At 70.9% G+C, this 56,884-nt stretch carries 45 protein-coding genes, 2 tRNA genes and 2 pseudogenes (1 of these 49 cut by a window edge); 23 read left to right on the forward strand and 26 right to left on the reverse strand.

Annotated features, from left to right (window positions below):
• Positions 1 to 142 precede the first annotated feature (142 nt).
• Positions 143 to 2,773, reverse strand: coding sequence for a valine--tRNA ligase (locus tag ACZ6I3_RS24325; protein WP_469417314.1), 2,631 nt, complete (start codon positions 2,771 to 2,773; stop codon positions 143 to 145).
• A gap of 139 nt (positions 2,774 to 2,912) precedes the next feature.
• On the opposite strand from ACZ6I3_RS24325, the gene ACZ6I3_RS24330 reads away from it, so the two are divergent.
• Positions 2,913 to 3,881, forward strand: a complete 969-nt coding sequence (locus tag ACZ6I3_RS24330) for a hypothetical protein (RefSeq protein ID WP_469417316.1) — start codon at positions 2,913 to 2,915, stop codon at positions 3,879 to 3,881.
• Positions 3,882 to 3,944: 63 nt separating this feature from the next.
• On the opposite strand, the gene clpX is transcribed toward ACZ6I3_RS24330, so the two are convergent.
• From clpX to ACZ6I3_RS24355, 5 genes are all read right to left on the reverse strand, one after another.
• Positions 3,945 to 5,231, reverse strand: coding sequence for an ATP-dependent Clp protease ATP-binding subunit ClpX (gene clpX, locus ACZ6I3_RS24335; RefSeq protein WP_468409054.1), 1,287 nt, complete (start codon positions 5,229 to 5,231; stop codon positions 3,945 to 3,947).
• Positions 5,232 to 5,416: 185 nt separating this feature from the next.
• Positions 5,417 to 6,124, reverse strand: coding sequence for an ATP-dependent Clp protease proteolytic subunit (locus ACZ6I3_RS24340; protein ID WP_469417318.1), 708 nt, complete (start codon positions 6,122 to 6,124; stop codon positions 5,417 to 5,419).
• Between the two features lie 109 nt (positions 6,125 to 6,233).
• Complete coding sequence (locus ACZ6I3_RS24345) at positions 6,234 to 6,839, reverse strand: ATP-dependent Clp protease proteolytic subunit (protein ID WP_167526581.1); 606 nt, start codon at positions 6,837 to 6,839, stop codon at positions 6,234 to 6,236.
• A 356-nt stretch (positions 6,840 to 7,195) separates the two neighbouring features.
• Positions 7,196 to 8,584: a trigger factor gene (gene tig, locus ACZ6I3_RS24350; protein WP_469417320.1), complete on the reverse strand. Its 1,389-nt coding sequence runs from the start codon at positions 8,582 to 8,584 to the stop codon at positions 7,196 to 7,198.
• Between the two features lie 211 nt (positions 8,585 to 8,795).
• Positions 8,796 to 8,872 (reverse strand) — tRNA-Pro (locus tag ACZ6I3_RS24355).
• 163 nt (positions 8,873 to 9,035) lie between these two features.
• Between ACZ6I3_RS24355 and ACZ6I3_RS24360 the strand changes: the two genes are divergently transcribed.
• Positions 9,036 to 9,106, forward strand: a tRNA-Gly gene (locus tag ACZ6I3_RS24360).
• Positions 9,107 to 9,173: 67 nt separating this feature from the next.
• On the opposite strand, the gene ACZ6I3_RS24365 is transcribed toward ACZ6I3_RS24360, so the two are convergent.
• Both ACZ6I3_RS24365 and ACZ6I3_RS24370 read right to left on the reverse strand, forming a co-directional pair.
• A complete protein-coding gene (locus ACZ6I3_RS24365; protein WP_469417322.1) occupies positions 9,174 to 11,435 on the reverse strand; it encodes a protein kinase domain-containing protein in 2,262 nt (753 codons plus the stop codon).
• Between the two features lie 81 nt (positions 11,436 to 11,516).
• Positions 11,517 to 11,711: a hypothetical protein gene (locus ACZ6I3_RS24370; RefSeq protein ID WP_142163958.1), complete on the reverse strand. Its 195-nt coding sequence runs from the start codon at positions 11,709 to 11,711 to the stop codon at positions 11,517 to 11,519.
• A 622-nt stretch (positions 11,712 to 12,333) separates the two neighbouring features.
• On the opposite strand from ACZ6I3_RS24370, the gene ACZ6I3_RS24375 reads away from it, so the two are divergent.
• Positions 12,334 to 13,524: an acyltransferase family protein gene (locus ACZ6I3_RS24375; protein WP_469417324.1), complete on the forward strand. Its 1,191-nt coding sequence runs from the start codon at positions 12,334 to 12,336 to the stop codon at positions 13,522 to 13,524.
• A gap of 8 nt (positions 13,525 to 13,532) precedes the next feature.
• Here ACZ6I3_RS24375 and ACZ6I3_RS24380 read toward each other — a convergent pair whose 3' ends face one another.
• On the reverse strand, positions 13,533 to 14,000 hold the full coding sequence (locus ACZ6I3_RS24380; RefSeq protein WP_469417326.1) for an HD domain-containing protein: 468 nt from the start codon (positions 13,998 to 14,000) through the stop codon (positions 13,533 to 13,535).
• A 111-nt stretch (positions 14,001 to 14,111) separates the two neighbouring features.
• Positions 14,112 to 15,293: a SpoIIE family protein phosphatase gene (locus ACZ6I3_RS24385; RefSeq protein ID WP_469417327.1), complete on the reverse strand. Its 1,182-nt coding sequence runs from the start codon at positions 15,291 to 15,293 to the stop codon at positions 14,112 to 14,114.
• Positions 15,294 to 15,455: 162 nt separating this feature from the next.
• On the opposite strand from ACZ6I3_RS24385, the gene ACZ6I3_RS24390 reads away from it, so the two are divergent.
• Positions 15,456 to 16,718 (forward strand): GNAT family N-acetyltransferase, encoded by a 1,263-nt coding sequence (locus tag ACZ6I3_RS24390; protein WP_469417328.1) that lies wholly within the window; start codon positions 15,456 to 15,458, stop codon positions 16,716 to 16,718.
• A gap of 13 nt (positions 16,719 to 16,731) precedes the next feature.
• Here ACZ6I3_RS24390 and ACZ6I3_RS24395 read toward each other — a convergent pair whose 3' ends face one another.
• Positions 16,732 to 17,541 carry an Fpg/Nei family DNA glycosylase gene (locus ACZ6I3_RS24395; RefSeq protein WP_469417330.1) on the reverse strand — a complete coding sequence of 270 codons (810 nt, stop codon included), beginning with the start codon at positions 17,539 to 17,541 and terminating at the stop codon, positions 16,732 to 16,734.
• 292 nt (positions 17,542 to 17,833) lie between these two features.
• On the reverse strand, positions 17,834 to 18,331 hold the full coding sequence (locus ACZ6I3_RS24400) for a ribose-5-phosphate isomerase (protein WP_469417331.1): 498 nt from the start codon (positions 18,329 to 18,331) through the stop codon (positions 17,834 to 17,836).
• Between the two features lie 280 nt (positions 18,332 to 18,611).
• Here ACZ6I3_RS24400 and ACZ6I3_RS24405 point away from each other — a divergent pair, with 280 nt between their 5' ends.
• Positions 18,612 to 20,111 carry an amino acid permease gene (locus tag ACZ6I3_RS24405; RefSeq protein WP_469417332.1) on the forward strand — a complete coding sequence of 500 codons (1,500 nt, stop codon included), beginning with the start codon at positions 18,612 to 18,614 and terminating at the stop codon, positions 20,109 to 20,111.
• A 98-nt stretch (positions 20,112 to 20,209) separates the two neighbouring features.
• Here the strand turns inward: ACZ6I3_RS24405 and ACZ6I3_RS24410 are convergent, their stop codons facing one another.
• Positions 20,210 to 22,336, reverse strand: coding sequence for a protein kinase domain-containing protein (locus ACZ6I3_RS24410; RefSeq protein WP_469417333.1), 2,127 nt, complete (start codon positions 22,334 to 22,336; stop codon positions 20,210 to 20,212).
• 241 nt (positions 22,337 to 22,577) lie between these two features.
• Here ACZ6I3_RS24410 and ACZ6I3_RS24415 point away from each other — a divergent pair, with 241 nt between their 5' ends.
• Positions 22,578 to 23,321, forward strand: a complete 744-nt coding sequence (locus ACZ6I3_RS24415) for a hypothetical protein (RefSeq protein ID WP_469417335.1) — start codon at positions 22,578 to 22,580, stop codon at positions 23,319 to 23,321.
• 82 nt (positions 23,322 to 23,403) lie between these two features.
• Here the strand turns inward: ACZ6I3_RS24415 and ACZ6I3_RS24420 are convergent, their stop codons facing one another.
• Positions 23,404 to 23,982, reverse strand: coding sequence for a biotin transporter BioY (locus ACZ6I3_RS24420; RefSeq protein ID WP_469417336.1), 579 nt, complete (start codon positions 23,980 to 23,982; stop codon positions 23,404 to 23,406).
• Between the two features lie 404 nt (positions 23,983 to 24,386).
• Here ACZ6I3_RS24420 and ACZ6I3_RS24425 point away from each other — a divergent pair, with 404 nt between their 5' ends.
• Positions 24,387 to 25,769, forward strand: coding sequence for an amino acid permease (locus ACZ6I3_RS24425; RefSeq protein ID WP_469417338.1), 1,383 nt, complete (start codon positions 24,387 to 24,389; stop codon positions 25,767 to 25,769).
• Positions 25,770 to 25,902: 133 nt separating this feature from the next.
• Complete coding sequence (locus tag ACZ6I3_RS24430; protein WP_399023973.1) at positions 25,903 to 26,550, forward strand: superoxide dismutase; 648 nt, start codon at positions 25,903 to 25,905, stop codon at positions 26,548 to 26,550.
• A gap of 135 nt (positions 26,551 to 26,685) precedes the next feature.
• Here ACZ6I3_RS24430 and ACZ6I3_RS24435 read toward each other — a convergent pair.
• The 4 genes and pseudogenes from ACZ6I3_RS24435 to ACZ6I3_RS24450 form a co-directional block, all read right to left on the reverse strand.
• Positions 26,686 to 26,961 (reverse strand): annotated as a pseudogene (locus tag ACZ6I3_RS24435) (SAM-dependent methyltransferase); the annotation flags it as partial.
• A gap of 200 nt (positions 26,962 to 27,161) precedes the next feature.
• Positions 27,162 to 27,712: pseudogene (locus ACZ6I3_RS24440) on the reverse strand (SAM-dependent methyltransferase); the annotation flags it as partial.
• A gap of 12 nt (positions 27,713 to 27,724) precedes the next feature.
• Entirely contained in the window at positions 27,725 to 28,348 is a 624-nt protein-coding gene (locus tag ACZ6I3_RS24445; protein WP_469417340.1) for a histidine phosphatase family protein, read from the reverse strand.
• A gap of 724 nt (positions 28,349 to 29,072) precedes the next feature.
• Positions 29,073 to 30,536 (reverse strand): FGGY-family carbohydrate kinase, encoded by a 1,464-nt coding sequence (locus ACZ6I3_RS24450; RefSeq protein ID WP_469417342.1) that lies wholly within the window; start codon positions 30,534 to 30,536, stop codon positions 29,073 to 29,075.
• Positions 30,537 to 30,684: 148 nt separating this feature from the next.
• On the opposite strand from ACZ6I3_RS24450, the gene ACZ6I3_RS24455 reads away from it, so the two are divergent.
• Genes ACZ6I3_RS24455 through ACZ6I3_RS24500 form a run of 10 tightly spaced genes read left to right on the forward strand, consistent with a single transcriptional unit; the run spans position 30,685 to position 40,544 of the window.
• Entirely contained in the window at positions 30,685 to 32,106 is a 1,422-nt protein-coding gene (locus ACZ6I3_RS24455; protein WP_469417344.1) for an ABC transporter substrate-binding protein, read from the forward strand.
• Between the two features lie 3 nt (positions 32,107 to 32,109).
• Positions 32,110 to 32,988: a carbohydrate ABC transporter permease gene (locus tag ACZ6I3_RS24460; RefSeq protein WP_469417345.1), complete on the forward strand. Its 879-nt coding sequence runs from the start codon at positions 32,110 to 32,112 to the stop codon at positions 32,986 to 32,988.
• Entirely contained in the window at positions 32,985 to 33,809 is an 825-nt protein-coding gene (locus ACZ6I3_RS24465) for a carbohydrate ABC transporter permease (protein WP_251057927.1), read from the forward strand. The genes ACZ6I3_RS24460 and ACZ6I3_RS24465 overlap by 4 nt, the downstream gene beginning before the upstream one ends.
• Complete coding sequence (locus ACZ6I3_RS24470; RefSeq protein ID WP_469417348.1) at positions 33,806 to 34,894, forward strand: ABC transporter ATP-binding protein; 1,089 nt, start codon at positions 33,806 to 33,808, stop codon at positions 34,892 to 34,894. Before ACZ6I3_RS24465 ends, ACZ6I3_RS24470 begins: the two co-directional genes overlap by 4 nt.
• Positions 34,891 to 35,724, forward strand: a complete 834-nt coding sequence (locus ACZ6I3_RS24475; protein ID WP_469417350.1) for a DeoR/GlpR family DNA-binding transcription regulator — start codon at positions 34,891 to 34,893, stop codon at positions 35,722 to 35,724. The genes ACZ6I3_RS24470 and ACZ6I3_RS24475 overlap by 4 nt, the downstream gene beginning before the upstream one ends.
• Positions 35,693 to 36,796, forward strand: a complete 1,104-nt coding sequence (locus ACZ6I3_RS24480; RefSeq protein WP_469417352.1) for an ABC transporter ATP-binding protein — start codon at positions 35,693 to 35,695, stop codon at positions 36,794 to 36,796. The genes ACZ6I3_RS24475 and ACZ6I3_RS24480 overlap by 32 nt, the downstream gene beginning before the upstream one ends.
• On the forward strand, positions 36,793 to 37,824 hold the full coding sequence (locus ACZ6I3_RS24485; protein WP_469417354.1) for a 2-hydroxyacid dehydrogenase: 1,032 nt from the start codon (positions 36,793 to 36,795) through the stop codon (positions 37,822 to 37,824). The genes ACZ6I3_RS24480 and ACZ6I3_RS24485 overlap by 4 nt, the downstream gene beginning before the upstream one ends.
• A gap of 19 nt (positions 37,825 to 37,843) precedes the next feature.
• The gene (locus ACZ6I3_RS24490) at positions 37,844 to 39,268 is read left to right on the forward strand and encodes an FGGY family carbohydrate kinase (RefSeq protein WP_469417355.1); all 1,425 of its coding nucleotides are present in this window, start codon (positions 37,844 to 37,846) and stop codon (positions 39,266 to 39,268) included.
• A 26-nt stretch (positions 39,269 to 39,294) separates the two neighbouring features.
• Positions 39,295 to 40,323, forward strand: a complete 1,029-nt coding sequence (locus tag ACZ6I3_RS24495; protein WP_469417356.1) for a glycerophosphodiester phosphodiesterase family protein — start codon at positions 39,295 to 39,297, stop codon at positions 40,321 to 40,323.
• A complete protein-coding gene (locus tag ACZ6I3_RS24500; protein WP_469417358.1) occupies positions 40,323 to 40,544 on the forward strand; it encodes a hypothetical protein in 222 nt (73 codons plus the stop codon). The genes ACZ6I3_RS24495 and ACZ6I3_RS24500 overlap by 1 nt, the downstream gene beginning before the upstream one ends.
• Positions 40,545 to 40,547: 3 nt before the next feature.
• On the opposite strand, the gene ACZ6I3_RS24505 is transcribed toward ACZ6I3_RS24500, so the two are convergent.
• Entirely contained in the window at positions 40,548 to 41,186 is a 639-nt protein-coding gene (locus tag ACZ6I3_RS24505) for a mycothiol-dependent nitroreductase Rv2466c family protein (RefSeq protein ID WP_469417359.1), read from the reverse strand.
• Positions 41,187 to 41,323: 137 nt separating this feature from the next.
• Between ACZ6I3_RS24505 and pepN the strand changes: the two genes are divergently transcribed.
• The 4 genes from pepN (at position 41,324) to ACZ6I3_RS24525 (ending at position 46,766) form a co-directional block, all read left to right on the forward strand.
• On the forward strand, positions 41,324 to 43,900 hold the full coding sequence (gene pepN / locus ACZ6I3_RS24510; protein WP_469417360.1) for an aminopeptidase N: 2,577 nt from the start codon (positions 41,324 to 41,326) through the stop codon (positions 43,898 to 43,900).
• Positions 43,901 to 44,109: 209 nt separating this feature from the next.
• The gene (locus ACZ6I3_RS24515) at positions 44,110 to 45,150 is read left to right on the forward strand and encodes a hypothetical protein (RefSeq protein ID WP_469417361.1); all 1,041 of its coding nucleotides are present in this window, start codon (positions 44,110 to 44,112) and stop codon (positions 45,148 to 45,150) included.
• A 264-nt stretch (positions 45,151 to 45,414) separates the two neighbouring features.
• A complete protein-coding gene (sigK, locus tag ACZ6I3_RS24520; protein WP_469417362.1) occupies positions 45,415 to 46,026 on the forward strand; it encodes an ECF RNA polymerase sigma factor SigK in 612 nt (203 codons plus the stop codon).
• Complete coding sequence (locus ACZ6I3_RS24525) at positions 46,023 to 46,766, forward strand: anti-sigma factor (protein ID WP_469417364.1); 744 nt, start codon at positions 46,023 to 46,025, stop codon at positions 46,764 to 46,766. The genes sigK and ACZ6I3_RS24525 overlap by 4 nt, the downstream gene beginning before the upstream one ends.
• A 3-nt stretch (positions 46,767 to 46,769) precedes the next feature.
• Here ACZ6I3_RS24525 and ACZ6I3_RS24530 read toward each other — a convergent pair whose 3' ends face one another.
• The 7 genes from ACZ6I3_RS24530 to ACZ6I3_RS24560 form a co-directional block, all read right to left on the reverse strand.
• Positions 46,770 to 47,465: a 4'-phosphopantetheinyl transferase family protein gene (locus ACZ6I3_RS24530; RefSeq protein ID WP_469417366.1), complete on the reverse strand. Its 696-nt coding sequence runs from the start codon at positions 47,463 to 47,465 to the stop codon at positions 46,770 to 46,772.
• A 12-nt stretch (positions 47,466 to 47,477) separates the two neighbouring features.
• Positions 47,478 to 48,461, reverse strand: a complete 984-nt coding sequence (gene sbnA, locus ACZ6I3_RS24535) for a 2,3-diaminopropionate biosynthesis protein SbnA (protein WP_469417368.1) — start codon at positions 48,459 to 48,461, stop codon at positions 47,478 to 47,480.
• 44 nt (positions 48,462 to 48,505) lie between these two features.
• Entirely contained in the window at positions 48,506 to 49,582 is a 1,077-nt protein-coding gene (gene sbnB / locus ACZ6I3_RS24540) for a 2,3-diaminopropionate biosynthesis protein SbnB (RefSeq protein ID WP_469417370.1), read from the reverse strand.
• Positions 49,579 to 50,562 (reverse strand): TauD/TfdA family dioxygenase, encoded by a 984-nt coding sequence (locus ACZ6I3_RS24545; RefSeq protein WP_469417372.1) that lies wholly within the window; start codon positions 50,560 to 50,562, stop codon positions 49,579 to 49,581. Before ACZ6I3_RS24545 ends, sbnB begins: the two co-directional genes overlap by 4 nt.
• The gene (locus ACZ6I3_RS24550; RefSeq protein WP_469417374.1) at positions 50,522 to 52,969 is read right to left on the reverse strand and encodes a non-ribosomal peptide synthetase; all 2,448 of its coding nucleotides are present in this window, start codon (positions 52,967 to 52,969) and stop codon (positions 50,522 to 50,524) included. Before ACZ6I3_RS24550 ends, ACZ6I3_RS24545 begins: the two co-directional genes overlap by 41 nt.
• Positions 52,969 to 55,518 (reverse strand): Pls/PosA family non-ribosomal peptide synthetase, encoded by a 2,550-nt coding sequence (locus ACZ6I3_RS24555; RefSeq protein ID WP_469417376.1) that lies wholly within the window; start codon positions 55,516 to 55,518, stop codon positions 52,969 to 52,971. Before ACZ6I3_RS24555 ends, ACZ6I3_RS24550 begins: the two co-directional genes overlap by 1 nt.
• Before the next feature lie 278 nt (positions 55,519 to 55,796).
• Positions 55,797 to 56,219: an ATP-binding protein gene (locus ACZ6I3_RS24560; protein WP_469417378.1), complete on the reverse strand. Its 423-nt coding sequence runs from the start codon at positions 56,217 to 56,219 to the stop codon at positions 55,797 to 55,799.
• A 203-nt stretch (positions 56,220 to 56,422) separates the two neighbouring features.
• Between ACZ6I3_RS24560 and ACZ6I3_RS24565 the strand changes: the two genes are divergently transcribed.
• Positions 56,423 to 56,884, forward strand: the 5' portion of a protein-coding gene (locus ACZ6I3_RS24565) for a helix-turn-helix domain-containing protein (protein WP_469417598.1). 420 nt of this gene lie beyond the right edge of the window; 462 of the gene's 882 nt are visible here — the first part of the coding sequence; it begins with the start codon at positions 56,423 to 56,425; the stop codon falls past the right edge of the window.

The following is a 56,884-nucleotide window of genomic DNA, read 5'->3' on the forward strand; positions in this document are numbered from 1 at the left end:
CGAGGAGGGGGGGGTGGGTGTTGTTTGTTGGTTTGGGGGTTGTGTCCTTTCTTCCCCCCCCCCCCCCCCCCCCCCCCCCCCCCCCCCCCCCCCCCCCCCCCCCCCCCCCCCCCCCCCCCCCCCCCCACGACCGAACGAACCCTTACGCCTGCGGCAGGCGGTCCAGCTGTGCCTGGATGCGGGTGATGTCCTCCTCCGCCTTGGCGAGGCGGGTGCGGATCTTGTCCACGACGTGGTCGGGGGCCTTCGCCAGGAACGCCTCGTTGCCGAGCTTGCCGGTCGCCTGGGCCTTCTCCTTCTCCGCCGCCGCCAGGTCCTTCGCGAGCCGCTTGCGCTCCGCCGCGACATCGATCGTGCCGGAGAGGTCGAGGGCGACCTCGGCGCCGGCGACCGGGAGGGTCGCCGTGGCCGTGAAGGCGTCGCCCTCCGGCTGGAGCCGGAGCAGCTGCCGGATGGCCGCCTCGTGGGTCGCGAACGGCGTGCCGTCGAGGCTCAGCCGGGCCGGAACCCGCTGGCCGGGCTGGAGGCCCTGGTCGGCGCGGAAGCGGCGGACCTCGGTGATGACCGACTGGAGCGACTCGATCTCCTGCTCGGCGCCCTTGTCACGGAAACCGCTGTCGCTCGGCCACTCGGCGATGACGACCGACTCGCCGCCGGTGAGCGTGGTCCACAGGGTCTCGGTGACGAAGGGAACCACCGGGTGCAGCAGCCTCAGCGTGACGTCGAGGACCTCGCCGAGGACGCGCTTGCTGACCTCGGCCGCCTCGCCGCCCGCCTGGAACGTCGTCTTGGACAGCTCGACGTACCAGTCGAAGACCTCGTCCCACGCGAAGTGGAACAGGGCGTCGGACAGCTTCGCGAACTGGTAGTCCTCGTAGAACGCGTCGACTTCGGCGACGACCGTGTTGAGCCGGGACAGGATCCAGCGGTCGGTCGACGACAGCTTCGCCGGCTCCGGCAGCGGGCCGTCCACGGTCGCGCCGTTCATCATCGCGAAGCGCGTCGCGTTCCAGATCTTGTTGGCGAAGTTGCGGGAGCCCTGGACCCAGTCCTCGCCGATCGGGACGTCGACGCCCGGGTTCGCGCCACGGGCGAGGGTGAACCTGAGCGCGTCGCTGCCGTACTTGTCCATCCAGTCCAGCGGGTTGACCGCGTTGCCGAAGGACTTCGACATTTTCTTGCCGAACTGGTCGCGGACCATGCCGTGCAGAGCGATGGTGTGGAACGGCGGGGTGCCGTCCATCGCGTAGAGGCCGAACATCATCATCCGGGCGACCCAGAAGAAGAGGATGTCGTAGCCGGTGACCAGGACGCTGTTCGGGTAGAACTTCGCGAGCGACTCGGTCTGTTCGGGCCAGCCGAGCGTGGAGAACGGCCACAGGCCGGAGGAGAACCAGGTGTCGAGGACGTCGGTGTCCTGACGCCAGCCCTCGGCCTCGGTCCCGGGCGGCTCCTCGTCGGCGCCGACACAGACGACCTCGCCGTTCGGCCCGTACCAGACCGGGATGCGGTGGCCCCACCACAACTGCCGCGAGATGCACCAGTCGTGGAGGTTGTCGACCCAGTCGAAGTAGCGCTTCTCCATCTCCTGCGGATGGATCTTGACGCGCCCGTCGCGGACGGCGTCACCGGCGGCCTTCGCGAGCGGACCGACCTTGACCCACCACTGCATGGACAGGCGCGGCTCGATGGTGGTCTTGCAGCGCGAGCAGTGGCCGACGGAGTGGGCGTAGGGCCGCTTCTCGGCGACGATCCGCCCTTCGGCGCGCAGGGCCGCGACGATCGCCGACCGCGCTTCCAGCCGGTCCAGGCCCTGGAAGGGGCCGTGGGCGGTGATGACCGCGTGCTCGTCCATGATCGTCAGGGCCGGGAGGTCGTGGCGCTGGCCGATCTCGAAGTCATTCGGGTCGTGCGCCGGGGTCACCTTGACGGCGCCGGTGCCGAACTCCGGGTCGACGTGCTCGTCGGCGACGACCGGGATGGAGCGGTCGGTCAGCGGCAGCTTGACCAGCTTGCCGATCAGGTGCTTGTACCGCTCGTCCCCGGGGTGAACGGCGACGGCCGTGTCACCGAGCATGGTCTCGGCGCGGGTGGTGGCGACGACGATGGTGTCGTCCCCGTCGCCGTACTTCATGGAGACGAGTTCGCCGTCGTCGTCCTGGTACTCCACCTCGATGTCCGAGATGGCCGTCAGACACCGGGGGCACCAGTTGATGATGCGCTCGGCGCGGTAGATGAGCTCGTCGTCGTAGAGCCGCTTGAAGATGGTCTGGACGGCCTGGGACAGGCCCTCGTCCATCGTGAAGCGCTCACGCGACCAGGCGACGGCGTCGCCGAGGCGGCGCATCTGTCCGCTGATCTGGCCGCCGGACTCGCCCTTCCACTGCCAGACCCGCTCGACGAAGGCCTCACGGCCCAGGTCGTGCCGGGACTTGCCCTCCTTGGCGAGCTCCCGCTCGACGACGTTCTGCGTGGCGATACCGGCGTGGTCCATGCCGGGCTGCCAGAGCGTCTCGAAGCCCTGCATGCGCTTACGGCGCGTCAGCGCGTCGATGAGGGTGTGCTCGAAGGCGTGCCCGAGGTGCAGGCTGCCCGTGACGTTCGGCGGCGGGATGACGACGGTGTACGGCGGCTTGTCGCTCTTCGCGTCCGCCTCGAAGTAGCCCCGCTCTACCCAGCGCTCGTACAGCGGCCCCTCCACGTCGGCCGGCGCGTACTGGGTCGGCAGGTCGGTGCTGGGCGCTGGTGGCTGCTGCTGAGCGTTCTCGGTCACGGGGGTCAGTTTAGAGGTGTCACTCCCCCGTCCCGAAACTCGTTTCGCTTTGTAACGGCGGGGACCCCGATGCCATGCACACGACGGGTCTGCGCCAGGATGTCCGGAACACATAAGCATCTGGAGGGGAACCCAGAACATGAGCTACAACCAGCCGGGCCCGTACGGCGGGCAGCAGCCTCAGCAGCCCGGTCCGTACGGCCAGCCGGGCCCGTACGGCCAGCCGCCGCAGGCCCCCCAGCCCGGCTACGGCTACCCCCAGCAGGCCCCTCCGCCCCAGCCCGGTTACGGCTACCCGCAGCAGGCCCCGCAGGGCGTCCCGCCCCAGCAGCCCGGCCCCTACGGCCAGCAGCCCCCGTACGGCCAGCAGCCGCAGCCGCCCTACGGTCAGCAGCCCCAGTACGGCGTCCCGCAGCCCCCGGCCCCGGGCGGCGGCAAGAAGAAGACGGGCATCATCCTCGGCGCGGTGGCCGTGGTCGCCGCTCTCGGTGTGGGCGCGTACTTCGTGATCGGCGGGGGTGGCGGCGGTCTGGAGGACGACGGGCCGCACAAGCTGTCGACCCCGGCGACGGTGCTCAGCGAGTACAAGCGCACCACGAAGGACGGGCAGACCACCGGTGACGACGAGAAGTCGGAGCTGGAGAAGAGCGGCGTGAAGAACGCCAAGACGTCGGCGGCCCTCTACTCCAACGTGGACCTGAGCAACTACGACCCCGAGGATCCGTCGTCCGCGGCGAAGATGGCGTCGGCCAAGACGCTCACGGTGGCCGGTGCCTACGGTGAGATCTCCGACCCGGAGGCGACGCTGGACCTGTTCCTCGCCAACTTCAAGAAGTCCTCCGAGAAGGAGGCCGCGTCCGGGTCCACCAAGCCCGAGCTGATCGGCGAGCCCGAGGAGGCCGACCTCGACGGCGCGATCATGAAGTGCCAGTCGGTCAAGGCTCAGGACGAGCTGACCAAGAAGGAGAAGACCAACTGGTTCTGCGCGTGGGCCGACTACAGCACGATCGCCCTCGTGTCGCCGGGTGAGGCGGCGCGGGGCGTCACCAAGGACGTGGCGATCGACGTCACCACCAAGGCCCGCAAGGAAGTCCGCATCCCGGCCTGACGCGGACAACGACGAAGGCGCCCAGCAACAGAGTGCTGGGCGCCTTTCGCGTGCGGTGGGTGACTAGGCGGTCTTCTGCTCGCCCGGCCCGCGCCCGCGAGCGTCCCGCGGGATCAGCGTCGGGTTGACGTTCGACTGGACGACGTCCGCCGTGATGACGACCCGGGCCACGTCCTTGCGGGAGGGGACCTCGTACATCACGCCCTGGAGGACCTCCTCCATGATGGCCCGCAGGCCACGCGCGCCGGTCTGGCGCAGGATCGCCTGGTCGGCGATGGCCTCGAGGGCCTCACGCTCGAAGTCCAGCTCCACACCGTCGAGTTCGAAGAGGCGCTGGTACTGCTTGACGAGCGCGTTGCGCGGCTCGACGAGGATCTGCAGCAGGGCCTCGCGGTCGAGGTTGTGGACCGAGGTGATGACCGGGAGCCGGCCGATGAACTCGGGGATCATGCCGAACTTGACCAGGTCCTCCGGCATGACCTCCTGGAACTGGTCCTTGGACTCCATCTCGCGCTTGGAGCGGATCTGCGCGCCGAAGCCGATGCCCTTGGCACCCGCCCGGGACTCGATGATCTTCTCAAGACCGGAGAAGGCACCGCCCACGATGAACAGCACGTTCGTCGTGTCGATCTGGATGAACTCCTGGTGCGGGTGCTTGCGTCCGCCCTGCGGCGGGACCGAGGCCGTGGTGCCCTCCAGGATCTTCAGCAGGGCCTGCTGGACGCCCTCGCCGCTCACGTCGCGCGTGATCGACGGGTTCTCACTCTTCCTCGCGACCTTGTCGATCTCATCGATGTAGATGATCCCGGTCTCGGCCTTCTTGACGTCGTAGTCGGCGGCCTGGATCAGCTTGAGGAGGATGTTCTCGACGTCCTCGCCGACGTATCCCGCCTCCGTCAGCGCCGTGGCGTCGGCGATCGCGAAGGGCACGTTCAGCATCCGCGCGAGGGTCTGCGCGAGGAGGGTCTTCCCGGAGCCCGTGGGGCCGAGGAGGAGGATGTTGGACTTCGCCAACTCGATGGCGTCGTCACGGCCGTTGCCCCCGCCGTTCTCACCGGCCTGGACGCGCTTGTAGTGGTTGTACACCGCTACGGAGAGGGCCTTCTTGGCGGCTTCCTGGCCGACCACATACCCCTCGAGGAACTCGTAGATCTCGCGGGGCTTCGGGAGTTCCTCCCAGCGGACCTCGCTGGTCTCAGCGAGCTCTTCCTCGATGATCTCGTTGCAGAGGTCGATGCACTCGTCGCAGATGTACACACCGGGCCCTGCGATGAGCTTCTTGACCTGCTTCTGGCTCTTGCCACAGAACGAGCACTTGAGCAGATCGCCGCCGTCACCGATGCGTGCCACGGTGTGCTTCCCCTTCGCCTGGGAGACGACTGGACGTCGACGCGACGTCCAACGGCTCCTGGTGCAGCCTTATGTCCGACGGTACCTTGCCGGGCCCCTCGTTCGGGCCCCCCTTGGCGCGGTTCACTTTGACGTGCACCGTGCCAAACCGTGCCAAGGGGCGGCAGACGATACAGCCTCTCGCCTCAGCGCAGGCTCGAGTTGTCCATCTTCCGGGTGGTGATGATCTGGTCGATCAGTCCGTAGCTCAGCGCGTCCTCGGCCGTGAGGATCTTGTCGCGCTCGATGTCGTCGCGGATCTTCTCGACCGGCGTGGTGGAGTGCTTGGCCAGCATCTCCTCCAGCTGCGAACGCATCCGGAGGATCTCGTTCGCGGCGATCTCCAGGTCGGAGACCTGACCGCGGCCGGTCTCGCTGTACGGCTGGTGGATCAGCACGCGCGCGTTCGGCAGGGCCATGCGCTTGCCCGGCGTACCGGCGGCCAGCAGGACGGCGGCGGCGGAGGCGGCCTGGCCCATGCAGACCGTCTGGATGTCCGGCTTCACGTACTGCATCGTGTCGTAGATCGCGGTGAGCGCCGTGAAGGAGCCGCCGGGGCTGTTGATGTAGACCGAGATGTCACGGTCGGGGTCCATCGACTCCAGGCACAGCAGCTGCGCCATGACGTCGTTGGCGGAGGCGTCGTCGATCTGGACGCCGAGGAAGATCACGCGCTCCTCGAAGAGCTTCGCGTACGGGTCGTACTCGCGGATGCCCTGGGAGGTGCGCTCGACGAAGCGGGGGATGACGTAGCGGGACTCGGCCTGCGGGCCGGTGTAGCGGCCCTGCGAGCCGCTCATGTCCTGCGCGGCGTTCATACGGTCGTAGATCCCGCTGCCGGGGAACTGGTTCACGGTGTCTCCTGAAAAGGGCTGAGGCGGTCGGCTGGGGCTGTCTGGGGTCGCTGGGGCCCGGGAGGGCTCCGGGGGCCTCACGGGGCTCCACAGGCCCCGTGGGGACCTCTCAGGCCCCGGTGCCGCCGCCGCCCGGCATACCTGCGGCCGTGGGGATGACGTCGTCGATGAGGCCGTACTGCTTGGCCTCGAAGGCGTCGAACCAGCGGTCGCGGTCCGAGTCGCGGGTGATCTGCTCGACCGACTGGCCCGTGTGCTGGGACGTGAGCTCGGCCATGCGCTTCTTGGTGTGCAGCAGCCGCTCGGCGTGGATCTTGATGTCGGAGGCCGAGCCGGCCAGGCCGGCGGACGGCTGGTGGATCAGGATCTCGGCGTTCGGCAGCGCGAAGCGCTTGCCCGGGGTGCCCGCGCTGAGCAGGAACTGACCCATCGAGGCCGCGAGACCCATGGCGATCGTCACCACGTCGTTCTTGATGAACTGCATCGTGTCGTAGATCGCCATACCGGCCGTGATCGAACCGCCGGGGCTGTTGATGTAGAGGTAGATGTCCTTGTCGGGATCCGCGGCAAGGAGCAGCAGCTGTGCGGTGATCTTGTTCGCGATGTCGTCGTCGACCGGCTGGCCGAGGAAGATGATCCGCTCGTTGAGCAGCCGGTTGTAGACCTGGTCACCGAGGCCACCACCGATGGAAGGCTCGCCGGCGGCGGAGGGCATCAGATTCGTCACGTATCCACCTGCTCGTCTTACGACGGCGCCGGGCCGTCTCACGTTTCCCTGCGGGGCTGGAGCCGTTCGCAGACTCCACTGCCCTCGTATTCATGGACCCTAACGCGCGGGTCCCTTCGGGGAATCCCGGAGATGGGAGTGTTCGCCGGGGGCGTAGCGCGGGGGGCTCCGCCGGGGGCCGTACGGTCTCGCCGTGGGTGGGTCCGCCCGTGGACGGCTGCGGGCCCGTGGGGGCTTGTCGCGCAGTTCCCCGCGCCCCCGAGGTGCGCTGCCCCACGGACGGCAAGAAGGCCCTGGGGTTCGCACCCCAGGGCCTTCCCTTTGACCTAGTCGGAGCCGGGGGCTCAGCCCTCGGTCTTCTCCTCGGCGGACTCGGCGGCCTCGGCCGGGGTCTCCTCGGTGGAGGCCTCGGTCTCGTCCTCCTCGTCGTCCAGGTCGACGACCTCGCCGTTGGTGTCCTTGACCGCGGCCTTCTCGACCACGACGGCCAGGGCCTTGCCGCGGGCGACCTCGCCGACCAGGAGCGGAACCTGGCCGCCCTCGACGACGGCCTGGGCGAACTGGTCGGGGGACATGCCGGAGGAGGCGGCGCGGCGCATGAGGTGCTCGGTGAGCTCCTCCTGGCTGACGTTCAGCTTCTCCTGCTTGACGAGCTCGTCGAGCACGAACTGCGTCTTGATGCCCTTGACCGCGGCTTCCTTGGTCTCGGCGTCGAACTCCTCGACCGTCTTGCCCTGGATCTCGAGGTACTTCTCGAGGTCGAGGCCCATCTGGCCGAGCTGGTGGTGCTCGAGGTTGTGCTTGCGGGTGTTGACCTCGTCCTCGAGCAGCTTGTCCGGGACGGGCACCTCGACCAGCTCGAGCAGCTTCTCCAGGACGCGCTCCTGGGCCTGCGTGGCCTGGTCGTACTGCTTCATGTTCTCCAGGCGCTTGCGGCTGTCGGCCCGCAGCTCCTCGATGGTGTCGAACTCGGAGGCGAGCTGCGCGAACTCGTCGTCCAGCTCGGGCAGTTCACGCTTGGCGACCTGGGTGACCTTGACGGTGACCTCGGCCTCCTTGCCGGCCGCCGAGCCGCCCTTGAGCTCGGAGGTGAAGGTGGCCTCGCCACCGGCCTCCACGCCCTTCACGGCGTCGTCGATGCCGTCCAGCAGCTCGCCGGAGCCGATGGTGTAGGAGACGCCGTCCGCGACGCCGTCCTCCAGGACCTCGCCCTCGACCTTGGCCTCCAGGTCGATCGTCACGACGTCGCCGTCCTCGGCGGCACGCTCGACCGGGGCGGTGGAGGCGAAGCGCTCGCGCAGCTCCTCGACCGCCTTGTCGACGTCCTCCTCGGTGACCTCGACCGCGTCGACCTCGACCTCGATGCCGGAGTAGTCCGGGATCTCGATGGAGGGACGGATGTCGACCTCGGCGGTGAAGTTCAGCGTCTCGCCGTCCTTCAGCTCGGTGATGTCGACCTCGGGCTGGCCCAGCGGGTTCAGCTCGGCCTCGTTGACCGCGTCGGTGTAGAACTTCGGCAGCGCGTCGTTGACGGCCTCCTCCAGCACCGCACCGCGGCCGAACCGCTGGTCGATGACCCGGGCCGGGACCTTGCCCTTACGGAAGCCCTTCACCGTGACCTGCTGGTTGATCTTCTTGTACGCCGCGTCGAGGCTGTCCTTGAGCTCCTCGAAGGGCACCTCGACAGTGAGCCGAACCCGAGTCGGGTTCAGGGTCTCCACGGCGCTCTTCACGGTTCGGTCTCCTTGTGGCTGACTTCTTGGGTTCTGCCGGGACCAGAACGGCCCGGCGGATTTCGCCGCCCGGAGACTTCAGACGCTGATACACACGGACGGCAGCTTGCATAGTAACGGCAGCGACTACACCGCCCAAAAGGCGATCACGTGAGTGACCGGGAGACGATCACCCGAGATGACTCGAGATGGCTCGAGATGATCGGATGGCTGGTCGGGGTGGCGGGATTTGAACCCACGGCCTTCCGCTCCCAAAGCGGACGCGCTACCAAGCTGCGCCACACCCCGTCTGGTGCGACACGTAGGGTACATGGCGCAAGGCCGTACGGCCGCCGCATTTTCGCCGCGTCGGCGCCGCGAGGGCCCGGATGCGAATGCGGTGTGCGACGAGGGCGCACAACCCGCTACGATGCTTGCGTGCCGAGGTCACCCGACCTGCGGCGCGCACCGTGCGGGCGTAGCTCAATGGTAGAGCCCTAGTCTTCCAAACTAGCTACGCGGGTTCGATTCCCGTCGCCCGCTCCGAACGGCTCGGGCCCGGTTCTTCGGAACCGGGCCCGAGGCGTTTTTCACCGGGTGATCCGGGGATTCAGAGGTCGCGTACGTCCACCGTGTAGACGGAGCGGACGCCGTACGGGACGTACAGGGCGTCGCCGACCAGGACGAGCGGGGCGCCCGAGGTGACGAGCATGCTGTCGGTTCTGCCGCCGTCGTCGCGGCCGTCCAGGGTGGCCTCGACCTCGCCGCTGCTCGCGTCCAGGGCGGCCAGGCGGCCGCTGGGGGACGCGACGTACACGTGGGTGGCGGAGGCGGTCGGCGGCCCCTGCTGCTCCACGCTGGAGTTGGATTCCCACAGCGTCCGGCCGGTGCGCGGCGAGACCGCGCGGACGCCGCCGCTCTCGCGCGTGAAGTAGACCGTGCCGCGGACCAGGTACGCGTCCGCGTCCTCGGGCCGGGGCTGCGCGAGCCGGCGCACGGTGAGCACGCGCGAGGAGATGTCGATCAGGGTCAGGCCGCTGTCCGTGGCGAAGGAGTCCGCGAGGACCAGACGTCCGTCGTGCTGGCCGAGCAGGTACTGGGCGCCCTTGGCCTCGGCGGTCCAGCGGGCCTTTCCGGTGGCCGGGTCGATCTGGGAGACGGTGGTGCGGGAGGCTCCCCGTTCCGACAGGCCGATCACGCAGACGAGGTAGGCGCGGCCGGCCGCCGAGCGCAGCAGGCAGTCGACCGAGTCGTCCGGGTCGGTCGGCTTCGGGCGGCTCCAGCGGACGTCGCCGGTCTCGGCGTCGAGCAGGGCGTACCGGTCGCCCTGGGAGCCGTAGAAGGTGACGACACCCTCGGGGACGGCCGTGGCGGCGTCCTGCGTGCTGTCGGGGACGGACGCCGACTCGCCGGTGCCCGTCTCGGTCCGCCAGAGTTCCTTGCCGGTGTCGGCGGACAGGGCGTACACCGTGTAGCCGAACTGTGGGCCGGCCGCCGTCTCCCCCTCCTCCGCCTCGTAGGCGTAGACGTGACGGTCGGTGGTGCCGATGAGCGCGCCCTCGCTGCTGCTGGAGGAGCCGTCGGGGGTGGGGTCGACGGACCGGCCCCAGGTGGAGCGGCCGTCGGCGAGATCGAAGCGGGTCGCCATGAGGCCGGAGCCCGCGCACACGAGGGAGGTGTCGACGGCGGCGCAGCCCGCGAGAGCGCTGTCGGCGCCGCCGACGAGGCGCTCGCTGCCCTTGGGGGCCTTCGCGGCGGTGGCCCAGGGCTTCCAGCCGTCGGGAAGGTCGCTGGGGGCGGAGGCCGAGGTGCCGGGGTCGGTGTCGCGGGAGAGGGCTCCGGAGAGGACCACGGTGGTGGCGGCCAGTACGGCGGCCACGGCCGTCCCGGCCGCCGCAGCGAGGAGGTAGCGGCGTCTTCGGTTGCCTCGCGGCCCGGCGGGCGGCCCGTCAGGCTCGGTCGGCGGGTCGGCGAGCGGGGTGTCGCGCTGTGGCGTGGCCGCGGGGACCCGTCGGGGCGGAACGGTTCTCGGCTCCTCGGCGGCCGGGGGCACCGCGGCCGGCCCTCCGTCGCGCAGCAGGGTGAGGAGTTCGTCGGCGGTCACGCGGGACTTGGGGTGCTTCTCCAGGCAGAGGCGTACGAAGGGGAGCAGTTCGTCCGGTACGCCGTCGAGGGCCGGTTCGCCCTCGACGACCCGGACGGCGGTCTCGTAGGGGCTCGGGCTGTCGAAGGGGCCGCGGCGGGTGGCGGCGTAGGCGAGGACCGAGCCGAGGGAGAAGATGTCGGCGGCCGGGCCGACGTCCTGCGGGGCGGAGAACTGCTCCGGGGACATGAAGGGCGGGGTGCCCATGACGCGGCCGGTCTGGGTGAGGACGTCGGCGGCGGCGAACTCGGCGGCGCGGGAGATGCCGAAGTCGATGACGCGGGGGCCGTCCTCGGCCAGCATCACGTTGGCCGGCTTGAGATCGCGGTGGACGACTCCGGCGCGGTGGATGTCGCGCAGCGCCTCGGCGAGGCCGGCGGCGAGTTCACGCAGCCGGGGCACGGCGAGCGGGCCGTGCTCGCGGACGTGGGTGCCGAGGTCCGATCCCGGTATGTACAGCGTCGCCATCCAGGGGCGTGACGCGTCGGCGTCGGCGTCCACGACGGGGGCCGTGAAGGCGCCGCTGACCTGTCGGGCCGCGGCCACCTCGCGGCGGAAACGGGCGCGGAACTCGTCGTCGTCGGCGTACTGGCCGTGCACCACCTTGACGGCGAGGCGCCGTCCGGAGGCCGAGCGGGCCAGGTAGACCACACCCATGCCGCCGGAGCCGAGGCGGTCCTCGATGCGGTAGCCGCCCACCTCCACCGGGTCAGAATCGCGCAGCGCCATCCCCGTACGTTCCCCCCGTCACGCACCGTCCCGTCGGGAGGAGAGTAGCCGCATACCCCTCTGGCCCTGGTGGCGGCCCGGTCAGAAGCTGATGGAGTTGACCGTCTCCGCTATCGAGTTGAGGAAGCGCTGGATGGACGGGGCCATGCCGGTCGAGGCGAGGAAGAAGCCGAAGAGGATCGCCACGATCGCGGGGCCTGCCTTGATGGATCCCCCTCTCAGCAACACCACAAGGATGATCGCCAACAGCAGCACCACAGACAGTGAAATGGCCACAACTGATCACACCCTCGGTCGGTCCGCTCTCCCGGCCCGGGGGCGCCACTGCGCGCACCCCGCCAGAACCATCGTGCCACCAACGCGGCCGGGCTATGCGGCCGGTGACGCATCGACCGCCGCCGTGTCGTCCGGGCGCGTGTACGGCGCGTGTGGGAGGGGACCCGACGGCGGGAGCTCGTACGGCAATTCGAAGGGCCACCCGCACAGGGAATTCGTCCGGATCGTTTCCGTCTCCACACAACGCGTTCGCAGCTAATTCGAATTGCTGCCCAAGGCTCCTCAACCACCCTGTGGAGAGGCTCCCGGAGAGCGCTGAAGCGGACATTCCACTGGAGTCGCCCCCTGGTCTTATGCGCCGCTTAGTCCGGAAGTATCCCGACAAGCAGGGCGGCTGTGACGGACACAACTCGATACCGAAGATGTGTTGGTCATCACGCCGACAGTCGCGTCAACTACCCGAAATCCGGGGTACCCACAGCGAATAGCCAGGAATCACGTCCGGCGTTTTACGAATAGCTGCAGGGAAGGCTAGGGTGCCTCAGATGTTCCACGCTGCCTCGTCCCCCGCACGCGCAGCGAGGTCCCGGATCGTCTCCCCGAGTTCCTGGTGGGAGGGTCTGTGACGAACTCGCTGCGACCGAACGGCGACCGCAAGGCGCCACTTCCCCCGGCACAGTCGCCGGCAGGCGGAGTGCCGAGCCCGCGCTCGCCGCAGAGCCCCCAGAAGAAGCAGAACGGCAAGCAGCGCGACGCGTTCTTCGACAACGCGAAGTACCTCGCGATCGTGCTGGTCGCCATGGGCCACGCCTGGGAGCCACTGAAGGGCGACAGCCGGATACTCGAGGCGGCGTACCAGGTCGTCTACGCGTTCCACATGCCGGCGTTCATCATCATCTCCGGCTACTTCTCGCGCAGTTTCGACATGCGGCCGGACCGGCTCAAGCGCCTGATCACGGGCGTGGCCGTGCCGTACGTCATCTTCGAGACGGCCTACCCGCTCTTCAAGCGGTGGATCGACGACGACCCGAGTCAGGACATCAGCCTCCTCGACCCGTGGTACCTGACCTGGTTCCTGGTCGCGCTGTTCATCTGGCGGCTGACCACCCCCATCTGGAACATGGTGCGCTGGCCGCTGCCGCTGGCGCTCGGTCTCGCGGCGCTGGCGACCGTCACCCCGTCGATCGGTGACGACCTGGACCTCCAGCGCGTCCTGCAGTTCCTGCCGTTCTTCGTGCTGGGCCTGGTGATGAAGCCCGAGCACTTCCAGATGGTGCGCCGCCGTTCGGTGCGGATCGCCGCGGTGCCCGTGTTCGCCGCCGCGCTCGCCTTCAGCTGGTGGGCGGTGCCGCGTATGAACACGTCGTGGTTCTACCACCGTGACGCCGCGCAGGAACTGGGCGCGCCGTGGTGGGCCGGCCCGGTCATGGTGCTGGCGATGTTCGGCTGCTCCCTGGTGCTGACCGCCTGCTTCTTCGCCTGGGTGCCGCGCCGCCACATGTGGTTCACCGCGCTCGGCGCGGGCACGCTCTACGGCTACCTGCTGCACGGCTTCCTCGTGAAGGCCGGCGACTACCAGGGCTGGTTCGAGGCGAGCTGGTTCCACCAGCCTGCCGGGCAGATCACCGTGACCGTCCTCGCGGCCGCCGTCGTGACGGTGCTGTGCACCAAGCCGGTGCAGCGCATGTTCCGGTTCGCGATGGAGCCGAAGATGACGTGGGCCTTCAAGCGGGACGCGGCCGAGGTCGCCCGCGAGCGCCAGAGCGCCGAGAGGCGCGAGCGCGAGAAGGGCCGCGAGAAGGTCAGCGCCTAGGCGCTTCTTCAGATCGCATCTCCCTGACCGAGAAGTGCGCGCATCCGTGCGTACTTCTCGGTCAGTCGTTTGCGGGTGGCCTCGTCGAGGACCGCGAGGCGTTCCGGATCCGCGTTGTGCGCCAGGTCCGCCTCCTTCACCAGCGGCGCGCCCGGGGTGGCGAGGATGCGCGCGGCGTAGGCCTGCGGCGGCTCCCCCGCCCGCTTGGTGACCGCGAGGACGATGTCCTTCGTACGGCCGCTCAGCGCGGCCTCGCGCAGCCACTGGGGCGAGAGTGCGTCGTCCTCGACGGCGTCGTGCAGCCAGGCCGCCGCGATCTGGTCCTCGTCACCGCCCCGTTCCCGTACTCCCTCCGCCACGGCCCACAGGTGTTCGGCGTAGGGCCGCCCCGCCTTGTCGGTCTGGCCGGCGTGCGCGGCGCGGGCGATGGCCTCGACCTGGGCCAGGGTCAACGGGGTGCGGGGTGTCTCGGTCACCGCTCCAGTGTGTACTGCGCGGTCGTCTGCCGTGTCCGTCCTTCCCGATCCGTACGGAGGGTGTGCGGGCCATGAGGGCCGCCGCCGAACCGACCTGGGGCGAGCCCCGTCTCAGCGGAGGGCGGACGCCGCCGTCGGGCCCTCTCGGCAGATCAGGAGGAGGGCTCGGTCGTCGTTGACGTCCTTGGCCACTGCCTCGATGAGGTGCCAGGCGGCGCCGTGGAAGCCGCCGGCGACGTAGCGGTCGGCTTCGCCGGTGAGGCGGTCGATGCCCTCGACGATGTCGCGGTCGGAGGTCTCCACCAGGCCGTCCGTGAAGAGCATCAGTACGTCGCCCGGGCGCAGCGAGCCCTTCACGGGGTCGAACTGGGCGCCGTCGTAGACACCGAGGAGCGGGCCTTCGGCGGCCTTCTCCTCCCAGCGTCCGGTGCCGGCGCTGAGCTGCAGGCCCGGCGGATGGCCGGCGGAGTAGAGCTCGTAGTCGCCGGAGTCCAGGTCGAGGACCAGGTGGATGGAGGTGGCGAAGCCCTCGTCCCAGTCCTGGCGGAGCAGATAGCCGTTCGCGGCGGGGAGGAAGGCGTGCGGCGGGAGGGAGCCCAGCAGGCCGCCGAACGCGCCGGACAGGAGCAGGGCGCGGGAGCCCGCGTCCATGCCCTTGCCGGAGACGTCGGTGAGGACGACCTCGAGCGTCCGGCCGCCGTTGGTACGGGCCGCGACGACGAAGTCGCCCGAGAAGGACTGGCCGCCCGCCGGGCGCAGCGCCATCTCCTGGTGCCAGCCGCCCGGCAGGTCGGGCAGCTGGCTCTGCACCCGGATGCGTTCGCGCAGGTCGAAGAGCATGGTGCCGCCGCGCCGCCAGGGCACACCGACCCGGCTGCGGAACTGGGCCAGCAGCAGCCCGAAGAAACCGCAGGCCGCGACCACGAGCACGATGCCCGGAGTGACCCTGGAGGGCCCTTCCGTGTACGGGCCCAGTCGCACCGACTCCACGATCAGCGCCGTGGCCGCCGCCGCGTACAGGCCGAGCAGGCTGGCCGGGCGCAGCACCAGTCCGCCCACGACGACGGGCAGGACGAGCGCGGCCGGCGAGAACCACACCGAGTTCGCCAGCGTCGCCGCCGCGATCAGCGGGACGGTCAGGAGCAGGCCGGCCAGGGCGATCCAGTCCGAGCCGTCGCCGCGGAAGTAGTCCACGGCGGCCCGGCGCACGCCGACGCGGGCCCGGTGCCACTGCTTCTTCAACCGGGCCGTGAACGTGTCGGCTTCCGCGCGCCGCTCTCGTCCTGATGCCATTAGTTCGGGACCCTATCCATCGGACCAGCCGCTTGGCACGGGAGGTCCCACTTGTCCCCCGTCCGAGGGCCGACTTCACAGTGAACTTCACCGCGCGCCGCCCCGCCGCCACCTGAGAGAAATTTGCTCGCTCGTCCCGCATTGCCCTGGTAGGCATGGTCCATGGCGACTGACGCGACCGGCTCCGCGACCGACCTGCGGGTGCTGCGGCGGGACGATTGGGACAAGTGGTACGACACCCTGATCCGGGGCTTCGGCGGGGTGCCGGAGTCCGCCGAGGAACGGGGGTTGTGGAACTCGCTGACCGAGCTCGACCGTTCACTCGGCGCCTGGGACGGGGACGAGTGCGTGGGGACGGCCGGGGCGTTCAGCTTCCGGCTCACGGTGCCCGGCGGCGCCTCGGTGCCGGCCGCGGGCGTCACCATGGTCAGCGTGGCCGCGACGCATCGCCGGCGCGGGGTTCTGACGTCGATGATGCGGCGGCAGCTGGACGACGTCCGGGCCTGGGGTGAGCCGCTGGCCGTGCTCACGGCGTCCGAGCCGGCGATCTACGGCCGGTTCGGATACGGGTGCGCCACCTTCCAGTTGAACGCCGAGATCGACACGACCCGGGTACGGCTCACGTCGCTGCCGCCGGGTACGGATGACGTACGTGTGCGGTACGCCGTTCCGGCCGATGTCCGCGATGTGTGCGAGGCGGTGTACGCCCGGACGGTTCCGACCCGGGCCGGAATGCTGGCCCGGCAGCCCGGCTGGGAACGGGTCCCGCTGCTCGATCCGGAGGGCGATCGGGAGGGGGCGTCGCCGCTGCAGTGTGTCGTCGCCGAGCGGGACGGGGAGACGGTCGGGTACGCGCGGTATCGCGTCAAGCCGGGCTGGGAGGCCGCCGGGCCCGAGGGCACGGTGATCCTGGAGGACTCGGCCGCGCTGGACCCCGCGGCGGACGCGGCGCTGTGGCGGTTCCTGTTCGGGATCGACCTGACGTCGTCGCTGGTGGTGCGGGGGCGGGGGCGGCCCGTGGACGACGCGTGGCGGCACTGGGTGTCCGACATCCGGCGGTGCCGGCCGCGGGTGGGGGATGCGCTGTACGTACGTCCGGTGGAGCTGGGGGCCGCGCTGGAGGCGCGGACGTATCAGGCGCCGGTGGATGTGGTGTTCGAGGTGGAGGACGCGTTCTGCCCCTGGAACGCCGGGCGTTGGCGGCTCAGCGGGGATGCGAAGGGGGCGTCGTGTGAGCGTACGGGGGATGCGGCGGATGTCGCCCTGTCCGTACGGGAGTTGAGTGCCGCGTATCTCGGGGGTGTGTCGCTGGCCTCGTTGGGGGCGGCGGGGCGGGTGCGCGAGGTACGGCGGGGGGCGTTGGCGGAGGCCTCGCTGGGGTTCGGGGCGGCCGGTGTGGAGCCGTGGTTGCCGTACGGCTTCTGAGGTCGGGGGTTTCTCAGGGGCGTTGGCAGGTCGGGCACCAGAAGAGGTTGCGGGCGGCGAGGTCGGCGGTGCGGATCTCGGTTCCGCAGAGGTGGCAGGGCTGGTTGGCCCTGCGGTAGACGTACACCTCGCCGCCGTGGTCGTCCACGCGGGGTGGGCGGCCCATCGCCTCCGGGGTGTGTTCCGGGCGGACGGTGTCGATGCGGTTGTTGCGGACGCCCTCGTGCATGAGGTCGACCAGGTCGGTCCAGATCGCGTGCCACTCGGGTGGGGTGAGGTCCTTGCCGGGGCGGTACGGGTCGATGCGGTGCCGGAAGAGGACCTCCGCGCGGTAGACGTTTCCTACGCCTGCGATGACCTTCTGGTCCATGAGGAGGGCGGCGATCGTCGTACGGCTGCGGGCGATACGGCGGTACGCGGTGTCCGGGTCGGCGTCGTCGCGGAGCGGGTCGGGGCCGAGGCGGTCGTGTATCGCCCGCTTCTCCGGGGGTGTGATCAGGGCGCAGGTGGTGGGGCCTCGGAGATCTACGTACGCGGCGTTGTTCGCGAGGCGGAGGCGGACGGTGTCGGTGGGGGGTGGTGCGGGGGCCGGGCCGAAGGTGACCTTGCCGAAGAGGCCGAGGTGGATGTGGATCCAGTCGGTGTCGCGGAAGCCGAGGAAGAGGTGTTTGCCGTGGGCTTCCGTGTGGGTGAGTTCCGTGCCGGTGAGGATGGCGGCGGCGTCGGTGAACTTGCCCTGGGGGCTGGTGGTGTGGGGGGTCGTGCCGAGGAAGGAGGCGGCGTAGTCCTGGGCCAGGCGGTGGATGGTGTGGCCTTCTGGCACGGGTACTCCCTGTGATCGTTGCCTTTTGCCCACCCGCCCGCCCGAACCTGTGCGTCAAGAGGTTGACGTCGAAAACGGGGGGCTTTCCCACCCACCCACCCGAAACGGTTGGCTAAGAGGCCGGAGTCGAAAGACACCTCGGGGCTCCGCCCCGCGCCCCAGCGGGGACCGCGTCCCCTGCACCCCTCACGGGGCATCGCCCCTGGACCCCGCTCACCGGCGGCTGCGCATCTGCGTGCCGCGCCGGGTTCGGGCAGTCAGGGCCGTGTGGCCCGGGTGCCGCAAGGTCGGGTCAGGCGTCGGGCCCCTGCTGCGGGTGGTGCGGCGGGATCGGGGGGAGGGCGCCGGTCGTTTCGTACTCGTTGAGCATGTCGATGCGGCGGATGTGACGTTCGTCACCGGAGAACGGTGTCGCGAGGAACGTCTCGACGAAGGCCGTCGCCTCGTCCTGCGAGTGCATGCGCGCGCCCACGGCGACGACGTTGGCATTGTTGTGCTGGCGGCCGAGGGCCGCCGTCTCCTCGCTCCAGGCGAGGGCCGCGCGGACGCCCTTGACCTTGTTCGCGGCGATCTGCTCGCCGTTGCCGGAACCGCCGATGACGACGCCGAGGGCGTCGGGGTCCGCGGCCGTGCGCTCCGCCGCGCGGAGGCAGAAGGGCGGGTAGTCGTCCTGGGCGTCGTAGATGTGCGGGCCACAGTCGACGGGGTCGTGACCCGCCGCCTTCAGCCAGTCGACGAGGTGGTTCTTGAGTTCGTAGCCGGCATGGTCCGAGCCGAGGTACACGCGCATGGGATGAGTGTGACACGGGTGTTTCGGGGAAGGCGCGCGGGGTGGCGCTCATGAAAACGTGAGGCGAATGTGAGCCGCATTACGGAACCTCAGGAAAACCTCAAGTAACAATCTGGATTCAAAGGTTCTCGAAAACGTTCGCCTCCGATTCACTGGACCGGCTCGTACACCCGCTCGTACGAGGCCCCGTACACCGTCATGCCGCGACACACCCCGTTCGTACGGCTCGTGCGGCTTCGTACGGAAGAACAGCTCCCCCGGCGCAAAGGAAATCCGTTCCATGACCTCGCAGCCGACATTGAAGACGACCGGAAACGACCCCGGAGGCCCCGGAGAACCCGGCGGGCCGGAGGGCAGCTCCGGACTGCAGGCCGGGCTCAAGAACCGGCATCTGTCGATGATCGCCATCGGCGGCGTCATCGGAGCCGGGCTCTTCGTGGGGTCCAGCTCCGGTATCGCCACCGCAGGCCCCGGCATTCTCCTGTCGTACGCCCTCGTCGGCACGCTCGTGGTGCTGGTGATGCGGATGCTCGGTGAGATGTCCGCTGCCAACCCGACCTCGGGTTCCTTCTCCGCGCACGCCGACCGGGCGCTCGGCCCCTGGGCCGGTTTCTCCATCGGCTGGCTGTACTGGTTCTTCTGGGTCGTGGTGCTGGCGGTCGAGGCGACCGCCGGTGCCGTGATCCTGGAGGGCTGGATCCCGGCCGTGCCGCAGTGGGCCTGGGCCCTGATCGTGATGCTGGTGCTCACCGCGACCAACCTGGTCTCCGTGGCGTCGTACGGCGAGTTCGAGTTCTGGTTCGCCGGGATCAAGGTCGTCGCGATCGCCGCGTTCATCGTCATCGGCGGGCTGGCCGTCTTCGGGCTGCTGCCCGGCGTGGACAGTGAGCAGGCCGGGCTGAGCAACCTGACCGAGCACGGGGGCTTCCTGCCCCATGGGGCAGGCGCGATCCTCACCGGTGTGCTGCTCGTCGTCTTCTCCTTCATGGGCAGCGAGATCGCCACCCTGGCGGCCGGTGAGTCCGAGAACCCGCAGCAGGCCGTCACCAAGGCCACCAACAGCATCATCTGGCGAGTCGCCGTCTTCTACCTCGGCTCGATCTTCGTCGTGGTGGCCCTGCTGCCGTGGGACAGCAAGTCCATCACCGACGACGGCTCCTATGTCGCCGCGCTCAACTCCCTGGGCATTCCGCACGCCGGTCAGATCATGAACTTCATCGTGCTGACCTCGGTGCTGTCCTGTCTCAACTCCGGTCTCTACACCGCCTCCCGCATGGCCTTCTCCCTCGGCCAGCGCGGCGACGCGCCGAAGTCCTTCGCCCGCACGACCGGCAACGGCGTGCCGCGGACCGCGATCCTCGCGTCCGTCGCGTTCGGCTTCGTCGCCGTCTTCTTCAACTACAAGTTCCCGGACTCCGTCTTCCTCTTCCTCGTGAACTCCAGTGGCGCGGTCGCCCTGTTCGTGTGGCTGGTGATCTGCTTCTCCCAGCTGCGGATGCGGAAGATCATCCAGGCGGAGGCGCCGGAGAAGCTCGTGGTCAAGATGTGGCTGTACCCGTATCTGACCTACGCGACGGCCGCACTGATCGTCTTCATCCTCGGCTACATGCTCACCGACACCGAGCACGACGGGCGCCAGACCATTCTGCTGTCGCTGCTCGTCGCGGCCGTGGTGCTCGTCATCGGCGTCGTGAAGCACAGGGGCCGCGGCACGCGGGGTGCCGGCACCGCGCAGGCCCAGGTTCCGGAACAGGGCCGGGACGAGGTCTCGGCCGGCTGACGCTGACCGGCGGGGCGCTCGCCTCTTCGTCGTGTGGGGCCTGCGGTGCGTGTTCTTCCTTTCAGGACGCGCACCGCAGGCCCCTTTCTTCGCGCCCTCTACAGCACCATGAAGCTCTCCTTGACCTTCTCGTACGTGCTCAGGGCCTCCTCCTCGATCCCTGACTGGTACCAGGTGTTGATCTGGTACGACTTGCCGCCCACGTTGAAGCCGAGCAGCCGGGCGTGCCAGCGGACGCCCTCCAGCGTGAAGGTGTACTCCCAGACCACCGCCGGGTGGCCGCGGAACGTCGTCTCCTCCAGGCGGATCTTGCTGTAGTCCTGGCCCTGGTGGGCGTTGCGTTCCGAGGTCTGCCAGGTCTCCAGGAGGTCGCCGCGGGCCAGGGCGGACTTGCCGACCAGTTCCTGGGCGCCGTCCGGGGAGGTGTAGTGCACCTCCGCGCCCGTCTTCACGTCCCGCCGCCAGCCCTCCGGTGTCGCCCAGGCGAACCCACCGGCTTCCCGGTGCGTGCCCGGCGGCAGGCTCTGCGGGCGGGCTGTGCCCTCGACTGTGGGTGTGGGTGTGGCTTTGGGTGTCGGGGTGGGGCCGGTGGTGAGGGGTGCGGAAGTAGAGGAGCCTGCTCGGGGGGCGTCGTCGCCCGGTGAGCCGGAGGACGTCGCCAGGATGATTCCCGCGACGGCACCGGCCGTCGCGACCGTGGCCGCCGCGGCGGCGAGCGTCCTACGGCGGTGGCCCGCGCGGGGGCGGGACACGGCCGGGACCGCGGGGCCGGGGAGTTCGCCCGGCGGCATCGGGGCAGGTGGCGGCGTGGGGTGCGGGCGGCACTCGGTTGCTGCCTGTGCGCGGGTGAGGGAGACGGGGCTCGGGCGGGGGGTGGTGGTGGCGCGGCTGTCGGGCAGGGGCGGGTTCGGCTGCGTCTTCGCGGCGGCTGCCGTGGGGGGAGCGGTGGTGGCCGTGGCCGGGGCCGTGGGGTGGTGGTCGAGGGTCGGGAGTGGTGTCGCGTCCAGGACGGGGGCGGGTTGGCGGGGGTCCTGGGGCGTGGCTTGCGCGGGGGCCGGGGTGGGTGGTTGCTGTGGGGTGGGGGCGGTGAGGGGCGGCGGCGCCGTCGTCAGGGCCGGTGCCCGGGGTTCCGGTTCCGGGGTGGGTTGCTGGTTCCTCTCGGGGGCCGGTTCCGGAGCGCGTTGCTTTTCCGGGGCCGGGATGTGTTCCGGTTCCCTGTCTGTGTCCAGGACCGGCCGCGATTCGGGCTCCGGTTCCGGGTCCGGGGTGCGTTGCCGGTCCGGTTCCGGTTCCGTGTGTGGGTCCGGCTCCGGCCGTCCCTGCTCAAACCCCCCTCCCCCCAGGGTTTCCGCGAGGCCGGCCGCCCCCCACCCCACCGACACCGTCGGCGTGGGGACCGGGAACGCCACCGCCTCCAGGGCCGTTTCCAGGTCCTCCAGGTTCGGGCGGGTCGACGGGTCCTTCTCCAGGAGGGCCGTGAGGATGTCGCGCAACGGGCCGGAGGCGGCGGGGAGTTCGGGTTGCTCGTAGAGGACCGCGTGCAGGGTCGCCAGCGTGGTGTCGCGGGCGAAGGGGGAGCGGCCGCCCAGGGCCGCGCAGAGGGTCGCGCCGAGGGACCAGTTGTCGGAGGGCGGGCCCTGTGGGCGGCCGGAGATGCGCTCGGGGGCCATGTAGTCGGGCGAGCCGACCAGCATCCCGACCATCGTGAGCGCCTTGGCGTCCTGGATCGCGGCGATGCCGAAGTCCGTGAGGACGACGCGCCGTTCAGGGGAGCCGGGGCCCGGGGCCTGGCCGGAACCCGGGCCGCCGCGGCGTGCGGATCCGGCCGGCCCGACCGGCCCGGCCGCGTCCTCCACCAGGACGTTCCCGGGCTTGATGTCCCGGTGCAGGACGCCCCGCGCATGCACCTGGCGTAGTGCCGCGACCAGGCCGAGCCCGATCCGGGCCGTCTCGCCGGGGCTCAGGGGGCCGTCCTCCGCGAGGATCCGTTCGAGGGAGCGGCCGGCCACCAACTCCATGACGATCCACAGGCGTTCGCCCTCGTCGACCACGTCGTAGACCCGTACGACGTTGGGGTGGTCGATCCGGGCCGTGGCCCTGGCCTCGCGCAGGGTGCGTTCGCGGCGCGTCCTGTTGTCCTCCGCGTCGATGCCGTCGATCCGCATTTCCTTGACGGCGACCGGTCGGTCGAGTATTTCGTCGGCGGCTCGCCACACCCGCCCCATTCCCCCCTGGCCGATACTTTCGACCAACCGATAGCGCCCCGTCACCAATACCCCTGGAACACCGCCGCTATTCGCATTCCCCGGCAATCCGCTGCACCCCCTCCACGACGCCGCGACCGCCTCCAGTGAAACACAACGGTCACACTTCGCGCCGTACCAGGATAGTGCGACGAAATCTTGTGGTACCTCTTTCAGTGCTGCGAATTCAGGCGCAGCCCAGGGGGACGCAAGGGGGGCGAACATGAGTTCTCGTCGTACGGCCGTGGTCGTGGGGCCGCTGGTCGCGGCATCATTCTCGGCGGTGCTGATCCTTTCCGGCGCTGCCGGCGCGGAGGACGGAGGACCCGCAAGCGGCAAGGGCGGAAAGGCAGTCGACGAAGCACCGGCCGGGGTGAAGCTCACCACGCTGCTGCCCGAGAAGATCTCGGTCGACAACGGTTCGAAAAAGACGGCGATTACCGCCACCGTGAAGAACGAGGGGAGCAAGGACAGCGGGAAGATCAGGCTGCTGGTCGTCGGATTCGACGGGCTTGTGGTCAAGAACGTCGAGGGCTGTTCCGCGATACCCGAGAACGGCCTTCCGGAGGGTTCGAACAGCGGTTTCGCCTGCGCCGTCGACAATCTCGCGGCCGGTAAGTCGAAGTCCTATGCCGTGGACGCGACATACGACCTGAGCAAGGCCGGAAAGATCTGTCTGCCCGTTCAGACCGCCGACGGGAAGAAGACGTTCTGGCAGCAGGGCCCGGTGCCGTTCGGCACGACCAACCCGTCGCCGGACGCCCCGGCCACTCCCCTGCTGCTCGGCACCGACAACAAGCCGGTGTCCCCGGGCGGCAAGGAGTCCCCGGGCGGCAAGGAGCTGGCGGAGACCGGTCCGGTGCGTGATCTGCTGCCGTTGGGCGCGGCGGGGGCGTCGTTGGTCGCCGCGGGCGTGGCCGGGATGTGGTGGGCGCAGCGGCGGCGGCCGGGGGCGCGGCAGGGCTGAATCAGGCTCCGTCCGCTCCGAACACGCACGAGAGGCCCGCCGGGGCAGCACACCCGGCGGGCCTCTCGTAACGGCTATGGGTTCAGCGCTTGTTCGCGAACTTCCAGGCCGTCGGCAGCGCCCCCATCGCCAGCGCCGCCTTCAGCGCGTCGCCGATCAGGAACGGCGTGAGGCCGGCCGCGATGGCGGCGGTGGCGGACATGCCGGTGGAGAGTGCCAGGTAGGGCACGCCGACGGCGTAGATGATCGCCTCGCCCACCAGCATCGTGCCCGCCATGCGCAGCATCGAGCGGTCGGCACCGCGGCGGGCGAGGGCGCCCACGACGGTGGAGGCGAGGATCATGCCGAGGATGTAGCCGAAGGAGGGGGCGACACCGGAGGTGCCCTGCGCGAACCACGGCACGCCCGCGATGCCCGCCACGGCGTACAGCGCGAGCGCGAGGAGGCCGCGGCCGGCGCCGAGGGAGGTGCCGACGAGCAGCGCGGCGAAGGTCTGGCCGGTCACCGGCACCGGGGAGCCCGGCACGGGCACCGAGATCTGGGCGGCGAGACCGGTGAGCGCGGCGCCGCCGAGCACGAGAGCCACGTCCCGGACACGAGAGGCGGGGAGCAGGTCGGCGAGGACCTGTCCGGTGCGGGCGGGGACGGCAGCGGTGCTCATGTGGGACTCCGCGAGGGTGAGGGTCGGTCGGGACACGGTGACGCTATCCCAGCGCCCTCGCCCTGATCACCGTCAGCGCTCGACAAAGGCGCTCACACGCGCTTGGTCGGCTTCGGACAAAAGGTGGGCGCTACACCGAGCATGACGTGATGCCGGTCACTGAGGCAGCGAGGCTTCGGTCACGGACTCGGCGGCGAAGCGGACTGTAGGGTTTCGCCAAACAGCCTCCAGGTCGCGCGCCCTCGGGCGTCCGCGACGGGTGCCCACCCTCCGTCCCCGGGACCTCACGGCGCGCGTTCCGCATGTCCGCATGCTGGACAGCCCTCCTCCCGGGCGAGGGGACCGCCCAGACTGGCGGCGTTTTTGCCCTCTCTCGCCTCTCACGCATTGGACGAGCCGCGCCCATGCCCAGCAGCACCACCACCGGGACGCCGCCCAGCACGGACGACGCCTCCCTCTCCCATGGCCTGAAGCAGCGCCACCTGTCGATGATCGCCCTCGGCGGGGTGATCGGCGCCGGTCTGTTCGTCGGCTCCGGCGCGGGTATCGCCGCGGCCGGTCCGTCGATCGTGGTCGCCTACGCCCTCTCCGGTCTCCTCGTGATGCTGGTGATGCGGATGCTCGGCGAGATGTCGGCCGCGTATCCCTCGTCGGGGTCGTTCTCGGCCCACGCCGAGCGGGCGATCGGCCCCTGGGCCGGGTTCACCGCCGGGTGGGCGTTCTGGGTCCTGCTCTGTACGGCCGTCGGCCTGGAGGGCATCGGGGCCGCGAAGATCGTCAGCGGCTGGCTGCCGGGCACGCCGGAGTGGGCGTGGGTGGCGCTGTTCATGGTCGTCTTCTGCGGCACGAACCTCGCGGCCGTGAAGAACTTCGGCGAGTTCGAGTTCTGGTTCGCGGCCCTGAAGGTCGGCGCGATCACCCTGTTCCTGGCGCTCGGCGTCCTGGCGATCCTCGGCGTCCTGCCCGGCACGGACTCGCCGGGCGCGACCCACCTCGCCGACTTCATGCCGAACGGCGGTGAGGGGCTGGTCATCGGCCTGCTCGCCTCGGTGTTCGCCTACGGCGGTCTGGAGACGGTCACCATCGCGGCGGCCGAGTCGGAGAACCCCGTCAAGGGCGTGGCGAGCGCGGTCCGTACGGCGATGTGGCGCATCGCGCTGTTCTACGTCGGCTCGATGGCCGTCATCGTCACCTTGGTGCCGTGGGACTCCAAGGAGGTCGTCGAGAAGGGCCCGTACGTCGCCGCCCTGGACGAGCTGGGCATCCCCGGCGCCGGGCAGCTGATGAACGTGGTCGTGCTGGTGGCCCTGCTGTCCGCCATGAACGCCAACGTCTACGGCGCGTCGCGCATCGGCTACTCGCTCGTGCGGCGCGGCCAGGGCCCGAAGGTGCTGGGCCGGGTCTCGGGCGGGGTGCCGCGGATCGCCGTACTGGCGTCCTCCGTCTTCGGGTTCCTGTGCGTGCTGCTGAGCTACTGGCGGCCGAACGACGTCTTCGCCTGGCTGCTGAACATGATCGGCGCGGTGATCCTCGTCGTCTGGATCTTCATCGCCGTCTCGCAGCTGCGACTGCGCCGTCGACTGGAGCGCGAGGCGCCGGAGAAGCTGGTCGTGCGGATGTGGGCGTTCCCGTGGCTGACGTGGGTCGCGCTGGCCGGCATGGCCGCCGTCTTCGTCCTGATGGCCCGGGAGCCGGACACGCGGGTGCAGTTGTACTCGACGGGCGCGATGACGCTCGTCCTGGCGGCCGTCGGGTTCGCGTGGCAGAGGGCGCGCGCCAGGCAGTAGGACATCTCATGACGAAGGCCCCCGCGGCACATGCGGGGGCCTTTTCGTTGTGCCCGGGCACCCGCCTTCGGCATCCTGCTGCTAGCGTGCAGTTGCAAGCACATTGCAATAAGAGGTTCGAAGGGGTCCCGTCTTGCCCGTCTACACGCTGCCCGAGCTCCCGTACGACTACTCCGCGCTCGCCCCGGTGATCAGCCCCGAGATCATCGAGCTGCATCACGACAAGCACCACGCGGCCTATGTGAAGGGTGCGAACGACACGCTGGAGCAGCTTGCGGAGGCGCGGGACAAGGAGACGTGGGGGTCGATCAACGGGCTGGAGAAGAATCTGGCCTTCCACCTGTCCGGGCACATCCTGCACAGCATCTACTGGCAGAACATGACCGGCCCGAAGGACGGTGGCGGGGAGCCGCTGGCCGCCGACGGGGTGGGTGACCTCGCGGACGCGATCACCGAGTCCTTCGGTTCCTACGCGAACTTCAAGGCGCAGCTGACCAAGGCCTCCGCGACCACGCAGGGCTCGGGCTGGGGTGTGCTCGCCTACGAGCCGCTGAGCGGGCGGCTGATCGTGGAGCAGGTCTACGACCACCAGGGCAATGTCGGCCAGGGCGCCACTCCGATCCTCGTGTTCGACGCCTGGGAGCACGCCTTCTACCTGCAGTACAAGAACCAGAAGGTCGACTTCATCGAGGCCATGTGGCAGGTCGTCAACTGGCAGGACGTGGCCCGGCGTTACGAGGCCGCCAAGTCCCGCGCGGATGTGCTGCTGCTGGCCCCCTGAGGTCGTTCGAAGCGTCCTGCCTCGTGATCGTCTTCTCACCCTTCACGGCGGCAGGCGGAGAGAAGGAGACCCCCGCGAGGACATGACTCGCGGGGGTTTTCCCGTGCCCGTGCCCGTGCCCGTGCCCGGGGCGGGTCAGGGCTTGCGGCCGAGCCCGCCGTGCTGGCCGATCGCCGCCGTGGACTCGCCCGGCTCGGGGTGCCACAGCAGTACCGGGACCACGCCCGGGTCGACCAGTTCCAGGCCCTCGAAGAAGGCCTCGATCTGCTCGACCGGCCGCAGGAAGTAGGGGACCGCGCCGGTCTCGTTGTAGGCGTCCTGGGCCTGTTCGTAGGCCGGGTCGGTGCCGCGGGAGCCCTCGTTGAGGGAGAGGTGGCTGCCGGCGGGCAGGCCGGCCAGGAGGCGGCGGACAGGGGGCTTCTGATGGATCTCCGTGGAAGAAGGAGCGGCGTTCGGTGCGTGCTCTCGGCGTGGCGGGCGGAAGGCCTCGATGGGGGTCCCCCCGCTCGAGCGAAGCCGAGAGTGGGGGAGGAGCTACTAGGCCTTTTGTCCGGTGCGGCGAGAGTGCGTGCCGGGCGTCGCGACGCCGCGGAGATCCAACAGAAGTCCCCTAGGTCACGGGCCTCGTCGTGGTCGGCCACGTGGCCCAGGATGCCGCTGAGGATCAGGGCGGTGGGGCGGGTGAGGTCGAGGGTCTTCCCGGCCGCCTCGATGATGCGCTCCGGCTCGTAGAGGCTGATGGGCTCGTACGCCGTCGCGCCCTCGGGTGTGGAGGTGAGCAGGGCGCGGGCGTGCGCGAGGACCAGGGGGTCGTTGTCGACGTAGACGACACGCGACTCGGGGGCGAGGCTCCCCCAACTCTTCGAGCCGGGGGTACCCCCATTCGCTTCGGCTACGCTCCGCTCGCCGCCGCATGGGTGTTGTCGACGGTGGGCAGACCGGTGCCCACGTCGAGGAACTGCCGTACGCCCGCCTCCTGGACGAGGTGGCGGACGGTGCGGCCGAGAAAGGCGCGGCTGCCGCGGGCGATGGTGACGATGCCGGGGAACACGGCGGTGTAGGCGTCACCGGCCGCCTCGTCCACGGGGTAGTTGTCCTTGCCGCCCAGCCAGTAGTTCCAGATCCGGGCCGAGTGCGGCACCGAGGTGTCGATCTGCGTCATGGGCTCATGGTGCTACGGCACTTCCGCCTCGCAGGGCACATTGAGTGAGAGGAGTGCGGCGGAACCGTCGGAGTTCATGCGCAGTTCGCTGATCGCCGCGTTCCGCAACCGCGGGAGCACTCTGCGGTACTCCCGGGGCGGGATCGACAGCAGCGTGCACAGCACCAGCCGCAGGAGGGTGTTGTGCGCGACCACCAGGACGCGTCCGCCGGGGTGGGCGGTGGCGATGCCCCGCATTGCACGGGTCGCCCGGGCCGCTGCCGCCAGCGGATCCTCGGCGCCGGGGAAGGAGTGGGCCACCGGGTCGGCACGGTAGGCCGCCGCCCACTCCGGGTCCTCCGCCTCGAACTCGGCGAGCGTACGGCCCTCGACGACGCCGAAGTCGCATTCGCGCAGGGCCGGTTCGACCTCCGGGGTGAGGCCCAGGGCGCGGCAGGCGGGCTCGGCGGTGGCGATCGCGCGGGACAGCGGGGACGTCCAGATCGCGTCGACGGGGTGGGCGGCGACCCACCGCCCGAGCGCCTCGGCCTGGGCACGGCCGGTGTCGGTCAGACCGATGTCACTGACCCCGGCGTACCGGTTCTCGGCATGCCAGACGGTCTGCCCGTGCCGGGCCAGCAGGAGAGTCATGGTCATGGGCCGCTCCGTTCGTACGCGGTCGAGCCACCGACGCGGGGCGGCGGCCAGGAGGTCGGAGAGTCGATGCGGGGCGGTGCCAGGGTGGCGCTCGGGCCACCGGGGCGAGGCCACGCCGGGCCGGTCCGTTCATACGCGGTCGAACCACCGACACGCGGCGGCAGCCAGGAGGTCGGAGCGCCGATGCCAGGCGGCGCCAGACCGCTCCGGCCGCCAGGGCGAGGCCGCACCAGGCCGCTCCGGCCACCGGGGCGAAGCCGCGACCGGCCGGTCCGTTCATACACGGTCGAGCCACCGACCTGCGGCGGCAGCCAGGGGGTCGGAGCGCCGATGCCCGGCAGCGCCAAAGCGCTCGGACCACCAGGGCGAGGCCACACCAGGACGCTCCGCTCGTACACGGTCGGGCCACCGACGCACGGCGGCAGCCAGGCGGGCAGAGCGCCGATGCCCGGCGGCGCCAGGCCGCTCGGGCCGCCAGGGCGAGGCCACACCAGGACGCTCCGCCCACCGAGGCGAGGCCGGCTCCGCCCGCCGGCGCGAGGCCGCGCCAGGGCGGTCCGACCGCCGGGGCGAAGCCGCACCAGGCCGCTCCGCCCGCCAGGACGAGGCCGCACCAGGCCGGTCCGGCCGCCGGGGCGAAGCCGCGCCAGGGCGCTGACGCCACCAGCGCGAGGCCGCGGCACCAGGGCCGGGGTGCCCGCGTGGGGGTGGGGCAGGTGTGTCGTCATGGCTGCGTCGGGTTCGGGCGGGTGCGGGCGTGTTCCGCGGTGGGCGGGGGTAGCCAGCCGCGGGCCTCCAGCGTGTTCACGAGGCGAGCGTACGGCTCGGCGAAGCGGGCCGTGTGCGAGGCGCGGGGTTCGAGCACCGTGCGGACGCGGACCATGCGCTCGGCGACTTCGGCGAGTGTGCCGGCTCGCGAGACCCCGTACGCGGCCAGCGCCGCCATGCCCAGGGCCGGTTCCGTCTGCTCCGGGACGCGGGCCGGGCGGCCGAGGATGTCGGCGCGGAGCTGGTTCCAGTAGGGGCTGCGGGCGCCGCCGCCGGTGAAGGTGAGCGGGCCGTCGAGGGGGGCGCCGAGGTGGTGGAGGTAGTCCAGGCAGAGGCGTTCGGCGAAGCCCACGCCCTGGAGCAGGGTGGCCCACAGCTCGGCGTCGTCCCCGGGGTCGCCGAGGACGAACCCGGTGGCCTCGGGCGCCCGGAACGGGAACCGCTCCCCCGGCGACACCAGCGGGTACGCGACCGCACGGGACGGTTCGAAGGCCGCCGCCCGCTCGTCCATGGCGGCCGGGTCGGCCTCCGGGAAGTGCGCCGCGAGCGCCCCGGCGCCCACGCTCGACGCCCCGCCGGGCAGCCAGGTGCCGTCGGGGGCGCGGTGGTTGTAGACCACGCCGGTGGGGTCCCGGACCGGGTCCCGGGCGGCTCCCTTGAGCACGAGCGTGGTGCCGAGCACCGAGTTCCAGGAGCCGGGCCGCAGCGCGCCCGAGGCGATCTGGGCCGCGCAGCCGTCGGTCATGCCGGCGAGCACCGGGGTGCCGGCGGGGATGCCGGTGGCGTCGGCCGCCCGTGCGCTGACCTCGCCGAGGCGGGTGCCGGGCCGTACGACGTCGGGCAACAGGCGGTCAGATACGCCCAGTTGGGCCAGAGCGGCCTCCGGCCAGGCCTCCCGGTGGAGGTCGTAGCCCGTCTTGAGGGCGTGGCTGGAGTCGGCCGGGGGCGGTTCGCCGGTGAGGCGGGTGACGATCAGGTCGGGCTGGTGGGCGAGGCGGAGGCCGGGGCCGTACTCCCCCACCAGCCACAGCGCCTTCGGCAGGGCCCAGGTGTCCTGCACCGCGAGCCCCGCGTCCCGGGCGCGCGCCGCCTCCGAGGCCGCGCGCCCGTCGTCGTACATCAGCGCGGGGCTCACCGGACGGCCCGAGCCGTCCGTGAGCAGGACCGTGCCGGAGGTGCCGCACACCGCGAGTCCGCCGATCGGCAGGCCGGGGGGCGCGGAGCCGAGGGCGGCCCGGGACGCCGTGCACAGCGCCGCCCACCATCGCACCGGATCCTGCTCGTGCCGCACCCCGTCCCGCCGCCCGGTCAGCGGGGCCGAGCCGCTGCCGAGGACCGTGCCGTCGGCGGTGACGAGCAGCACGCGGACGCTCTGCGTGCCCAGGTCGATCCCCAGCCAGGCCTCATGCTCGTCCGTCATCCGGCCTCCCGCACATATGAATCCGTGAACTTCACACTCTGCCCTGAGATTTTCCCGTGCGCGAGGGATTGACGCCCAACTTCAGCCGTTCCACCCTCTGTTAACGAGTCGACTCGACGTGTTAACCAGGCTCCACGTGGAGGTACGGATGGACACGCACGTGCACGACCGCCGGCGCTTCCTCGCCCTCGCCGCCGGTGCTGCCGCGGCCCCGCTGCTCACGGCCTGCGGCTCCGGTTTCGGCGGGAACGACGGCAAGAGCGACGGGTCGGCGGCAGCCGACATCACCGGTTCCTTCGACTGGAAGCGGGAGAAGGGCACCACCGTCAAGGCGCTGCTCAACAAGCACCCGTACACGGACGCCCTGATAGCCGACCTGAAGTCCTTCACCGAGAAGACCGGCATCAAGGTCGAGTACGACGTCTTCCCCGAGGACAACTACTTCGACAAGCTCACCGTGGACCTGTCCAGCGGGCGTGCCTCCTACGACGTGTTCATGCTCGGCGCGTACATGGTGTGGCAGTACGGCCCGCCGAACTGGCTGGAGGATCTCGGGCCCTGGATGCGCAACTCCTCGGCGACGGGGGACGAGTGGGACCAGGGGGACTTCTTCCCGAACCTGCTCCAGGCCGACCAGTGGTCGCTGAAGGCGGGCGCGCCGCTCGGCCAGGGCGGTCAGTACGCGCTGCCGTGGGGCTGGGAGACGAACGTCGTCGCCTACAACACCGAGGTGTTCGGCAAGCTCGGCGTGAAGCCCGCCGAGTCCTTCGACGAGCTGACCGAACTCGCCGCGACCATCAAGCGGAAGGCGCCGGGCGCCGGTTTCGACGGGATGTACGGGATCGCCGTACGCGGGTCCAGGAGCTGGGCCACCATCCACCCCGGCTTCATGACGATGTACGCCCGCAACGGGCTGAAGGACTTCACGGTCGACGGCGGGAAGCTCACCCCCGCCATGAACAGCCCCGAGGCCGTCGCCTTCACCGAGGACTGGGCGCGGATGGTCAAGCGGGGCGGCCCGCCGTCCTGGACGTCGTACACCTGGTACCAGTGCTCCAGCGACCTGGGCGCCAAGAAGGCCGGGATGCTGTTCGACGCCGACACGGCCGCCTACTTCCAGGCGGTGAAGGGCGCCAGCCCCGCCTCCGGGAAGATCGCCTTCCACCCGGGGCCGAAGGGGCCGGATGGGTCGCTGGCCACCAACATGTGGATCTGGTCGCTCGGCATGAACGCCAAGAGCAAGAAGAAGAGCGCCAGTTGGCTGTTCCTGCAGTGGGCGACCGGCAAGGAGCACCTGCGCAAGAGCGCGATCACGCACAACCACATCGACCCGGTGCGCAAGTCGGTCGCCGACGACGCCGCGTACAAGGACAAGATGCGGCATCTGCCGGGCTTCCTGGAGACCTTCGAGACGGTCGTCGACCAGACGAAGATCCAGTTCACTCCGCAGGCGCAGTTCTTCGACGCGACGACCAGCTGGGCTGCGGCCCTCCAGGAGATCTACGGCGGCGAGGGCGCGAAGTCGGTCCTGGACGGGCTGGCGGACGACCTCGCCGGCAAGGTGGGGTAGCGCATGCGCCTGGCCCTGCGCCCGTACCTCCTGATCGTCCCGGCCCTGCTGCTGACCTGCGGGATCCTCTACCCGTTCGGGCTCGGGCTGTACTACACGCTGTTCGACTTCTCGGCGAGCAAACCGCAGCCGGACATGGTGCGGTTCGAGAACTACTCGACTGTCTTCACGCAGGAGGCGTTCTGGAACTCGGCGTGGGTGACGGTGCTGTACGCGGTCGGGGCGGCCTTCGTCGAGACCGTGCTCGGGGTGGCCGTCGCCCTGCTGCTGCACCGCTCGACCCTGCTGGGCCGGGTCCTGGAGAAGATCCTGATCCTGCCGCTGATGATCGCCCCGGTGATCGCGGCGATCATCTGGAAGCTGATGCTCCAGCCGTCGGTCGGGGTGGTCAACCACCTGCTGAGGCCCTTCGGTCTCGGCGGGGTGCAGTGGACCGACACCCCGACGGGCGCGCTGCTGTCGTCGATCGCCGTGGACGTGTGGGTGTACACCCCGTTCGTGGCGATCCTCGCCCTCGCCGGTCTGCGGTCGCTGCCCGCCTCCCCGTTCGAGGCGGCGGCCGTGGACGGCGCGGGGTGGTGGTACACCTTCCGGCGGCTGACGCTGCCGATGCTGTGGCCGTACGTCCTGGTCGCGGTGATCTTCCGGTTCATGGACTCGCTGAAGGTGTTCGACATCATCTACGCCCTGACGGAGGGCGGGCCGGGTGACTCGACGGTGGTGCTCCAGATCCGGGCGTATCTCGAAGCCATCCGCTTCCAGCGGTACTCCTTCGGGATCAGCTACACGATCGTGCTGTGGGCCGTGGTGTATCTGGCCGCGATGGTGCTGGTGAAGCATCTCGGGAAGATCCAGCGGAAGGCCGCGGAGGTCACCTCATGAGGAAACGCCTGGTGGGGTGGGTGTGCGACACCGCCCTGATCCTCTACTTCGTCTTCGCGCTGTTCCCGATCGCCTGGATGGTGATCCTGTCGCTGAAGCCGACCGACCAGCTCTTCTCCACCTACTTCTCCTTCTCCCCCACCCTCGACGGCTACCGGACGGTCCTCGGCGACAGCGAGGGCATCCCGTTCGTGCGGTTCTTCGTCAACAGCCTGGTGGTGTCGGTGGGGGCGGTGGCGCTCTCGCTGGTGGTGGGGCTGCCGGCGGCGTACGCCTCGGCGCGGTGGCGGTTCAAGGGCTCCGAGAACCTGATGTTCACGCTGCTGTCGTTCCGCTTCGCGCCCGAACTGACCGTGATCATCCCGCTGTTCGTGCTGTACCAGAAGCTCGGTCTGTTCGACACGTACGTCGGCATGGTGTGGGTGCTGCAACTGGTGACGCTGCCGCTGATCGTGTGGATCATGCGGTCCTACTTCGCCGATCTGACGCCGGAGCTGGAGCAGGCGGCCCTGCTGGACGGCTACACCCGCAAGCAGGCCTTCTTCCGCGTCGCCCTGCCGCTGGTCAAGCCGGGCATCGCGGCCGTGTCGCTGCTGGCCTTCATCTTCGCCTGGAACAACTTCGTCTTCCCGCTGATCCTCACCTCCAACGAGGCCCAGACAGTGACCGTGGGCGCGCTGTCCTTCCTCGGCGGGGACCGGCCCAAGTACAACCTGACGGCCGCCGCGGCACTCGTCTCCGTCGTACCGCCGCTGCTGCTGGCGCTGACGATCCAGCGGTATCTGGTGCGGGGCCTGTCGTTCGGGGCGGTGAAATCGTGATCACGCTGAGCGGGATACGGAAGGCGTACGGCAAGACCGTCGCGCTCGACGAACTCGAACTGGACGTACGGGAAGGCGAGTTCTTCTGCCTGCTGGGCCCGTCCGGGGCCGGCAAGACGACGACCCTCAAGACCATCGCCGGGCTCGAACCGCCCGACTCCGGCACGGTCGTGCTCGACGGCAAGGACATGCGGGGCGTAGAGCCCTACGACCGGGGCGTGGCCATGTGCTTCGAGAGCTACGCGCTCTACCCGCACCGCTCGGCCTACGACAACCTGGCCTCTCCACTGCGCTCCCCCCGGCACCGTCTCCCCGCCGCCGAAGCCAGACAGCGCATCGGCGCGGTCGCCGAACTGCTCGGCATCTCCGGGCTGCTGGACCGTCCGGTGGGCCAGTTGTCCAACGGCCAGCGGCAGCGCGTCGCCCTCGGGCGGGTGCTGGTGCGGCCGGCCCGGGCCTTCCTCCTCGACGAGCCGCTGTCCCACCTCGACGCCAAGCTCCGCCAGCAGATGCGGGCCGAACTGAAGGCGATCGGGGCCGTGCAGCACACCACCACGCTGTACGTCACGCATGACTCCGTCGAGGCTCTGGCGCTCGGCGACCGGATCGGGGTCATCCGCCAGGGGCGGATCGTGCAGACGGGCACCCGGGAGGAGATCTGGTACCAGCCGTACGACACGGAGGTCGCGAGGGCCTTCGGGCGGCCCCGGATCAATCTGCTGCCCGGGGTGGTGACGGAGAGCGGGGTGCGGGCGGACGGCGGGGTGGAACTGCCCGTCCGGGCACAGGCCGCGCCGGGCACGGACGTCCTCGTCGGTCTGCGGCCTCGGGACATCGCCCTGCACGGCGAGGGTCACGAACTCACCGGGACCGTGTACGTCACCGAGGTGCTGGGACGGTCCGTCGAGGTCACCGTCCGGCTCGGGACCGGGGAGCAGCGGGTGTCGCTGGTGGCGCCCCGGGCGGACGCGGCACGCCTTCGTGCGGACGAACCGGTACGGCTCGCGGTCCGGCCTGAGAACCTGCTGCTGTTCGAGGCCGACCGGCCGGAGCGCCCGGGACGACGGATAGAGACACGATCATGAGCAGCAGCAGTGGTGGACAGCAGGGGCCCGCGGCGCGGCAGGCCGCCATGGCCGAGCAGGTGCTGGCCGACGGCTCGGCGACGGCGGCGGAGCTCGCCGAGCGGTTCAAGGTGAGCCTGATGACCATCCACCGCGACCTCGACGAGCTCGAACGGCAGGGCATCGTACGCAAGTCCCGGGGCGGGGTGACCGCGCAGCCGTCGGGGGTCTTCGAGTCGAACGTGCAGTACCGGCTGAAGACCATGCGGGCCGAGAAGGCCGCCGTCGCCGAGCACGCGCTGCGGATGGTGGAGCCCGGCATGGCGATCCTGCTGGACGACTCCACGTCCACCCTGGAGATAGCCAGGCGGCTGCGCACGGGCGAGGTCACACCGCTGACGGTCGTCACCAACTTCCTTGAGGCCATCAACCTCCTCTCCGACCAGCGGGGCATCCACCTGATGGCGCTCGGCGGCGACTACGACCCGCTGCACTCCTCCTTCCTCGGGGTGTCCTGCGTGGAGGCGGTCGAGCAGCTGCGCGTGGACGTGTGCTTCGCGTCGACGTCGGCCGTGCACGGGGGTTACGCCTATCACCAGGAGCAGCACATCGTGTCGGTGAAGCGGGCGATGCTCGACGCGGCGGCACGGAACGTCCTGCTGATCGACCACACCAAGCTCGGCCGGGTCGCCCTGCACCGGGTCGTCCCGCTGTCCCGCTTCGACACGCTCCTGGTGGACGACGGGGCGTCGGCGGAGGCGCTGCGGGATCTGGACGAGCACAAGGTCCGTTACGAGGTTTGCGCGACGAAGGGCGGCCATGGCGAGCGGAACGGGACTGGAACTACGTGAACTCCGTAAGACGTATCAGTCGCGCGGGCGGCCCTCCGTGGACGCCGTACGCGGCATCGATCTGAACCTCCGCTCCGGGGAGTTGCTCGGGCTGCTCGGGCCGTCCGGCTGCGGCAAGTCGACGACCCTGCGGATGATCGCCGGTCTGGAGTCGGTGACCGGCGGGGACATCCTGGTCGGCGGGGACTCGGTGGTCGAACGGCCCGCCCAGCAGCGGAACATCGGGGTCGCGTTCGAGAACTACGCGCTGTATCCGCCGCTGTCGGTCGCGGAGAACCTGGCGTTCGGGCTCAAGGCCCGGCGAAAGGCGGCACGCGGTTCCAGGGGTGACGTCGACCGCAAGGTGAAGGAGATCGCCGAGAGAGTCGGGCTGACCGACCTGCTCGGTGCCCGACCGGCCGGGCTCTCCAGCGGCCAGAAGCAGCGCGTATCGCTCGCCCGGGCCCTGATCCGCGAACCGGACGTGCTGCTCCTCGACGAACCGCTGTCCCATCTGGACGCGGCCCAGCGCGACACCACCCGCCGTGAACTCAAGCGCATCCAGAAGGACTTGGGCCACACCACCATCCTGGTCACCCACGACCAGGAGGAGGCCCTCTCGCTCGCCGACCGGATCGCCGTGATGAAGGACGGCGTGATCCAGCAGCTCGGCACCCCGTACGAGATCTACGACAGCCCGGCCAATGTGTTCGTCGCTGACTTCGTGGGCGAGCCCGCGATCACCCTGCTGCCCGGTATCGCCACCGGCGACGGGCACGCCCGCCTCTCCGGCTCGGTGCGGATCGCGCTGCCCACGCCGGTGTCCGTGGAAGCAGGCCGGGAGGTGGTCGTCGGGATCCGCCCCGAGGACGTCTCGCTCACGGCCGAAGGCGGCCTGCCCGCCCGGGTCGTCGCCCACGAACCGCTGCTGGAGTCGGGCCTGGCGACCCTCGCCCTGGAAGGGGTCGAACGGCATCTGGTCGTCCTCACCGACCCCGAGGTACGGCTCGCCCACGACGAGCGGGTCCGGGTCGCCGCCGATCCCCAGCACACCCATGTCTTCGACGCCGAGACAGGAGCCGCACTGCGATGACCTCCGAAGAGAACGTGCGTGTCGTGGCCGCCGGTGACCACTTCGTCCTGCCGTCGCTGATCACGCGCGCGGTACTGCACGAGGTGGAGCAAGCGGACATCGGCGAACTGACACTCGGCTGGCCGCTGGAGCCGTTCGGGCCGGTCGCCGAGGTGCGGGAGGCCAGTGACGCCGAGGACGAACTGATCGAGGCGCTGGCCGGGGCGGAGGTCCTGGTCACGCAGATGGGCCCGGTGACGGAGAAGGTCCTCGCCGCCTGCCCGGATCTGAAACTGGTCGTGGTGTGCCGGGGCGGGCCGGTCAACGTCAACCTGGACGCGGCCAAGAACCATGACGTGCGGGTGTGCTTCGCGCCGGGCCGCAACGCCGCCGCCACCGCCGAGTTCACCGTCGGCCTGATGCTGTCCGCCCTGCGCCGCATCCCGCAGGCCCATGAGCCGCTGGCCCGGCGGGGCAGCTGGGAGGGCGCGACGTACTACACGTACGAGCGGAGCGGACTGGAGCTGGAGGACCTGCCCGTCGGTCTCGTCGGATACGGAGCCGTCGGCAGCCGGGTCGCCCGGGTGCTGTGCGCGTTCGGGGCGCGGGTGATGGTGTACGACCCGTATGTGCACGGGGAGATCCACGGACTGCGCGTGCACTCCCTCGACGACCTGCTGCGCGACTCCCAGGTGATCACCCTGCACGCCCGGCTCACCCCCGAGACCCGGGGCCTGATCGGCGCCCGGGAGCTGGCGCTGCTGCCGCCCGGCGCGGTGGTGGTGAACGTGGCCCGGGGCCCGCTGCTGGACGAGGGCGCGCTGTGCGACGCCCTGGAGAGCGGGCGGCTTTCGGCGGCGGCGCTCGACACCTACGAGCGGGAGCCGCTGCCCGCCGAGTCCCGGCTGCTGGGGCTGGGTGACCGTGTCGTGCTCACCCCGCACCTGGGCGGGGCGTCGCGCGCGGTGGCGGAGAAGGCCGCGCGGATCGCCGCCGAAGAGGTGGGCCGCTGGGTGCGCAGGGAGCCGCTCGCGCACTGCCTGACCTGAGGACCGGGAGGAGAGCCGCATGTACGTCGGTATCGATGTGGGCACGTCCATGGTCAAGGCGGCGGCCTTCGACGCGGCGGGCCGCCAACTGGCCGTGGCATCCCGGTCGGTGGCCCTTTCGCTGCACGGCGGGGTCGTCGAGCAGGACATGGAGGAGGTGTACGGGGCGGTCGTGGCCGTCCTGAGCGAGGTCACCGAACGGGTCCCGGAACCGGTCGAACTGGCCGGGCTCACCGGGCAGGGCGACGGGGTGTGGCTGGTCGACGGCGAGGGGCGGCCCGTGCGGCCGGCGGCCTCCTGGATGGACGGCCGGGCGCACGAACTGGTCGACCGGTGGCTGGCCGACGGCACCTTCGAGACGGTGTTCCGGCGGACGGGGAGCGCGATGTTCCCGGGTTGTCCGGGGCCGCTGCTGGCCTGGCTGGACGGCAACGAACCGAAGACGCTGGATGCCGCGAAGGCCGCCCTGTACTGCAAGGACATGGTGTTCCAGCGGCTGACGGGGGCCGGTCCGACGACGGATGTGTCGGACGCCTCGATGCCCTTCCTGGACCCGCGGACCCGGGCGTACGACAACCGGGTGGTCGAGCTGCTGGGGCTGACGCACCGGCGCGGTCTGCTCGCCCCGGTGAGCGACCCGGTCGCGACGGCCGAGGCGCTCGGCGAGGGCCTGCCGTCCGGCACCCGGATCGCGAACGGCCCCTACGATCTGCCGGCCTGCGCGCTGGGCGCCGGGGTGACGTCCCCGGGCGACGGGCTGCTGATCGTCGGCACCTGTCTGGCCAGCCTGGTCGCCACGACCGAGCTGGACCTGAGCGGCGAGCCGGCGGGCCTGTACATCTCCACGGACCGGCCCGGCCACTGGCTGCGTGCCATGCCCGCGATGGTCGGCACGGCGGCGCTGGACTGGGTGCTGTCGACGACGGGGGTGCGGCACGACGAGGTGGACGGCCTGCTGGCCGAGACCCCGCCGGGCGCGAACGGCGTCCGGGTGCTGCCGTACTTCGCGCCCTCCGGTGAACGCGCCCCGTTCGTGGAGCCACGGCTGCGCGCCGAACTCCTCGGTGTCTCCCTGGAGTCGACCCGGGGCGATCTGGTCCGCGCCACCTGCGAGGGCATCGGGTACGCGGCCCGGCACTGCCTGGAGGCGGCGGGCCTCGACGGGAACCTGGCCGTCTGCGGCGGCGGCACCCGCAGCCCCGCCTGGATGCGGCTGCTCGCCGACGTGCTCGGTCGGCCGCTGCGGGTCGTCGAGGGCGAGGTGGGCGCGCGGGGCGCGGTCCTGGCGGCGGCGGAGCGGTACGGGGTGCCGCTGGAGGCGGAGGTGTGGACCCGGCCGACGGAGGTCGTCGAGCCGGATCCGGGGCGGGCCGCGTTCTACACGCGGGGCTATGCGGAGCACCTGGACCGGCTCGCCGAGGCACGGACCCGCGCGAGGACCTGAACACCCGTATGACGAGAGGGACTTGGATGCACCTGAGACGGCGATCTCTCCTGCTCGCGGCCGCCGCCACGCCGGCGGTCGCGGCCGTACCCGCCCACGCGGCCCCCGCCGAACGGCGCCCGGTGGTCATCGGCCATCGCGGCGCGGCCGGCTGGCGCCCCGAGCACACGGCCGCCTCCTACACCTACGCCGTGCAGACGGGCGCGGACTGGATCGAACCGGACCTGGTGCCGACGAAGGACCATGTGCTCGTCGTCCGGCACGAGAACGAGATCTCGCAGACGACCGACGTGGCCCGCCACCCCGAGTTCGCGGACCGCCGTACGACGAAGACGGTCGACGGCCGGGCCGTGACGGGGTGGTTCACGGAGGACTTCACCCTCGCCGAGCTGAAGACGCTGCGGGCGGTGGAGCGGCTGCCGCAGGTCCGCAACCGCAACACGGTCTTCGACGGCCGTGAGGAGGTGATGACCTTCCAGGAGGTCGTGGAGCTGGCGCGGCGGCTGTCGCGGACCCACGGCCGGACGATCGCCGTCTTCCCGGAGACCAAGCATCCGACGTACTTCCGGTCCCTCGGACTGCCGTTGGAACCGAGGCTCGCGGCCGTGATCCGCCGCAACCGGCTCGGCCGGCGCGAGTGCGTCGTGCAGTCCTTCGAGCCGACGAGCCTCAAGCGCATGACGGGCCTCGGTGTGCCGCTGTGGCAGGCGCTGGGGACGACGGGCGGGCCGTACGACCTGCCCGGGAGGACCTACCAGGAGATGATGACGCCCGCGGGCCTGGCGGAGATCGCGGAGTACGCGGACTGGATCGGGCCGGACAAGTCGTCGGTCGCCGCCGGCTCGCTCGTCGCGGACGCGCACGCGGCGGGACTGCGGATCGGGCCGTACACCTTCCGCGCGGAGAACCAGTTCCTGCCGGCACAGTTCCGGCGCGGGAGCGGAGCGAACGATTTCGGGGACGCGTTCGCCGAATACGCGCTGTACTACCGCATGGGAGTCGACGCGGTGGTGACCGACTTCCCTGACCTGGCGGTGATGGCTAGGAGGGGTTGATGTTCTTCAAGGACAAGCACTGCCCGACCTGTGGGGGCAGCGGTACGCAGGTGTTCACGCCGCTGAAGCCCGAGGAGAGGAAGGCGCTCGGGACGCACCGTACGGACCTGTGGCGCTGCACCGCCGCGGGATGCCGGTGGTATCAGCCCTGGGGTCATACGGGCGGCGGGGGCCGGCTCCCGGAGGAATTGCAGAACCCGGGAGCCGACGCCTCGGTGTGAGTCCTAGAGGTTGGAGAAGTCCGGGCCCTTGGTGCGCGTGCGCTTGATCTCGTAGAAGCCGGGGACCGAGGCCACGGCGAGGGTGCCGTCCCACAGGCGGCCGGCCTCGTCGCCCTGCGGGGCCGGGGTGACGACCGGGCCGAAGAAGGCGATCTGCTCGCCGTCGGCGCCGGGCACGGCGATCACCGGGGTGCCGACGTCCTGGCCGACCTTGTCGATGCCCTCCTTGTGGGAGGCGCGCAGTTCGGCCTCGTACGGGGTGGAGTCCCAGTGCTCCAGGAGGGACTCGGGCAGGCCCACGTCCTTGAGGGCGGCGGCGACGGTCTCCTTGCCGGGGCCCTCCTCCTGGTTGTGGATGCGGGTGCCGAGCGCGGTGTAGAGGTCGCCGAGCACCTCGGGGCCGTGCTCCTGCTGCGCGGCTATGACGACCCGGACGGGGCCCCACGCCTTGGTCTCCAGCAGCTCGCGGTACTCCTCGGGCAGCTCGTCCAGCTTGGGCTCGTTGAGGACGGCGAGGCTCATGACGTGCCAGCGGACCTCGATGTCCCTGACCTTCTCCACCTCCAGCACCCAACGGGAGGTCATCCATGCCCAGGGGCACAGCGGGTCGAACCAGAAGTCGACGGGGGTCTTGTCCGACATGTCTCTCCTCACGAGGAAACCGTTTCCTCCGGGAACGCCGGTGCTCGCTCCGGTCATTCCCGGTCCCTGGCGTCAGGGGCACGTGGCAGGATCGGTGCTGTTCAGCAGTACCCCACGACACATGAGGAGTGCCGCCCGTGCCCGGTGAGAATCTGTCCCGCGACGAGGCCCGGGAGCGGGCCGCCCTGCTGAGCGTCGACGGGTACGAGGTGTCCCTCGACCTGCGGTCCGCGGTCGGCGAGGACGGCGGCGCCGGGCCCCGCACCTTCCGCTCGGTGACGACGCTGCGCTTCCGCTGCAACGAGCCCGGGGCGAGCAGCTTCGCCGACCTGATCGCGCCGAGTGTGACGGCCGTCTCACTCAACGGCCGTGATCTGGACCCCGGTGAGGTCTTCGACGGCTCCCGGATCACGCTGGAGGACCTGGCCGCCGACAACGAGCTGGTCGTCGACGCCCAGTGCGCCTACTCCCGCACCGGCGAGGGCCTGCACCGCTTCGTCGACCCGCAGGACGGCGAGGTGTACCTGTACACGCAGTACGAGCCGGCCGACTCCCGCAGGGTCTTCGCCAACTTCGAGCAGCCGGACCTCAAGGCCCCGTTCCGCTTCGAGGTGCGGGCGCCGGAGGGCTGGACGGTGTGGAGCAACGGCGTCGGTGAACTCGGCGACGGGGTCTGGCGGTTCGCCGAGACCAAGCCGATCTCGACGTACATCACGTGTGTCGTGGCGGGCCCGTACCACTACGTGACGGACTCCTACTCCCGTACGTTCGCGGACGGCACGACGCTGGAGATCCCCCTCGGCGCGCTGTGCCGCAAGGGCCTCGCGCCCCACTTCGACTCCGACGACGTCTTCCTGGTCACCAAGCAGGGCCTGGACTTCTTCCACGACCACTTCGACTACCCGTACCCGTTCGGGAAGTACGACCAGGCGTTCGTGCCCGAGTACAACCTGGGCGCGATGGAGAACCCGGGCCTGGTGACGTTCCGGGAGGAGTTCATCTTCCGCGGGAAGGTGACGCAGGCGTCCTACGAGGCCCGGGCCAATGTCGTCCTGCACGAGATGGCGCACATGTGGTTCGGCGACCTGGTCACCATGGAGTGGTGGGACGACCTGTGGCTGAAGGAGTCCTTCGCGGACTTCATGGGCGAGTTCTCGCTGGTCGGCGCGACCCGTTTCGTCAACGGCTGGGTGACCTTCGCCAACCGCCGCAAGGCGTGGGCCTACCGCGCCGACCAGCTGCCCTCCACGCACCCGATCACGGCGGACATCCGCGACCTGCAGGACGCCAAGCTCAACTTCGACGGCATCACGTACGCCAAGGGCGCGTCGGTGCTGAAGCAGCTCGTGGCCTACGTCGGGCAGGACGCCTTCCTGGAGGGCGCCCGGCGCTACTTCAAGCGGCACGCGTACGGCAACACGCGCCTGGGCGATCTGCTGTCGGTGCTGGAGGAGACCAGCGGCCGGGACATGAGCGCGTGGTCGCGGTCCTGGCTGCAGACGGCCGGGGTGAACTCGCTGACCCCGCAGGTGCTGCTCGGCCCGGAGGGCCGGGTCGAGGAGCTGGCGGTGGTGCAGGAGGCCGCCGAGTCCTACCCGGAACTGCGGCCGCACCGGGTGGCGGTGGGCCTGTACCGGGTGACGGACGGCGGCGCGCTGGAGCGGTACGCGCGCGCCGAGACCGACGTGGACGGTGCGCGGACGATCGTGGCGGCCCTGGCGGGTGCCGAGGCGCCCGACCTGGTGCTGGTCAACGACGACGACCTCACGTACTGCAAGATCCGCTTCGACGCGACCTCGCTGGCGACGCTGCGCGAGCACCTGGGGTCGGTGACCGATCCGCTGGCGCGCGCCCTGTGCTGGTCGGCGCTGTGGAACATGACGCGGGACGCGCTGCTCCCGGCGCGGGACTTCGTGGACCTGGTGCTGCGGTTCGCGGGGCGCGAGTCCGAGATCGGCGTGCTCCAGATGCTGCACGCGTGGGCCGAGTCGGCCCTCACGCACTACGCGGCGCCGGACCGGCGGGAGGCGACGGGGCGGCTGCTCTCCGAGGGCGCGCGGCGCGAGCTGTACGCGGCCGGGCCGGGCAGCGAGCACCAGCTCGCGTGGGCGCGGTTCTTCGCCCGGGTGGCCGCCGCCGACGCCGACTTCGAGCTGCTGCGGGACCTGCTGACGGGCGCGGTGGCGGTCGAGGGCCTCGACCTGGACCAGGAGCTGCGCTGGGTGTTCCTGGAGCCGCTGGCCGCGCACGGGGTGGTGGACGAGAAGGTGCTGGCCGAGGAGCTGGCGCGGGACGACACCGCCTCCGGCAAGCGTCACCAGGTGCGCTGTCTGGCCGCCCGCCCGTCTCAGGCGGTCAAGGCCCAGGCGTGGGCGCAGGTCGTGGAGTCGGACGCGCTGTCCAACGCCATGGTCGAGGCGACCATCTCGGGCTTCGAGCAGGGCTCGCAGCGGGAGTTGCTCGCGCCGTACACGGAGAAGTACTTCGCGGCGATCGAGCGGGTGTGGGCCGAGCGGTCGATCCAGATCGGGATGCACGTGGTGTCGGGCCTGTTCCCGTCGCTCCAGCAGTCCCAGGAGACCCTCGACACCACGGACGCCTGGCTGGAGTCCCACCGGGAGTCGGCCCCGGCCCTGCGCCGGCTGGTCCTGGAGGCCCGGGACGATCTGGCGCGGGCGCTGCGGGGGCAGGCGTGCGACGCTGCGGCCGGGTAGCCGGGCCATGACACCTTTGGCCTGAGATTCGGGGTTCCGTCACCGTTACGGAATACAGGCAATCACAGCCGTAACCCCTGGTCCGCACCTGAACGGACCAGGGGGTTTCGGCATCCGAACATCCGTCCTTTAGTGCCGGATTGTCCGTATGTGTCGACGGACCTGTAACAGGGGTTCAAAGGGGGGCCGGGCGCGGGAAATTGCCGGTCATGACGCACAACACCCCGCTCTCCCCCCGCCCCCTGCACGAGCTGTCCGGCCGCGGCCGGCTCCGGGTGATGACGGTCGCGCAGCTCCGCGCGCACGGTGTCCCGACGGCCCAGGTGAACGAGCAGTGCACCCCCGGCGGCCCCTGGCAGCAGCTCCTCCCCGGCGTCGTCCTGCTCCACCCGGGCCCGCCGACCAGCGAGGAGCGGCTGCACGCGGTGCTGAGGTACGCGGCCCGGGAGCGCGCCGCGGGTGTTCCCGCCCAGCCCGGCGCGGACGGCTCCGGCGACCCCGCCCAGCCCGAGGCGATGATCACGGGCCTGGCCGCGCTGACGCTGCACGGCTTCTCCTCCACTCCCTCGCTGCCGGCCCTGGACGCGATCGACGTCCTGGTCCCGCGGATGCGCCGGCTGCGCTCGGCGGGCTGTGCGCGCATCGTCCGGGGTGTCTCGCTGCCTGCCCCCGAGCAGGTCACCGGCCTGCCCGTCGCGCCGGTCGCCCGTGCGCTGGCCGACGCGGTGGCCGGCCTCACGGACGCCGTCGTGGTGCGCCGGCTGATGACGGAGGCGGTGCGCGGCGCGTACTGCGAGCCGGCCGAGGTGGTGCGGGAGCTGAACCAGGCCCGGCTGCTGAGCCGCCCGCACGTAGTGGACGCGGTGGATTCCCTGCTGGCCGAGGGCCGGGCGATCGCCGAGGACCGCCTGTACCGGATGGTGCGCGAGTACGGCCTGCCCGACCCGGTGTGGAACGTGGACCTGCGTCTGCCGGGTGGCCCCTACCTCGGCGGTCTGGACGCCTACTGGCCGGACCAGGCGCTGGCCCTGGAGCTGGACACCCGGGCGCCCCGGCAGAACGACGAGGGGCAGTGGTCGGAGTACGCCCGCAAGCGCGAGCACCTGGAGCGGCTCGGCATCACGGTCGTTCACATCACGCCCAGGAAGCTCCGCGACTCGGTGGAGCAGCAGGCGACGGTGGTCCGCACGGCCCTGATGGCGGCCGCCGACCGCGAACCGGCCGCGTATGTCGTGGTGCTGCCCCGGTAGGGACGGGCCGGGGGGCGGGACCAGGAGGGGGGAGGAGGGGCCGCCGGAGTCGCCGGCGGCCCCTCCTCGTGTTCCGGCGGCCCCTGATCTTGATCTGTCGGGCCGACGGCTACGAACCAGCAGTGGAAACGCGCCGCCTCGCCGCGCGTGAGACCGGCCGGACGTCCGCTGCGGCAGACAGGTGAATCTGTCAGACGTACGGGTTCGGACCGGATGCGCCGCCCGTGGAAGAGGGCCAGTGTCGAGCTGAGCCGAGGAGGCGCGATGGACCGAGGAGCCGGAGCCCAGAGGGAAGGTGACACACAAGGGGGACGAGCGGGGGCCGCGGACGACCCCGGCCTGGACCGGCTGCTCATCCGCGCCGCCGACGGCGACGAAGGCGCCTTCGCCGAACTGTACGACGCCCTGGCCCACACGGTGCTGGGACTGACCACCCGCGTGATCAGGGACAAGGCCCAGGCGGAGGAGGTGACCCAGGACGTGATGGTGGAGGTGTGGCGGACCGCCGACCGCTTCCAGCCGGCGCGCGGAGCCGCCCGGAACTGGGTGCTCACCCTCGCGCACCGCCGCGCGGTGGACCGGGTCCGCTCCGTCGCCGCCGGCCGCGCCCGCGAGCTGCGCGCCGCGGTCCGGGAGCAGGAGCGGTCCTTCGACACCGTCGCCGAAGAGGTCGAGACGCGGGAGGAGCAGCGGGTGGTCTTCCGCTGCCTGACCCGGCTGACCCGCGAGCTGAGACTGCCCCTGGTGCTGGCCTACTACGAGGGGCTGACGTACGCGGAGGTCGCCGAGGCGCTCTCGATGCCGGCGGGCACCGTCAAGTCGCGGATGCGGCAGGGGCTGCGGCGCCTGCACGACTGTCTGGAGGCCGGCTCGTGAACCTCACCGACGACCCCCACCTCGATGTCGGCGCGTACGTGCTGCACGCGCTGCCGGCCGAGGAGGGAGCCGCCTTCGAGGAGCACCTGGCCGGTTGCCCCGCATGCCGTGCCGAGGTCGATCAGCTGTCCGGGGCGGCCGTCGAGATGGGGGCGGCCGAGACGAGCACGCCCTCGGCTGACCTGCGCCGCCGGGTGCTGGAGCGGATCGCCGCCGTACCTCAGGACCGGTCCGTCGCGGCGGCGGCCCGGCGCCGACGCCGCCGGCAACAGGGGCTCCGGCTGGGCCTGGCGGCGTCCCTGGCGGCGGCCGCGGCCCTCGGAGGCATCGCCTGGTGGCAGAGCTCGGAGGCCGACAGCGCGCGCGAGGAGGCCGCCGAGGAAAGCGCCGAGTACCGGCAACTCGCCGACGTCCTGACCGCCCCCGACGCCACGATCAGCACCAAGGAGTTCACGGACGGCGGGACCGCGAGCGTGGTCGCCTCCCGGGCGGAGAACCGGTCCGCGGTGTTCGCGGCAGGGCTGCCGTCGCTCACTGACGACCGGGTCTACCAGCTCTGGTACGCCCAGTCGGGGCAGTTCCGGTCGGCCGGACTGCTGTCCACCGCCGGCGGGGGGCACGCGGATGTCCTGGAGGGGCGCCTCGGCGGGGCCACCGCCGTCTGTGTCACGGTGGAACCGGCCGGCGGCTCCCGCCAGCCCACCACCCACCCGATCGGCGTCATCTCGGTCCCCGCGTGACGGTCAGCGCCGGGCCACCGCGACGGCGGCCGCCGCGTCCTCTCCCACCGCCACGTCGTCGACCGTCCAGCCCGGTGTCCGGCGTGGACCGCGCGCGCACGCGCCGAGATGATCGAGGCCCGGATCGCGACCGAGTCCGGTGCCGAGCCCTTTCAGATACGCCTCCTTGCGGGTCCACACCCGGGCGAAGGCGACGGGGCGCAGGTCCGCGGGACACGCGGCGAGTTCCTCGGCCTCCCGGGGGTGCAGGGTCGTGGTGAGGGCGGCGACGGCGTCCGGGTCGGGCAGCCGCTCGATGTCCGCGCCGACCGCCGTGTCCGCGAAGGCGAGCAGGCAGAGACCGTCGGTGCGGGAGAGGGAGAAGCACAGGGGCACGCCGGGCACGTCGGGACGCCCGTGCGGGCCCCGGCACACCGGGCAGGGCCGCCGTACGAACGTCACGTCCGACGGCTCGACTTCGAGGTAGGCGCCGAGGAGCAGACGCAGGCACACATGGGCGACCCGGTAGCCGTCCCGGTCCGCCGCCCGGCGCAGTGCCGCGGCCCGTGCCCGTTCCCCGCTGTCCAGCAGCGTGCCGGCGAGCGGGGCCACGACGCCGAGGAGATCGTCCACCCGGGCCAGCCACACGCGGGGCCGGCCGGGTCGAGGCGGCTCCGGAGGCTCGGTCCAGGCGGCGGATGTCAGCCGCTCGGGACGCATGGCCGTCCTCGGTCAGTCGGAGGGCGCCCGCACGGCGCGGGGGTCCGCGACGGTGTCGGCGCCGTACAGGGCCTGCACCCAGTTGCTCTGGTAGATCGTGTCGAGATAGCGCTCGCCGAGGTCCGGGGCGATCGCGACGGGCGTGAGGCCCGGCGTTCCGTGCCGGGCGAGCCAGCTCGTCGCCCCGCTGACGACCGTGCCGGTCGAACCGCCGAACAGGAAGCCCCGCCTCGCCATGGTCCGGCAGGTACGGATGGCATCGGCCTCCTCGACGCGCACCGCCTCGTCGACATAGCTCTCGTCGAGCAGCGGAGGCCGGACGCTCATGCCGAGGCCGGGAATCATCCGGCGTCCGGGCGGGTCGCCGAAGATGGCGGAGCCGACGCTGTCCACCGCGACGATCCGCACCGGCCGGTGCCAGGAGCGGAACCAGCGGGCGCAGCCCATCAGGGTGCCGGTCGTGCCGACGCCGATGAACAGGACGTCCAGGCGCGGGAACCAGCGGGCGATGGCCGGGGCCGTCCTGAAGTAGTGCGCCCTCCAGTTGTCGGGGTTGGTGTACTGGCTCAGCCACACATAGCGGTCGTCGGCGGCGCACAGGGCGCGCACGTGCGCCAGCCGCGCGCCCAGCAGACCGCCCGTGGCGCGCTCGTCGGAGACGACATGGACCTGGCTGCCCAGGGCCTCCATCATCAGCCGGGTGGCGAGGTTGCACCGGGAGTCCGTCACACAGACGAAGCGGTAGCCCTTGCTCGCGGCGATCATGCTCAGTGCCACGCCGAGATTGCCGGAGGAGGACTCGACCAGGATCGAGTCCCGCCTGAGGGTTCCGCCGCGCTCGGCGGACTCCACCATCTCGGTCGCGGCCTTCATCTTGATCGAACCGGCGAAGTTGAAGCCCTCGCACTTGAGGAAGAGCCGGTGTCCCGTCATCGGCCCGAGGTCGACGTACAGGTCCTCCTCGTTGAAGGCGTGGGGGACGGATATGACTGGCACGATGGTCTCCTCGTACAGGGCCGGGTGGTGGACGCGAGCCGTCCTCAGCCGTGCCGGCTCAGTTCGTGAAAGAAGTGGTCGATGACCCGCAGTCCGCCGGACCGGGCCACCTCGTCGTAGACGTAGCCGCCGACCGCGAGGTCCAGTACGCCCAGGCCGAACGGTGAGAAGACCGCAGGGCGGTCGGCCGGGACCGTCACACGGCCGGCCATCACGTCGTCGAGCGTGCCGAGCAGGAAGTCGCGGTTGCCGGTGAGACGTTCGGTGAGGTGCGGTGAGGTGGCGGCCCGGAGGCAGTGGTCGATGTCGTCGACGACGTTGGTGGCGCCGAGCAGCACCTCGGGTGCGAGGTCGCGCAGCGACACGTGCAGCACCACCGGGTTGTGCCGGAACCACGACGGCTCGGTGATGTGCGGCCGGTCGGCGACCGTGGCGAAGACGATCAGGTCGCTGAGGCGGATCAGTTCCTCGGCGCTGCCGTGCACGGTGACGCGTCCGACCGCCCCGGACTGCTCCAGGTAGGTGCGGAAGCCCGCGGCGCTGTCGGGGGACAGGTCGTGCACGCCGATGGCGTCGAAGGACCAGCCGGTGCCCTCCAGATAGGTGTGGATGTAGCGGGCGATCAGACCCGCCCCGACGAACCCCAGCCGGGCCGGGCGCGGCCGTCCCCTGCTGAGCCGGTCGGCCGCCGACGCGGCGGACGCGGCGGTCCTGGCGGCGCTGATGATCGAGCTCTCCATGCAGGCGAAGGGGTAGCCCGTGACGGGGTCGTTGAGGATGAGGACGGCGGACGCCCGGGGAATGCCCGAGGCGACGTTGGCGGGGCAGCTGGAGATCCATTTCAGCCCGTCGACGCCGCCCTCGCCGCCCTCGCCGCCGAGCGAGGCGGGCAGGGCGATGATCCGTGCCGTCGGCCGGTCGGGGAAGCGCAGGAAGGAGGACGGCGGGTTGACCGTACGGCCGGCGCCGTGCAGGCGGTACGTGGCCTCGACGACCTCCACCACGGTCTTCTCCCGGCCCTGGAGCACCTCCTTGACCTGGTTTCCGGGGATGACGGCGAAGGACGGCACCATGGGGGTGTCCGCCCGGGCGGTCTGCGGGACGGTGTGCACGGTGGTCATGCCGCTTCACTCCCCCTCCGCGGTCCGGGAAGGCCGGGACGCACGGGGTCGGCCATCGCCACCACGACGTCCCTCGGCCCCCGGTACGCCTCCCGGCTGTGCGCGGTGCGGACGTTGTCCACGAGCATCAGGTCCCCGCGCTGCCAGGCCCGGCGAACGGTGTGGGCCTCATAGGTCTTGTTGATCTGCTCGACGACGTCCGGGGGCACCGGATCGCCGTTGCCGTACAGGGTGTTGAAGGGCAGACCGTTCGGTCCGTACTCCTCGATCAGGAACTCCCTGACCTCGGGCGCCATCGTCCACTCGTTCAGGAACGCGATCTGGTTGAACCAGCAGGGCAGGCCGGAGACCGGGTGCCGTACGACGGCGTGCCGGTGCTGCCAGGTGCGCAGCGAACCGTCCGGCTGCCAGGACCAGTCGATCGCGTGGGCACGGCAGTAGGCCTCGACCCCACCACGGTCGTCGGTACCGAAGGACTGACCGAGCGTCGCGCCGATCCCCTCGTTGTAGGCCCTGGTGAGCAGCCAGCCCTCCCGGGCGAAGCGGTCGACGAGGTCGGCGGGCAGCGCGTGCAGCACGGCGGTCGCGTCGGCCAGGGCGGTGGCACCGCCTTCGACGGGCGGCTCCAGGCACGCGAACAGCAGCAGGCCGGGACACTCGACGGCGTAGCTGAGTTCGTGGTGCATGCACATGGGCTGGGTGGGCGGCCAGGCCGACGACGAGTAGACGCCGTCCGCGTGGCGGTCGCGGGCGGCGAACGCCTCCCGTTCCGTCACGGGACGCTCGGCCACCCTGCGGAGGACCGACTCGACGTCGGCCGGGGTGCGCAGTCCGAGGCCCCGAACGGTGACCGCCCCGTGCTCGGCGACGAGTTCGCGCAGCGCGGCCCGGGCATCCGGGATGTCTTCGGCGTCGAGTACCGGAAGGCCGTCCGGGGCTTCAGTGGTGGTCCTGTTCTTGCGGAAGAGTGCCGCCAGCATGTCGCTCTCCTCTCGTACTCCGTGTGTCGATCAGACGGGCCAGATCGGCCAGTACGGGGCGGCCCGCGAGGTCGCGCGGCGAGATCGCCCGGTCCATCGCGACCGCGAGCCGTACCGCCGACAGGGACGTGCCGCCCAGGTCGAAGAAGTTGTCGTCCCGGCGGATCCGGCCGGGCGGCAGGCCGAGTTCCGTGGCCCACTGCGCCGCGAGCCGCCGTTCGGCCGGTGTCCGCGGGGCGCCGTGGGAGTCCCGGGCCGGGCCGAGGTCCTCGGCGAGTGCCGCGAGCGCCTTGCGGTCGGTCTTGCCGTTGGCGGTGAGCGGCAGGCGGTCCAGCCGGTGGAAGGACGCCGGGACCATGTACGCGGGGAGCAGGTCCGCGAGCCGCTCCCGCAGGTCCTCGGCGGTCACCGCGCCCTCGCTCGTGCAGAAGGCGGCCAGTTGGCGGCCGTGCCCTTCCGCGCCGGTCACCACGACCGCGCAGTCCGTGACGCCGGGCACCCGCAGCAGCGTGTTCTCGACCTCGCCGATCTCGACCCGGAACCCCCGGATCTTGACCTGCGCGTCCCGGCGGCCGAGGAACTCCAGTTTTCCGTCCGGCCGCCAGCGGCCGAAGTCGCCTCCCCGGTACAGCCGTTGGCCGGGGCGGTGGGGGTCTTCCAGATAGGCGTGCGCGGTGCGTTCGGCGTCGTTGACGTAGCCGCGACCTACGCACACCCCGGAGAAGACGATGGCGCCGGGTGCGCCGAGCGGCACCGGGAGCAGGTTCTCGTCGACGACGTACTGGTGGACGTTGGCGATGGGCCGGCCAAGCGGGATGCGGTCGGAGTCGGGCGCCCGGTCGATCACCTCGTGGTGGGTGTCGTCGGACGTCTCGGTCAGCCCATAGGCGTTGACCAGGCGTACGGCGGGTCCGCCGGCGAACCACCGCTGGACCAGCTCACCGCGCAGCGCCTCGCCGGTGACGGAGACGCACCGCAGGTCGGGCAGGTCCCGGGGGACGCGTTCCAGCGCGGACAGGATGACGTCGAGATAGGACGGCACGACCTGGAGGACGTTGACGCGCCCCTCGGCGATCCGGTCCAGGAACCGGTCCGCGTCGAGGATGGCGTCCTGCTCGACCAGCAGGGTCCGCCCGCCCGTCAGCAGCCCGGCGAGCAGTTGCCACAGCGAGATGTCGAAGCACTGCGAGGCCGTCTGCGCCACCACGGTGCCCTCGCCGATGCCCAGATCCTCGATCTTGGCGTACAGATGGTTGAGCAGACCGGCGTGCTCGCACAGCGCGCCCTTCGGTTCTCCGGTGGAGCCGGAGGTGAAGAAGACGTACGCGAGCCGGTCCGCCGGGATGTCCAGCCCGAGGTCCGATCCGTCGACGGCCCGTTCGGTGAGGTCCGGGACGAGCAGCCGCCGGGTTCCGGGCAGCGTCGCGAGTGCCTGGTCCAGCCGGCCGGTGCTGCCGGGTTCGGTGAGGACGTACGAGCAGTCGGCGCGGGTGAGCATCGCGCCGATGCGGCCGGGCGGATGATGCGGGTCGACGGGCAGGTACACGCCGCCGGCCTTGAGGACGCCGAGTACACCGGCCGCCCAGTGCAGGTCCCGCTCGGTCACCACGGCGACCGTGTCCTCCGGGGCGAGCCCCTCGGCCAGCAGGGCCCGGGCCACCCGGTTGGCCCGGGTGTTGAGGTCCGCGTACGTCAGGCCGCTGCCCTGGTGGACCAAGGCGACGGCGTCCGGATGCCCGCGCACCCGCTCCTCGAACAGTTCGTGGAACCGGCGGTCCGGCAGCGCACGGCGGGGCCCCGCCGCCAGCCCGTCGAGCTGGAACCGGAGTTCGTCCGCGGACAGCAGGCTGTCCCGGTCGTGCCGGGCGTCGGGGTCTGCGGCGATCGCCTCCAGCGCGGCACGGTGGTAGCCCCCGATCCGGGCGGCACAGTCCGCGTCCAGCAGGTCGGTCCGGTGCCGCAGGCGCAGCACGAGCCGACCGTCCTCCTCGGCTGCCGATACGCCGAGCAGCACACCGCCGTCCGCAGGGACGGTGACCTCGTGCCCGGTGGGAGCGAAGACCACCTCGAGGCCGGGCCCGGGCCCGGGCCCGGGCGGCGGCACCGCCGATGCGGCCGACCCCGCTTCCCGTACCAGCTCACCCCAGGTGCCGGGCCTGACGGTCAGCTCGAAGATCCCCGTTCCGGCCGGGGCCAGGTAGCCGCTGCGCACCTCGGGGTCGCCGGAGAGCAGGGCCAGCACCTTCGCGTGGGCCGCGAGGAGGATCGCGGTGAGCGGCACACCGAGTTCACGGGCCCGCGCCCGAAGGGCCGCCGTCACCTCGCCGGGGACACGGCTGATGTGCTCCCCGGTACCGGACACCGGCTCCTTCGCCCAACGGGGCGCGGCCGTCACTGTCGCCGCCATCACCGCACACCTCCCCTTTTCCTTTCGTCTCGTTCGTCGAGGGGACGGGCCGGATTCCCCGCCCAGCGGGTGTGGTCGGGGACCGTCTCGCCCTTCATCAGGAAGGAGTCCGCCGCCAGCACCGCGCCGTCCCCCACCGTCACGCCGTAGTGCACGAACGCTCCGACGCCGAGGGTGCAGCCGGCGCCGAGCGCGCTGCGGTCCGACTTGAACGTGCCGTCCTCCTGCGAGTGGCACTGCAGGACGCTGCCCGCGTTGAGGGTGCAGTCGTCCCCGATCCGGGCCATGGGCCGCTCGGTCACGGCGCAGCCGTCGTCGAAGACCCGGGCCCCGATCCGCACGCCGAGCAGGCGCCATACGAGGCTCTTGAACGGTGTGCCGTCGAGGACGTGCAGATAGGTCTCGGAGGGGACCTTCCAGTACCGCTCGCGCACCCAGAACCGGCGGTCGTAGATCGAGCAGAACAGCGGCTCCGGCCGGTGCACCACCGTGACGGCCCGTTCCAGGAGGACGTAGTACACGAGGGTGAACGGCAGCATGACGGCGTTGGCGAGCGCGAGGACCGCCGTGCCCCACACGGGGTACTGACTGGCGGCGAGCGCGAACAGCAGGACCACACAGAAGAAGAACAGCCACCCCGTGAACAGGTGCCAGGCCATGGTGACGGCGTTGTGCCGGTTCTTGGCCGTGAGACGGCGGCCGAGGCCGTTCCCCTCCTTGAGCTCGTCGAAGGTGCTGTCCCGCGCCACCGACCTCGGGATCTCGAAGCAGGGCGAGCCGAGCAGTCCCACATCGTGCCGGAGCGGGCCGCTGACGGGGATGGCCACCTTGGTGCCGAGCAGACAGTTGTCGCCGGTGCGCCCGCCGACGGGGTAGGCGATGCGGTTCCCGAGGAAGTTGTGCGCCCCGATCGCGGTCGGCGACAGCCGGAAGGAGGTGCTGGAGTACTCGGCGTTCATCAGGGACAGCCCGTCCGCGACCATGGTCCCGGTGCCGACCCTGCTCAGATACGGGCTCTCGTGCTTGACCTGGGTGCCGAAGTTGGAGCCGGTCTGCTCGACCGGGGAGAGGCGGTAGCCGATCCAGCGCAGGTAGTGCACGATGCCGCTGCTGTCGCCGAACAGCCGGGTCAGGGACTTCCTGTTCGTCATCAGGACGATCGTGCGATGCACGGTGTGGCGGAAACCGAAGAGCGGGTACGTCCGGCCGGGCCGGACGAACCTGCCCAGCAGCCGGGGGACGGTGGCCAGGACCACGAGAGCGGCGAGCACCCCGCCGAAGAAGACGACGACCGTGACGACCAGCAGGTCGACGTAGAGCACCGTCGCCCCGCCCTTCAGTACGGCGGATCCCTCCAGCATCCGGGAGAGCAGCACGTCCAGGCAGCCCACCGCGAGCGGCAGATACACCAGCAGCGCCGTGAGCAGCATCAGGACGCCGTGCACCGCTCGCCGTGCGGTGCCGCACCGGGCGGGTTCCACCTCCGGGAAGGCCCCGTCGGCGGGCTGGGCCGGAGAGCCGTGCCAGTGCTCGCCGTCGGGGACCGTCTGGCCGGTGTGCAGGGAGGACGCGTGCCCGAGCCGGGACCCCTCCCCCAGCCGGGCCCCGATGTCCAGCACCGTCACCTCGCTGACGACCGCGCCCCGGCCCAGGGTGACCGGCCCCGTCTCGATCACACCGTCGACCGCGCGGTAGCAGCTGAGCAGCGCGTCCTTGCGGACGAGAGCGCCGTCACCGACGGTCAGCAGATCGGTGCAGACGGGGGCGCTGCGCGACAGGATCGTCACCCCCCTGCCGATCCGCGCGCCCAGGGCCCTCAGATAGAGCGGGTAGAGCGGCGATCCGGCGAACAGGACCAGCGGGCTCGACCGGATCAGCGTCTTGACCAGCCAGAACCGGAAGTAGGTGAGGCTCCAGACGCGGAACCGCCGTGGCGTGAACCGGCCGATCAGCACCCACTTGGCGATCACGGGCAGAGCGCACAGCACGACGAACAGCGCGGCGCCGAAGACGACGCTCCGCAGATACGCGTCGAGCAGGTGCTCCTGCGCGGCGATCCATTCGTAGCCCCGGGCGGTGACGGCCGCGAGGAGGAAGGCATAGCCGAGGAAGGCCAGCAGCTGGAGCGCGCCGCAGAGTACGCGGTGCGGGCGGCCGGTCGGGGGCGCCGGTGCCGGGACCGGCGCCCTGGGCAGTCCCGATGGGCTGGGCGCCTCGGATCCGGGGGGTGGTGGTGGGGTGCCGTCGACGACCAGTGCGGCCGCCAGTCCCCCGGCGGTCGGATGCCGGTACACGTCGCGCATCGACACCGCCGGCAGGTCGGGCAGGTTCCGCACCCGTGCGCAGAAGTGCGCCATCACCAGGGAATCGGCACCGAGATCATCGAAGAAGTCGCTGTCGACCCGCACCTCGTCCAGGTGCGCGACCTCCGCCAGCAGCGCGGCGAACCGCTCGGCGGCAGCGGAAGTCGCTGGATCCGGCGGCGCCGCGCAGGGCCGGGCTTCCTCCACGAGACCCTTGACCGCCTCCTGGAGCTGCTGTCCCGTCATGGGGACCCCCTCGACTGCCGACTGTCGCGTGCTCTGCCTCACCAGGGGTTCGGAGCCGGGCAGCCGAGGTATGGAAGGTCCTGCTTACTTCTCGAAACGTGAGCGGGCGTCTCACCAGCCGGATGCCTCACAGCGGGCTATCGGAGCACATCGGCCACCAGCGACTCGGCCTGCCTGGGGTCATGCCCTTCGAGAGCGCCCAGACGCTCCACTTACCTCCGACCACCCGGCGTGCTTGCGAGGTGCGGGCGCGTACGCTCGCGGCCCCGACAGTTGTGTCACGTACCGGCCGCAAGGCGTGCCCGTACCGTCTTGCCGACCTCCGCGCGCAGGAACCAGTCCAGTTCCTCGGCGATGCGGGACACCACCACCAGACCCCGGCCGGTCTCTCCTCCCGCCCACTCCCTGACCTCCGGAAACACCCGTACCGGGTCCGAGACCTCGATGGACAGCCGGCCGTCCTCCAGCACGGCTTGCCGCAACCACAGTTCGTGTCCCACGACCCTGCCGTGCAGCACCGCGTTCGCGACGAGCTCCGACGTGACGAGCACGGCGTCGTCGAGGTCTCCGGCCCAGTTCCACATCGTCAGCCGTCTCCGTGTGTGCAGCCGGGCGAGCCGGACGCTGCGGAGGGTCATGGGGTAGCCCATGGACCAGTCGTGGGTGAGGAGGGCAGGGGTGTGGGGGTTGGGCATCGACATCGACGTCCCTTTCGCATGTGAGCTGCCCCTTTACGGTGACGGGCCTCGCCTTTCGACTTCAATCGAAACGCAGCTGATTAATCAGGCGGCAGAAAAATGGACTATGCCCAGTTCTGCACAACGGGCTGCGCGGGACCAGCAGGGGGTGTCACACTCTGCACACGGACACGAGCACAACGTGTTGGATCGTAGGGGCGGTGCACATGGCGGCCAAACGCGGGCGCACAGCGCAGCGGCTGGAACTCGGCTTGCAGTTGCGTCAGTTGCGGGAGAACTGTGGTCTGGGCGACCGGGGCGGCGGTTTCACCCGCAGGCAAGCGGTCGTCGGACTGCGGATCTCCGAGGCCTCGTTGCAGCGGATCGAGTCGGGCTCACTGAACTTCCGCAACGTCGGCGATCTGCGCAAGCTGCTGGGCAAGTACGGCGTCACCGATGAGGAGGTCGTCGAGTCGCTGATCAGCCTCAACAAGGAGTCCAACCAGCAGGACTGGCTCACGCAGTACCGAGGGCTCATGCCTGCGGGCATGCCGGGGTTCGTAGGGCTGGAGCCGGAGGCTCGTGCCATGAAGGCCTATCACCCGACCCTCGTGTACGGCCTGCTCCAGACCAAGAGCTACGCCCGTGCCCTCCACGAAGTGCAGAAGCCGATCGAGGAGTACACCACG

This window comes from Streptomyces sp. NPDC041940 (genome assembly GCF_055589465.1).

Excerpts from the sequence above, each read along its gene's own strand:
- ACZ6I3_RS24330 (WP_469417316.1), top strand. The coding sequence starts at position 2,913 with ATGAGCTACAACCAGCCGGGCCCGTACGGCGGGCAGCAGCCTCAGCAG.
- ACZ6I3_RS24465 (WP_251057927.1), top strand. The coding sequence starts at position 32,985 with ATGAGGAAACGCCTGGTGGGGTGGGTGTGCGACACCGCCCTGATCCTC.
- ACZ6I3_RS24390 (WP_469417328.1), top strand. The coding sequence starts at position 15,456 with ATGGCGACTGACGCGACCGGCTCCGCGACCGACCTGCGGGTGCTGCGG.
- ACZ6I3_RS24530 (WP_469417366.1), bottom strand. The coding sequence starts at position 47,465 with ATGCGTCCCGAGCGGCTGACATCCGCCGCCTGGACCGAGCCTCCGGAG.
- ACZ6I3_RS24400 (WP_469417331.1), bottom strand. The coding sequence starts at position 18,331 with ATGCGCGTGTACCTCGGCTCGGACCATGCCGGCTACGAACTCAAGAAC.
- sbnB (WP_469417370.1), bottom strand. The coding sequence starts at position 49,582 with ATGACCACCGTGCACACCGTCCCGCAGACCGCCCGGGCGGACACCCCC.
- ACZ6I3_RS24485 (WP_469417354.1), top strand. The coding sequence starts at position 36,793 with ATGACCTCCGAAGAGAACGTGCGTGTCGTGGCCGCCGGTGACCACTTC.
- ACZ6I3_RS24480 (WP_469417352.1), top strand. The coding sequence starts at position 35,693 with ATGGCGAGCGGAACGGGACTGGAACTACGTGAACTCCGTAAGACGTAT.
- ACZ6I3_RS24555 (WP_469417376.1), bottom strand. The coding sequence starts at position 55,518 with ATGACGGGACAGCAGCTCCAGGAGGCGGTCAAGGGTCTCGTGGAGGAA.
- ACZ6I3_RS24385 (WP_469417327.1), bottom strand. The coding sequence starts at position 15,293 with ATGGCATCAGGACGAGAGCGGCGCGCGGAAGCCGACACGTTCACGGCC.
- ACZ6I3_RS24515 (WP_469417361.1), top strand. The coding sequence starts at position 44,110 with ATGACGCACAACACCCCGCTCTCCCCCCGCCCCCTGCACGAGCTGTCC.
- ACZ6I3_RS24425 (WP_469417338.1), top strand. The coding sequence starts at position 24,387 with ATGCCCAGCAGCACCACCACCGGGACGCCGCCCAGCACGGACGACGCC.
- ACZ6I3_RS24550 (WP_469417374.1), bottom strand. The coding sequence starts at position 52,969 with ATGGCGGCGACAGTGACGGCCGCGCCCCGTTGGGCGAAGGAGCCGGTG.
- ACZ6I3_RS24460 (WP_469417345.1), top strand. The coding sequence starts at position 32,110 with ATGCGCCTGGCCCTGCGCCCGTACCTCCTGATCGTCCCGGCCCTGCTG.
- ACZ6I3_RS24410 (WP_469417333.1), bottom strand. The coding sequence starts at position 22,336 with ATGGGGCGGGTGTGGCGAGCCGCCGACGAAATACTCGACCGACCGGTC.
- ACZ6I3_RS24365 (WP_469417322.1), bottom strand. The coding sequence starts at position 11,435 with ATGGCGCTGCGCGATTCTGACCCGGTGGAGGTGGGCGGCTACCGCATC.
- ACZ6I3_RS24495 (WP_469417356.1), top strand. The coding sequence starts at position 39,295 with ATGCACCTGAGACGGCGATCTCTCCTGCTCGCGGCCGCCGCCACGCCG.
- ACZ6I3_RS24545 (WP_469417372.1), bottom strand. The coding sequence starts at position 50,562 with ATGCTGGCGGCACTCTTCCGCAAGAACAGGACCACCACTGAAGCCCCG.
- ACZ6I3_RS24450 (WP_469417342.1), bottom strand. The coding sequence starts at position 30,536 with ATGACGGACGAGCATGAGGCCTGGCTGGGGATCGACCTGGGCACGCAG.
- ACZ6I3_RS24445 (WP_469417340.1), bottom strand. The coding sequence starts at position 28,348 with ATGACCATGACTCTCCTGCTGGCCCGGCACGGGCAGACCGTCTGGCAT.
- ACZ6I3_RS24420 (WP_469417336.1), bottom strand. The coding sequence starts at position 23,982 with ATGAGCACCGCTGCCGTCCCCGCCCGCACCGGACAGGTCCTCGCCGAC.
- ACZ6I3_RS24475 (WP_469417350.1), top strand. The coding sequence starts at position 34,891 with ATGAGCAGCAGCAGTGGTGGACAGCAGGGGCCCGCGGCGCGGCAGGCC.
- ACZ6I3_RS24405 (WP_469417332.1), top strand. The coding sequence starts at position 18,612 with ATGACCTCGCAGCCGACATTGAAGACGACCGGAAACGACCCCGGAGGC.
- ACZ6I3_RS24490 (WP_469417355.1), top strand. The coding sequence starts at position 37,844 with ATGTACGTCGGTATCGATGTGGGCACGTCCATGGTCAAGGCGGCGGCC.
- ACZ6I3_RS24455 (WP_469417344.1), top strand. The coding sequence starts at position 30,685 with ATGGACACGCACGTGCACGACCGCCGGCGCTTCCTCGCCCTCGCCGCC.
- ACZ6I3_RS24500 (WP_469417358.1), top strand. The coding sequence starts at position 40,323 with ATGTTCTTCAAGGACAAGCACTGCCCGACCTGTGGGGGCAGCGGTACG.
- sigK (WP_469417362.1), top strand. The coding sequence starts at position 45,415 with ATGGACCGAGGAGCCGGAGCCCAGAGGGAAGGTGACACACAAGGGGGA.
- ACZ6I3_RS24560 (WP_469417378.1), bottom strand. The coding sequence starts at position 56,219 with ATGTCGATGCCCAACCCCCACACCCCTGCCCTCCTCACCCACGACTGG.
- ACZ6I3_RS24415 (WP_469417335.1), top strand. The coding sequence starts at position 22,578 with ATGAGTTCTCGTCGTACGGCCGTGGTCGTGGGGCCGCTGGTCGCGGCA.
- ACZ6I3_RS24345 (WP_167526581.1), bottom strand. The coding sequence starts at position 6,839 with ATGCCCTCCGCCGCCGGCGAGCCTTCCATCGGTGGTGGCCTCGGTGAC.
- ACZ6I3_RS24505 (WP_469417359.1), bottom strand. The coding sequence starts at position 41,186 with ATGTCGGACAAGACCCCCGTCGACTTCTGGTTCGACCCGCTGTGCCCC.